Origin of the sequence: Desulfuromonas sp. KJ2020, from assembly GCF_024197615.1 — a bacterium.
In the GTDB taxonomy this organism is placed as follows: domain Bacteria; phylum Desulfobacterota; class Desulfuromonadia; order Desulfuromonadales; family SZUA-540; genus SZUA-540.
The window spans coordinates 1028209-1085879 of sequence record NZ_JAKUKE010000003.1; the positions used below are offsets into that span (position 1 = coordinate 1028209).

The 57671-nt window shown below is 54.4% G+C and carries 60 protein-coding genes and 1 tRNA gene (2 of these 61 only partly in view); 8 read left to right on the plus strand and 53 right to left on the minus strand.

Features of this window, described 5'->3' with window-relative positions; translation table 11 throughout:
- The 9 genes from MJO47_RS13175 to rpsB form a co-directional block, all read right to left on the minus strand.
- Positions 1-77, minus strand: the 5' portion of a protein-coding gene (locus MJO47_RS13175) for an MBL fold metallo-hydrolase (RefSeq protein WP_253961576.1). The gene continues 553 nt to the left of window position 1, outside the view; only the first 77 of its 630 coding nucleotides appear in the window; its start codon is at positions 75-77; the stop codon falls past the left edge of the window.
- Positions 67-1215 (minus strand): HD domain-containing protein, encoded by a 1149-nt coding sequence (locus MJO47_RS13180; protein WP_253961897.1) that lies wholly within the window; start codon positions 1213-1215, stop codon positions 67-69. Before MJO47_RS13180 ends, MJO47_RS13175 begins: the two co-directional genes overlap by 11 nt.
- Positions 1208-2809 (minus strand): NAD(P)/FAD-dependent oxidoreductase, encoded by a 1602-nt coding sequence (locus MJO47_RS13185; RefSeq protein WP_253961577.1) that lies wholly within the window; start codon positions 2807-2809, stop codon positions 1208-1210. Before MJO47_RS13185 ends, MJO47_RS13180 begins: the two co-directional genes overlap by 8 nt.
- Positions 2810-2884: 75 nt before the next feature.
- Positions 2885-4057: a response regulator gene (locus MJO47_RS13190; protein WP_253961578.1), complete on the minus strand. Its 1173-nt coding sequence runs from the start codon at positions 4055-4057 to the stop codon at positions 2885-2887.
- Between the two features lie 200 nt (positions 4058-4257).
- Complete coding sequence (locus MJO47_RS13195) at positions 4258-4422, minus strand: 4Fe-4S binding protein (protein WP_253961579.1); 165 nt, start codon at positions 4420-4422, stop codon at positions 4258-4260.
- Positions 4423-4455: 33 nt separating this feature from the next.
- Positions 4456-5013 (minus strand): ribosome recycling factor, encoded by a 558-nt coding sequence (gene frr / locus MJO47_RS13200; protein ID WP_253961580.1) that lies wholly within the window; start codon positions 5011-5013, stop codon positions 4456-4458.
- A gap of 5 nt (positions 5014-5018) precedes the next feature.
- Complete coding sequence (gene pyrH / locus MJO47_RS13205) at positions 5019-5741, minus strand: UMP kinase (RefSeq protein ID WP_253961581.1); 723 nt, start codon at positions 5739-5741, stop codon at positions 5019-5021.
- A gap of 11 nt (positions 5742-5752) precedes the next feature.
- Positions 5753-6670: a translation elongation factor Ts gene (gene tsf, locus MJO47_RS13210; protein ID WP_371926681.1), complete on the minus strand. Its 918-nt coding sequence runs from the start codon at positions 6668-6670 to the stop codon at positions 5753-5755.
- A gap of 141 nt (positions 6671-6811) precedes the next feature.
- Complete coding sequence (rpsB, locus tag MJO47_RS13215; RefSeq protein ID WP_253961582.1) at positions 6812-7594, minus strand: 30S ribosomal protein S2; 783 nt, start codon at positions 7592-7594, stop codon at positions 6812-6814.
- Between the two features lie 205 nt (positions 7595-7799).
- Here rpsB and lptF point away from each other — a divergent pair, with 205 nt between their 5' ends.
- A complete protein-coding gene (gene lptF, locus MJO47_RS13220; RefSeq protein WP_253961583.1) occupies positions 7800-8981 on the plus strand; it encodes an LPS export ABC transporter permease LptF in 1182 nt (393 codons plus the stop codon).
- Between the two features lie 4 nt (positions 8982-8985).
- Positions 8986-10071 carry an LPS export ABC transporter permease LptG gene (gene lptG, locus MJO47_RS13225; RefSeq protein WP_253961584.1) on the plus strand — a complete coding sequence of 362 codons (1086 nt, stop codon included), beginning with the start codon at positions 8986-8988 and terminating at the stop codon, positions 10069-10071.
- Positions 10072-10161: 90 nt separating this feature from the next.
- Here the strand turns inward: lptG and ahcY are convergent, their stop codons facing one another.
- The 24 genes from ahcY to kdsB form a co-directional block, all read right to left on the minus strand.
- Positions 10162-11454: an adenosylhomocysteinase gene (gene ahcY / locus MJO47_RS13230; protein ID WP_253961585.1), complete on the minus strand. Its 1293-nt coding sequence runs from the start codon at positions 11452-11454 to the stop codon at positions 10162-10164.
- A gap of 15 nt (positions 11455-11469) precedes the next feature.
- Positions 11470-12411, minus strand: a complete 942-nt coding sequence (locus MJO47_RS13235) for a metalloregulator ArsR/SmtB family transcription factor (protein WP_253961586.1) — start codon at positions 12409-12411, stop codon at positions 11470-11472.
- A gap of 119 nt (positions 12412-12530) precedes the next feature.
- The gene (locus tag MJO47_RS13240; RefSeq protein ID WP_253961587.1) at positions 12531-12941 is read right to left on the minus strand and encodes a PaaI family thioesterase; all 411 of its coding nucleotides are present in this window, start codon (positions 12939-12941) and stop codon (positions 12531-12533) included.
- A gap of 16 nt (positions 12942-12957) precedes the next feature.
- Positions 12958-14073, minus strand: coding sequence for a TIGR04283 family arsenosugar biosynthesis glycosyltransferase (locus MJO47_RS13245; RefSeq protein ID WP_253961588.1), 1116 nt, complete (start codon positions 14071-14073; stop codon positions 12958-12960).
- 67 nt (positions 14074-14140) lie between these two features.
- Entirely contained in the window at positions 14141-15310 is a 1170-nt protein-coding gene (gene metK, locus MJO47_RS13250) for a methionine adenosyltransferase (RefSeq protein WP_253961589.1), read from the minus strand.
- 94 nt (positions 15311-15404) lie between these two features.
- Complete coding sequence (ptsP, locus tag MJO47_RS13255) at positions 15405-17192, minus strand: phosphoenolpyruvate--protein phosphotransferase (protein ID WP_253961590.1); 1788 nt, start codon at positions 17190-17192, stop codon at positions 15405-15407.
- Positions 17170-17436, minus strand: a complete 267-nt coding sequence (locus MJO47_RS13260; protein ID WP_253961591.1) for an HPr family phosphocarrier protein — start codon at positions 17434-17436, stop codon at positions 17170-17172. Before MJO47_RS13260 ends, ptsP begins: the two co-directional genes overlap by 23 nt.
- Positions 17437-17446: 10 nt before the next feature.
- Positions 17447-18199 carry a PTS system mannose/fructose/sorbose family transporter subunit IID gene (locus tag MJO47_RS13265; RefSeq protein ID WP_253961592.1) on the minus strand — a complete coding sequence of 251 codons (753 nt, stop codon included), beginning with the start codon at positions 18197-18199 and terminating at the stop codon, positions 17447-17449.
- 12 nt (positions 18200-18211) lie between these two features.
- The gene (locus MJO47_RS13270; protein ID WP_253961593.1) at positions 18212-18904 is read right to left on the minus strand and encodes a PTS sugar transporter subunit IIC; all 693 of its coding nucleotides are present in this window, start codon (positions 18902-18904) and stop codon (positions 18212-18214) included.
- A 1-nt stretch (position 18905) separates the two neighbouring features.
- Positions 18906-19394: a PTS sugar transporter subunit IIB gene (locus tag MJO47_RS13275; RefSeq protein WP_253961594.1), complete on the minus strand. Its 489-nt coding sequence runs from the start codon at positions 19392-19394 to the stop codon at positions 18906-18908.
- Between the two features lie 28 nt (positions 19395-19422).
- Positions 19423-19821 carry a PTS sugar transporter subunit IIA gene (locus tag MJO47_RS13280; RefSeq protein ID WP_253961595.1) on the minus strand — a complete coding sequence of 133 codons (399 nt, stop codon included), beginning with the start codon at positions 19819-19821 and terminating at the stop codon, positions 19423-19425.
- 3 nt (positions 19822-19824) lie between these two features.
- On the minus strand, positions 19825-20682 hold the full coding sequence (gene rapZ / locus MJO47_RS13285; protein ID WP_253961596.1) for an RNase adapter RapZ: 858 nt from the start codon (positions 20680-20682) through the stop codon (positions 19825-19827).
- 6 nt (positions 20683-20688) lie between these two features.
- Entirely contained in the window at positions 20689-21663 is a 975-nt protein-coding gene (hprK, locus tag MJO47_RS13290) for an HPr(Ser) kinase/phosphatase (protein ID WP_253961597.1), read from the minus strand.
- Positions 21664-21738: 75 nt separating this feature from the next.
- Positions 21739-22200: a PTS sugar transporter subunit IIA gene (locus MJO47_RS13295; RefSeq protein WP_253961598.1), complete on the minus strand. Its 462-nt coding sequence runs from the start codon at positions 22198-22200 to the stop codon at positions 21739-21741.
- 87 nt (positions 22201-22287) lie between these two features.
- Entirely contained in the window at positions 22288-22836 is a 549-nt protein-coding gene (gene hpf / locus MJO47_RS13300; protein WP_253961599.1) for a ribosome hibernation-promoting factor, HPF/YfiA family, read from the minus strand.
- Between the two features lie 91 nt (positions 22837-22927).
- Positions 22928-24379: an RNA polymerase factor sigma-54 gene (gene rpoN, locus MJO47_RS13305; protein WP_253961600.1), complete on the minus strand. Its 1452-nt coding sequence runs from the start codon at positions 24377-24379 to the stop codon at positions 22928-22930.
- Between the two features lie 53 nt (positions 24380-24432).
- Positions 24433-25158, minus strand: a complete 726-nt coding sequence (gene lptB / locus MJO47_RS13310; RefSeq protein WP_253961601.1) for an LPS export ABC transporter ATP-binding protein — start codon at positions 25156-25158, stop codon at positions 24433-24435.
- Positions 25155-25655 (minus strand): lipopolysaccharide transport periplasmic protein LptA, encoded by a 501-nt coding sequence (lptA, locus tag MJO47_RS13315; RefSeq protein ID WP_253961602.1) that lies wholly within the window; start codon positions 25653-25655, stop codon positions 25155-25157. The genes lptB and lptA overlap by 4 nt, the downstream gene beginning before the upstream one ends.
- Entirely contained in the window at positions 25652-26227 is a 576-nt protein-coding gene (gene lptC / locus MJO47_RS13320; protein ID WP_253961603.1) for an LPS export ABC transporter periplasmic protein LptC, read from the minus strand. Before lptC ends, lptA begins: the two co-directional genes overlap by 4 nt.
- Before the next feature lie 79 nt (positions 26228-26306).
- The gene (locus MJO47_RS13325) at positions 26307-26822 is read right to left on the minus strand and encodes an HAD family hydrolase (protein ID WP_253961604.1); all 516 of its coding nucleotides are present in this window, start codon (positions 26820-26822) and stop codon (positions 26307-26309) included.
- The gene (locus MJO47_RS13330; protein WP_253961605.1) at positions 26822-27793 is read right to left on the minus strand and encodes an SIS domain-containing protein; all 972 of its coding nucleotides are present in this window, start codon (positions 27791-27793) and stop codon (positions 26822-26824) included. Before MJO47_RS13330 ends, MJO47_RS13325 begins: the two co-directional genes overlap by 1 nt.
- On the minus strand, positions 27790-28620 hold the full coding sequence (gene kdsA, locus MJO47_RS13335; protein WP_253961606.1) for a 3-deoxy-8-phosphooctulonate synthase: 831 nt from the start codon (positions 28618-28620) through the stop codon (positions 27790-27792). The genes MJO47_RS13330 and kdsA overlap by 4 nt, the downstream gene beginning before the upstream one ends.
- The gene (locus MJO47_RS13340) at positions 28621-30225 is read right to left on the minus strand and encodes a CTP synthase (RefSeq protein WP_253961607.1); all 1605 of its coding nucleotides are present in this window, start codon (positions 30223-30225) and stop codon (positions 28621-28623) included. It abuts the gene before it with no gap.
- A gap of 93 nt (positions 30226-30318) precedes the next feature.
- On the minus strand, positions 30319-31068 hold the full coding sequence (kdsB, locus tag MJO47_RS13345) for a 3-deoxy-manno-octulosonate cytidylyltransferase (RefSeq protein ID WP_253961608.1): 750 nt from the start codon (positions 31066-31068) through the stop codon (positions 30319-30321).
- A 257-nt stretch (positions 31069-31325) separates the two neighbouring features.
- Between kdsB and MJO47_RS13350 the strand changes: the two genes are divergently transcribed.
- Positions 31326-32327, plus strand: a complete 1002-nt coding sequence (locus MJO47_RS13350; RefSeq protein ID WP_253961609.1) for an HD-GYP domain-containing protein — start codon at positions 31326-31328, stop codon at positions 32325-32327.
- A 92-nt stretch (positions 32328-32419) separates the two neighbouring features.
- Here MJO47_RS13350 and pyrE read toward each other — a convergent pair whose 3' ends face one another.
- The 6 genes from pyrE to MJO47_RS13380 all read right to left on the minus strand — a co-directional run bounded on the left by pyrE (position 32420) and on the right by MJO47_RS13380 (position 41396).
- Positions 32420-32950 (minus strand): orotate phosphoribosyltransferase, encoded by a 531-nt coding sequence (gene pyrE / locus MJO47_RS13355; RefSeq protein ID WP_253961899.1) that lies wholly within the window; start codon positions 32948-32950, stop codon positions 32420-32422.
- A gap of 106 nt (positions 32951-33056) precedes the next feature.
- Positions 33057-34502: an amidophosphoribosyltransferase gene (gene purF / locus MJO47_RS13360; RefSeq protein ID WP_371926682.1), complete on the minus strand. Its 1446-nt coding sequence runs from the start codon at positions 34500-34502 to the stop codon at positions 33057-33059.
- Between the two features lie 79 nt (positions 34503-34581).
- On the minus strand, positions 34582-35415 hold the full coding sequence (locus MJO47_RS13365) for a phosphoribosylformylglycinamidine synthase subunit PurQ (RefSeq protein WP_253961611.1): 834 nt from the start codon (positions 35413-35415) through the stop codon (positions 34582-34584).
- A gap of 2 nt (positions 35416-35417) precedes the next feature.
- Positions 35418-38399, minus strand: a complete 2982-nt coding sequence (locus tag MJO47_RS13370) for a phosphoribosylformylglycinamidine synthase subunit PurS (RefSeq protein ID WP_253961612.1) — start codon at positions 38397-38399, stop codon at positions 35418-35420.
- An 84-nt stretch (positions 38400-38483) separates the two neighbouring features.
- Positions 38484-39254 (minus strand): MBL fold metallo-hydrolase, encoded by a 771-nt coding sequence (locus MJO47_RS13375; protein WP_253961613.1) that lies wholly within the window; start codon positions 39252-39254, stop codon positions 38484-38486.
- A 90-nt stretch (positions 39255-39344) separates the two neighbouring features.
- Complete coding sequence (locus MJO47_RS13380) at positions 39345-41396, minus strand: ATP-binding protein (RefSeq protein ID WP_253961614.1); 2052 nt, start codon at positions 41394-41396, stop codon at positions 39345-39347.
- Positions 41397-41790: 394 nt separating this feature from the next.
- Between MJO47_RS13380 and gap the strand changes: the two genes are divergently transcribed.
- From gap to MJO47_RS13405, 5 genes are all read left to right on the plus strand, one after another.
- Positions 41791-42792, plus strand: a complete 1002-nt coding sequence (gene gap / locus MJO47_RS13385; RefSeq protein ID WP_253961615.1) for a type I glyceraldehyde-3-phosphate dehydrogenase — start codon at positions 41791-41793, stop codon at positions 42790-42792.
- Positions 42793-42900: 108 nt separating this feature from the next.
- The gene (gene pgk / locus MJO47_RS13390; RefSeq protein WP_253961616.1) at positions 42901-44094 is read left to right on the plus strand and encodes a phosphoglycerate kinase; all 1194 of its coding nucleotides are present in this window, start codon (positions 42901-42903) and stop codon (positions 44092-44094) included.
- A 15-nt stretch (positions 44095-44109) separates the two neighbouring features.
- Positions 44110-44883, plus strand: coding sequence for a triose-phosphate isomerase (gene tpiA, locus MJO47_RS13395; protein ID WP_253961617.1), 774 nt, complete (start codon positions 44110-44112; stop codon positions 44881-44883).
- Between the two features lie 75 nt (positions 44884-44958).
- A complete protein-coding gene (secG, locus tag MJO47_RS13400; RefSeq protein WP_253961618.1) occupies positions 44959-45297 on the plus strand; it encodes a preprotein translocase subunit SecG in 339 nt (112 codons plus the stop codon).
- A 63-nt stretch (positions 45298-45360) separates the two neighbouring features.
- Positions 45361-45447: transfer RNA gene (locus tag MJO47_RS13405), tRNA-Leu, on the plus strand.
- Between the two features lie 61 nt (positions 45448-45508).
- Here MJO47_RS13405 and MJO47_RS13410 read toward each other — a convergent pair.
- The 14 genes from MJO47_RS13410 to nusA form a co-directional block, all read right to left on the minus strand.
- The gene (locus tag MJO47_RS13410; RefSeq protein ID WP_253961619.1) at positions 45509-45901 is read right to left on the minus strand and encodes a hypothetical protein; all 393 of its coding nucleotides are present in this window, start codon (positions 45899-45901) and stop codon (positions 45509-45511) included.
- Positions 45902-45939: 38 nt separating this feature from the next.
- Complete coding sequence (locus MJO47_RS13415) at positions 45940-46554, minus strand: L-threonylcarbamoyladenylate synthase (protein WP_253961620.1); 615 nt, start codon at positions 46552-46554, stop codon at positions 45940-45942.
- Between the two features lie 119 nt (positions 46555-46673).
- Complete coding sequence (locus tag MJO47_RS13420; protein ID WP_253961621.1) at positions 46674-46943, minus strand: YbeD family protein; 270 nt, start codon at positions 46941-46943, stop codon at positions 46674-46676.
- 1 nt (position 46944) lies between these two features.
- Positions 46945-47400 (minus strand): dUTP diphosphatase, encoded by a 456-nt coding sequence (dut, locus tag MJO47_RS13425; RefSeq protein WP_253961622.1) that lies wholly within the window; start codon positions 47398-47400, stop codon positions 46945-46947.
- 31 nt (positions 47401-47431) lie between these two features.
- Positions 47432-48691 (minus strand): pitrilysin family protein, encoded by a 1260-nt coding sequence (locus tag MJO47_RS13430; protein ID WP_253961623.1) that lies wholly within the window; start codon positions 48689-48691, stop codon positions 47432-47434.
- A gap of 15 nt (positions 48692-48706) precedes the next feature.
- Entirely contained in the window at positions 48707-50803 is a 2097-nt protein-coding gene (pnp, locus tag MJO47_RS13435) for a polyribonucleotide nucleotidyltransferase (RefSeq protein ID WP_253961624.1), read from the minus strand.
- A gap of 206 nt (positions 50804-51009) precedes the next feature.
- Complete coding sequence (gene rpsO / locus MJO47_RS13440; RefSeq protein ID WP_253961625.1) at positions 51010-51276, minus strand: 30S ribosomal protein S15; 267 nt, start codon at positions 51274-51276, stop codon at positions 51010-51012.
- A gap of 102 nt (positions 51277-51378) precedes the next feature.
- Positions 51379-52296: a tRNA pseudouridine(55) synthase TruB gene (gene truB, locus MJO47_RS13445; RefSeq protein WP_253961626.1), complete on the minus strand. Its 918-nt coding sequence runs from the start codon at positions 52294-52296 to the stop codon at positions 51379-51381.
- Between the two features lie 5 nt (positions 52297-52301).
- Positions 52302-53252, minus strand: a complete 951-nt coding sequence (locus MJO47_RS13450; protein ID WP_253961627.1) for a bifunctional oligoribonuclease/PAP phosphatase NrnA — start codon at positions 53250-53252, stop codon at positions 52302-52304.
- Positions 53224-53601: a ribosome-binding factor A gene (locus MJO47_RS13455; RefSeq protein ID WP_253961628.1), complete on the minus strand. Its 378-nt coding sequence runs from the start codon at positions 53599-53601 to the stop codon at positions 53224-53226. The genes MJO47_RS13450 and MJO47_RS13455 overlap by 29 nt, the downstream gene beginning before the upstream one ends.
- Before the next feature lie 17 nt (positions 53602-53618).
- Positions 53619-53909 carry a DUF503 domain-containing protein gene (locus tag MJO47_RS13460; protein ID WP_253961629.1) on the minus strand — a complete coding sequence of 97 codons (291 nt, stop codon included), beginning with the start codon at positions 53907-53909 and terminating at the stop codon, positions 53619-53621.
- A gap of 15 nt (positions 53910-53924) precedes the next feature.
- On the minus strand, positions 53925-56768 hold the full coding sequence (infB, locus tag MJO47_RS13465; protein ID WP_253961630.1) for a translation initiation factor IF-2: 2844 nt from the start codon (positions 56766-56768) through the stop codon (positions 53925-53927).
- The gene (locus MJO47_RS13470; protein WP_253961631.1) at positions 56768-57364 is read right to left on the minus strand and encodes a DUF448 domain-containing protein; all 597 of its coding nucleotides are present in this window, start codon (positions 57362-57364) and stop codon (positions 56768-56770) included. The genes infB and MJO47_RS13470 overlap by 1 nt, the downstream gene beginning before the upstream one ends.
- A 5-nt stretch (positions 57365-57369) precedes the next feature.
- A protein-coding gene (gene nusA, locus MJO47_RS13475) for a transcription termination factor NusA (RefSeq protein ID WP_253961632.1) crosses the window boundary here: on the minus strand, positions 57370-57671 show its 3' portion. 967 nt of this gene lie beyond the right edge of the window; the window shows 302 of its 1269 coding nt (coding positions 968-1269); the start codon falls outside the window, past its right edge — the gene reads right to left on this strand; its stop codon occupies positions 57370-57372.

Sequence of the window (57671 nt, forward strand, 5' to 3'; positions counted from 1 at the left end):
GCCGTCTGCGAAAGTTCATCCACAACGATAAAACAGTTAACCTGCAAGGGGCCAACAGTGAGACATTCAACGATCATCGCCTTCCTCCTTTTCCGGGTTGGCGGCAAAAAGATCCAGACTTTTGCCTTTCAATTGATCCGCGAGAGAAAAGCCGAAAGAAGGCTTTTTGTCATTTTTGGGGCGGGCGGCTGGCCGGGCCGGAGACGCCGGCTTCATGACAACCTCCCTTTCCTGCTCTTCATTAGGGGTGCCCGTCGGCTCGGCCAGGTTTTGCGGCTTGAAAAAATAGCGATCATACAGCCGATGATAGCTGGTCCAGGCGCTGTCGCTGTCCGGTTCTTTTTCAATGTGGGTGCGAACACCGTTGATCTTGGCATCCAAGTCGTCAATAAAATTGAGAACCACAGCCTCCATCGTTTTGGGCCGCTTGGGCGAACCGTACTCGTACTGGCCGTGGTGGGACAGAAGCAGATGTTTGAGGAGCAAAGCGAGCGGGCGGGGGAAATTTTCGAGTCCCCGAAGCTTTTCGTCGATCATCTCCACGCCCATGACGATGTGCCCCAGAAGCTTGCCTTCATCCGTGTAGTCGAAGGTTCTGACATAACGAAGCTCGTCGACTTTGCCGATATCGTGCAGCAAGGCTCCCGCGACCAGAAGATCACGGTCCAGTTCAGAATACCGCCTACAGATATCGTCGGCAAGATCGGCCACGGCCAGAGAATGCTCAAGCAGGCCGCCGAGATAAACGTGATGCATCGACTTGGCGGCGGGCGCCTTGCAGTAGGCCTGCAAAAAGTCGGAATCATCCAGGAAAACTTTCAGCAGGGCCCGGAGATGGGGATTTTTGAGGGAATCGACCTTTTGCCGCAGTTCGGTCGCCATGACCTGAGTATCCCGGGAACTTACCGGCAGAAAATCGGCGAGGGAGACGCTTTTTTCAGCCAGACGTTCGATCTCCTGTACCACCAGTTGCATTTTCCCCAAATAAACGCTGGCCTTGCCTTTGACCCGGATAAAGTCATCTTTCCCAAAAAGGCCATTGAACTCGTCCACCCGGTCCCAGACCCGGCCTTCGACTTCACCGGTGCGATCCACAAGCTTTAAGGTCATATAGGGCTTGCCATTTTTGGCCATGGCCATGACCTTGTCCCTGACCAGAAAAGGGCTGTCGACAAAGTCTCTCTCTCGAATGTTCGCAATGTATGTTTTAGACAGTTCCATGCTCATCCTTTTTTTTCTGGGCGATATATTCGGCGACTTTCAACCCGTCCAGAGCCGCACTCATAATGCCGCCAGCATAGCCGGCGCCCTCTCCGGCAGGGTACAGTCCAGGATGGGAAAGGGATTGGCCATCCTCACCGCGCAGAATACGCAACGGAGCGGAAGTTCGGGTCTCCAGACCGATAAGAACAGCCTCAGGGCAGATAAATCCCTTCATGCGGCGATTGAAGACGGGCAGGGCCTGCCGCAGTTCCTGTGTAACAAAGACCGGTAGCAGCGCCTCAAGCTCAACCGGCCGGATACCCGGTCGGCAACTGGAGGCGGAAGGCAGTGGCAGCTTATCAAGGCCCAGGAAATCCATCAGATTTTGGGCCGGGGCGTTGTAATCACCACCCCCGGCCAGAAAGGCTTTTTTTTCCAGTTCGCGCTGGAACCGCATACCCGCCAGGCAATCATCGCCGTTGAAATCTTCCGGGCGTACACTCACGACCAGGGCACTGTTGGAAAAAGGACCGGACCGGTTCAGATAACTCATGCCGTTGACCACCACGCCCCCGGCTTCAGAGGAGGCGACCACCACCTCGCCACCAGGGCACATACAGAAGGAATAGGTTCCACGCCCACTCTGTGGATTGTTGCAGGTCAGTGCATATTCGGCAGCTGGCAGACGGGGGTGATGGGGAAATCCGTACTGAATGGTGTTGATCCACTCGGACGGATGTTCGACCCGGACCCCGACAGCAAAAGGCTTGGCCTGCATACGCACCCCGGCGGACGCCAGCATCTCATAGGTGTCACGGGCGCTGTGGCCCGGCGCCAATACCAGAGCGTCGCAGTCGATAGACTGACCATCGTCAAGCAGAGCTCCGGAAATCTGCCCTTTATGCGTCAGGATACCCGTAAGCTTGGCTTGGTAGCGAATATCGACCCCAAGCCGGGTAAGTTCATGGCGAAAGTTGATCAGAACCAGGCGCAGCCTGTCCGTCCCCACGTGGGGTTTGGCCTGGATGAGGATATCAGCGGGAGCGCCAAAACGGACCAAAGTCTCCAGCACGAGGCGCGTCCAGGGATGATTGACGCGGGTGGTCAATTTACCGTCGGAAAAGGTGCCGGCCCCCCCTTCCCCAAACTGCACATTGCTTTCCGGACAGAGCCCTTTACCTCTCCAGAAATCCCTCACATCCCTGACCCGGTCTTCAACGGGTCGACCTCTTTCCAGCAAGGTCACCGAAAAACCGCACTGAGCGAGGCGCAGTGCCGCGAACAGACCCGCCGGCCCCATGCCAACAACCAGAATCCGGCCTGGCAGAGACAAGTTCTTCGCCTCACAGCAGAGTGGTGGAACCGTCCGTTCCAAACGAGCGTTCTTCCCATGCCGTTTTAAAACTGCCTCCTCGTCCTTGACCAGAAACTCAACGGTATAGACCCTGAGAATGCGCGGTTTTTTACGCGCATCAATCCCCTGACGCACCACACGGAGATCTTGCACCTCTCCCCTTGGGAGGCCAAGTTCTTCAGCGACGAGAGAGACAAGCAGCGATTCGTCCTGATCGAGATCCAGGGTAAGATCCCTCAATCGAAGAGGCATATCCTCCCCTTTTTCAATGAAAGGGCTATTGCTCTGTATAAAAATATCGGGTGGCAGCAGAACATGGAAACGGGGTCAGGTTAAGGCTTGGGCCACAGGCAGCCGGATATTGAATACACTGCCCCGGCCTTCCTGGGTATCGACGGAGATATGACCATTGTAAGTCTTGATAATGCGCAGAACAACGGAGAGCCCAAACCCCGTGCCTTTCTTTTTAGTCGTGAAGAAAGGATCGAAAATCATATTGATGTGTTCAGGGGATATTCCACCGCCGGTATCCGATACAGTGATGTCCAGATGCGTATTGTCCTGCTGCAGAGAGACACTTAACGTCCCCCCCTGCGGCATTTCGTAAATGGCATTGGCGAAAAGGTTGTTAAAGACCTGTTCAAATTCGGCGGGGTCGGCCTGGATGGGGGAGGACGGACGCAAATCCAGTTTCACCTCGATGTCCTGGTTGGTCAGTTGTTCCTGGAAACTTGACAGACAATTTTGGATAACATCGCCCAAGGACAGGTTCTGCAGTTCAAAGCGCGGACGTTTGCTGGCTGCAAGCAATTTGACCAAAATGTCATCGATGCGATCCACTTCTTTCAGGATTTTATCGATATAGGAAGCCTTTTCGGCATCTTCGGCCAATACCGGTTTGAGAATCTGGGCAAAGAGGCTGATGGAATTGAGAGGATTGCGAATTTCATGGGCCATGCCGGCCGACAGATGCCCCAGGGTTGCCAACTTTTCCGCCTGCACGATTTCCGCGTGGGCTTTTTCGAGTTCACAGGACTTTTGGGCGACGCGACGCTCAAGTTCGAGATTCCACTCCTCGATCTCCCGCAGCAGACGTTCCCGTTCGAGGCGAAGCTCCTTGTTTAAAAGTTCGACCCGCCTGATCTTGAGGACGTTTTCGATGCGTTCAACCAGATCCTGATTGTTGAAGGGCTTAAGAACGTAATCGGAGGCTCCGGCCTTCATGAGTTCAACGGCAATCTCTTCACTGCCCTTGCCGGTGAACATAATGACATACGTATCGGGAAAACTTTTCCGAATCTTTTTGAGAACTGTCATGCCATCCATGACCGGCATCATGTAATCAAGCAGGACCACGCTCGGACGGTGCTCTTCGACCAGCCGCAGGCCCTCTTCGCCCCCACCGGCGGTTAACACCTCAAAGCCCTTGCTTTTAAGGATCATGGATGTGAGTTCAAGAATGATTTTCTCATCATCAACGACCAGTATTCGATCGGGCATGACGCGACGCTCCTGGATCAATGGTTCATGAAATGAGCGGTAGGATACCGTCAGGATGAGAATTTGACAAGGGAAATCCCGATGAAGACAGGCTATCGGCAGGAAGGGGAACGATCTGATTCAGGGAAAAGGGGCAGGCAGAAAAAGAGATTGCTTAACAACCAAACAAAAGGGGCGCTACCAGAGCGCCCCTTTAACGACTAGACGGTGATCGCGTTGACCGGACAGGAGTCGAGGCAGGCCTGGCACTCGGTGCAGTCATCGGTGATCGTGTACTTATCACCGGCTTCCACAATGGCGCCGACAGGGCAGGAATCAACACAGGTACCGCAGGCAATGCAATCTTCAGTGATTTTAAGAGCCATGTTCATTCTCCTTCAGGTGATTAACAATGGAGATCAGATCTCCATGATTTCTGTTTCTTTGTGGGCGACAGTGTCGTCGATTTTCTTAATATGGGCGTCGGTGATATCCTGCACTTCCTTCTCAGCCCGCTTGAGATCATCCTCAGAAATCTCTTTGTCCTTTTCCAGCTTTTTGAGGGTATCATTGCCATCGCGACGCACATTGCGGACAGCCACCTTGGCATCTTCCCCCATGCGTCGGACCTGCTTGACCATCTCTTTGCGTCGATCTTCAGTCAGAGGCGGGATGGCAATACGCACCAGTTGCCCATCAGAAGAGGGATTTAAGCCAAGGTCGGCTTTGAAAATCGCTTTTTCGATTTCGGGAATCAACTGCTTTTCCCAGGGCTGAATCGTGATCAACCGGGGCTCGGGCACAGTGAGTGTGCCCACCTGGTTGAGTGGAGTCGGCGTGCCGTAATAGTTGACCCGGACCTCATCAAGCAGCGAGACGTTGGCGCGGCCCGTGCGGACACGGGAAAACTCCCGCTTGAGATTGTCAAGAGCCTTGTCCATGTTCTGCCGAGCGTTGTCGAGCACATCTTTATACATGGCTTTCACCCTCCTTTGACGATGGTACCAATTTCTTCACCCAGCACGACCTTTTTGATATTGCCGCGTTGGGTGAGATTGAATACCACAATAGGAAGTTTATTGTCCATACACAGGGAGGTCGCTGTGGCATCCATAACCTGCAGCCCTTTCTGCAGAACCTCCAGATAGGTCAGTGTGTCGAATTTGACAGCGGATTTATCCTTGGCGGGATCCGCATTATAGACACCATCAACCTTCGTGGCCTTGAGAATAACATCCGCGTTAATTTCCATGGCTCGCAGGCTGGCGGCGGTATCGGTGGTGAAATAGGGGTTACCGGTACCGGCACCGAAGATGACCACCCGCCCTTTTTCCAGGTGGCGTACAGCGCGCCGGCGGATGTAGGGTTCGGCAACTTCCTGCATTTCGATGGCAGACTGAACCCGCGTGACGACGCCCGTCTTCTCCAAGGCATCCTGAAGAGCCAGACTGTTCATCACGGTGGCGATCATCCCCATATAGTCGGCACTGGCTCTGTCCATTCCGCGGGAAGCCGCGGCCACCCCACGGAAAATGTTACCCCCGCCAATCACCAAGGCGACCTGTATCTTAAGGTCGACAAGCTCCTTGATTTCAGCCGCGATGGAGGAAATAACGTCCGGGTCAATGCCGTAACCCTGCTCTCCGGCCAGGGCCTCGCCACTGAGTTTGAGCAGAATTCGCCGGTATATCGGTTTGTCAGCCATGAGTTCTCCGTTTAGTTGCTGCTCAGAGCCGCCACTTCCGCAGCGAAATCATCCTGCTTCTTCTCCAGACCTTCGCCAAGCTGATAACGGACAAAGCGCGACAGCTGAACGTCGCTGCCGATTTCCTTGCCGAGATTGCCCAGAACCTTGTTGATCGTCAGATCAGGATCGATGACAAAAGCCTGCTCAACCAAACAGACTTCACCGAAGAACTTGTTGATCTGTCCCTCGATGATTTTGTCGATGATTTTTTCAGGCTTGCCGCTGTTAAGGGCTTTAACCCGCATAATTTCTTTTTCTTTTTCAACCACCTCGGCAGGCACGGCCTCCCGGTTCAGGTATTGGGGATTGGCGGCGGCCACGTGCATGGCCAGTTGGCGGGCCACGTCGGCGACTTTGGCCTCGTTTTTTTTGTCAGTGGTCAACTCAATCAGCACGCCGATCTTACCAACCCCGTGAATATAGGTGGCTTCGACGGCAGCAGGTGCCTCGAAACGGGCGAAGCGCCGCACACCGATATTCTCGCCGATAGTGGCGACCTGATGATTCTGCTCTTCCAGAACGGTACGGCCCGTACCGGGATAGTCGAGAGACATCAGGGCGTCAACATCAGCCGGGGCCTTTTCGACGACAAGGCTGGCTACTCCGGCGCAGAACTTCTGAAAGGCTTCGTTTTTGGCTACAAAATCCGTTTCGGCGTTGACTTCAACCAGCACACCCACCGAGTCATTGCCATCAGCCACGACCATCCCTTCAGCCGCAGCGCGGCCGGCCTTTTTAGCGGCGGCGGAAAGACCTTTTTTGCGCAGGATGCTGACTGCTTCTTCCATGTCGCCGTTGGCCTCGGTCAGCGCTTTTTTGCAATCCATCATCCCCGCGCCGGTCTTGGCGCGCAGTTCGGAAACCATTGATGCAGTAATATTTGCCACAGAAATCCTCCTCTGTCTGTATGATTAGGGACCTTTACCCAGTATGCCTTAGGCGTACTACCACCAGAGATCGTCCCCCTATTTCGGAGAAAAGGCGACCGGATAACCGGTCGCCTGAAATAAATAACCCGTTCTGAAGAGTCAGGCTTCCACCGGAGTTTCCTGAGCAGGGGCCTCTTTTGCAGCGGCCTCTTCCGGAGCCTCGTCAGCGCCTTCCTGTTTGGTACGAATCGCGGCTTCCCTGGCCTGACCACCTTCTACGCAGGCATCGGCAATACGGGCAGTGAACAGACGAATGGCCCGGATAGCGTCGTCATTGCCGGGGATGAGATAGTCGATATCGTCAGGATCGCAGTTGGTGTCGACGACTGCAACAACCGGAATACCCAGCTTACGGGCTTCTTTGACCGCGATAGTTTCTTTCTTGGGATCAATCACGAAGATAGCACCGGGCATTTTGGCCATGCTCTTGATGCCGCCAAGGCTCTTTTCAAGCTTGGTTTTTTCCCGCTCAAGCTGCAGGACTTCTTTTTTGGGCAGAAGATCGTAGGTACCGTCCGTGCTCATGGTCTCAATCTTCTTGAGACGATCGATGCTCCCCTTGATGGTAGAGAAGTTCGTGAGCATGCCACCGAGCCAGCGGTCATTGACAAAATACTGCTCAGCCCGCAGGCTCTCTTCCTTGATGGCATCCTGGGCCTGTTTTTTGGTCCCGACAAAAAGAACCTTGTCACCACGCTCTACGGTCTCCTTAATGAAGCTGTAGGCATTTTTGAAGTAACGAACGGTTTTCTGCAGGTCAATGATATAAATACCATTGCGCGCCCCGAAGATATAGGGCTTCATCTTGGGGTTCCAACGACGGGTCTGGTGGCCGAAATGGACACCGGCTTCCAGCAGTTGCTTCATGCTGATCTGAGACATGCTTTTCTCCTTCTTGCGGTTGATTGCCTCCGCTCCCTTCTTTTCCTCCGGATCCCCCTGTCCTATCAGGGGGCACCTTCCGGTCGGATCCGAGAGCGTGCGTTTTAGGATAACGCGTGTCTATACCATGACCACCTCGGGAGTTCAAGAAAAATTTCAGGATTACAGTTTACAAGGAATCGATAACCCGATATTATCTCCAGCCATGCCAGCCTCCCGAATTCACCGATACATTGCGAAGGAAATAGCGACCCCAGCCCTGCTGGGTCTGAGCGTCTTTACCCTGATGATCCTCATGGGCAGGATCATCAGGCTGGTCGAGATGGTGCTTAACAAAGGGGTGCCGGCGAAAGAGATATTCCTCCTTTTCGCCTATCTGCTTCCCGCATTTCTGGTTATCACCATTCCGCTTTCTTTTTTGCTGGGAGTGCTGCTCGGGTTCGGACGACTCTCTTCCGAGAGTGAAACGGTTGCCCTCAAGGCTTCCGGCCTTAGCCTGTACGGCATGCTCAAACCCGTTTTTCTGCTGGCAGCCATGGCCTCCGTACTGACAGGAGCGCTGACCCTCTATGGCGAACCGGCTGGCAATACGGCTTTTCGCAGTAAAGTTTTCGAAATTGCCGCCAGTAGGGCCACGGTGGGCATCTCCCCCAAGATTTTCAACGACGAATTTGATGGCCTTGTCCTGTATACCAACGAATTTGACGCACAGAACGGCCTGATGACGGGCGTTTTTATTTCTGACCAACGTACGGACAGCGAAGCCTCGACAATCTTCGCGAAACAAGGGCGCATTTTTTCGGACCCGGGAAAATACACCCTGACCCTTCGCCTCGAAAACGGCAACATCCATCGTACGCCAAAATCGGCCCAGGGAGACAGCTACCAGACCATCGCTTTTTCCGCTTACGACATCAGCCTCAATATGGGAAAAGAGCTCGAAGACGGCCAGACCGTCAAAAAAAAGGATAAGGACCTGAGCCATTCCGAATTGGCCACCGCGATCAGGGAGGCCAAAACCGAGGAAGAAAGCCGGCGCTACCGCGTCCAGTGGCACAAGCGCCTGGTTTTGCCCCTGGCCCCGCTCCTTTTTGCCCTTATCGGCATTCCGCTCGGCATCCAGTCCCATCGCTCCGGCAAAGGAGGGGGATTCGCCATTGGACTGATCGTCTTTTTGGTCTATTACATCCTTTTTTCCTTTACCAAAACACTGGCCACCGAAGGAATTCTGCCATTAATTCCCACAATGTGGGCTCCGACGATGCTTTTCCTGGCCGGCGGCCTCTACCTTCTACATCTAGCGGCCATGGAGAGACGTTTCGTTCTTCTCGATCTTCTTCTTGAAGGCATGGATCGATTCCGTCGCCTTATTCAACGCAAGAGATAGGCCTGTGACCATACTCAACCGCTACATCCTGTCTATCTACATCCGGATCTTTTTTCTGGCCAGCGCCACTTTTGTGGGCATCTACCTGCTGGTCGACTTTTTCGAAAAAGTGGACAACTTCATTGAGCATGGCGCCTCCGCTTCCCAGTACCTGCTCTATTTCGGCAACAAAATCCCGTTGATCATCAGCCAGGTCACCCCGCTGGCCGTCCTCATGGCTGTCTTCATGACCGTTGGCAGCCTCACACGGACCAATGAGTTAACGGCTATGAAATCCTGCGGGCTGAGCCTCCTCCGCATGACCTGGCCTTTGCTTCTGGCCTCCCTCCTGACAGCAATGGCCATTCTGGCTATCAACGAATACCTCCTCCCCTTAAGTGTCAAGACCACCAATACGATTTATGAGGAAGAGGTCAGAGGACGAAAGTCCATCGTCTTCAAACGGGATCGACTCTGGTTCCGGGAGGGAGCCGACATCGTCAATATCAGCCTGGTCGAACCGGAGAATCAAACCATAACCGGATTGACCATCTATCATGTCGATGAACAGTTTCGGCTGACCCGACGCACCGATGCAGCTTCCGGCGATTATACCGCGGACAGAGGCTGGGCTTTCCAGCAGGTCACGCACAGAGAGTTTGATCCCCGCTCTGGAGAGATGTTCGACGAAAAAAAGCTGGCCCAGGCAGTTCTGCCCCTGTCCAAGACTCCTGAAGATTTCAGAGAAAGCGAACCGGATCTGGAAACCCTCAACTTTCGTCAACTTTCTGCTCTGGTCAGTAAAATGGAAAGCGAGGGTCATAGCCCGATACGCTACAAGGTGGATATGCATTCGCGCCTAGCCACGCCCTTTGCCAACGTCATTATGGCCGTGCTCGGCATTCCTTTTGCGCTACAGAGAGGGAGGCAGACCAATGTGGCCACGGGGGTGGCCCTGAGCATTGTCATCGGCTTCGCCTACTACGTCATCATGGCCGCTATGCAGGCTTTCGGTTATTCGGGCGTGGCTCCCCCCGCTGTGGCCGCCTGGTCCGCCCATGTCCTCTTTGCCCTGATTGGCGGCTGGATGCTGCTGTCGACCCGCAGCTGACCTCTTTCGACTGAACCGTTTGCCTCAAACAGCAAGAGCCCTGCTCAWTGAGCAGGGCTCTTGCTGTTTGTTCCATGACTGGTCCTTCTATCAATAGCGATAAAAGTCCGGCTTGTAAGGGCCGTCCACCGGCACGCCGAGATATTCCGCCTGCGCCGGGGTCAGAGTCGTCAATTCGACGCCGAGCCGGCCCAAGTGAAGACGGGCCACCTTTTCATCCAGCACCTTAGGTAGCATATAGACCTTATTTTCGTAGTTGTCCGGGTTGGTCCACAATTCCACCTGCGCCATAACCTGGTTGGTAAAGGAGGCCGACATGACAAAAGAAGGATGACCGGTGGCGCAGCCGAGATTGACCAGGCGCCCCTCAGCCAGCACGATCAGCCGCTTACCATCGGGAAAGACGACATGGTCGACCTGCGGCTTGATATTGATCCATTCCAGGTCGCGGATCGAAGCGATATCGATTTCCAGATCGAAGTGGCCGATATTGCAGACGATGGCCTGATCTCGCATGGCATCCATGTGCTGGCGGTTGATGACGTCGCGGCAACCGGTGGTGGTGACGAAAATATCCCCCAGGGGAGCCGCCGTTTCCATGGTGACAACCTGATACCCTTCCATGACAGCCTGCAGGGAAATAATGGGGTCGATTTCGGTGATCAGCACGCGAGCCCCGAGACCGCGCATGGCCTGAGCACAACCTTTGCCGACATCACCATAGCCGGCCACGACGACCACTTTGCCCGCCACCATGACGTCCGTGGCTCGTTTGATGCCATCGGCCAGCGACTCGCGACAGCCGTACAGATTGTCGAACTTGCTTTTGGTCACCGAATCGTTAACGTTGAAGGCGGGGCACTTCAGCGTACCGGTTTTTTCCATCTGATAAAGACGGTGAACTCCGGTCGTCGTCTCTTCAGACAACCCTTTGACCTGCGTCATGAGCTCGGGATATTTTTCATGCATCACCTGGGTGAGATCGCCCCCATCATCGAGCAGCATGTTCGGACGCCAGCCATCGGGCCCCTCAATCGTCCGTTCGACGCACCACCAGTATTCCTCTTCCGTCTCCCCCTTCCAGGCATACACGGGGATCCCGGCCTCAGCGATAGCGGCAGCGGCATGGTCCTGGGTAGAAAAAATATTGCAGGAACTCCAGCGCACTTCGGCGCCCAGTTCAATGAGGGTTTCGATCAGCACGGCGGTCTGGATGGTCATGTGCAGGCAGCCTGCAATGCGGGCCCCTTTAAGCGGCTTGCTCGCACCGAACTCCTGGCGAAGCGCCATCAGTCCGGGCATTTCCGTTTCGGCAATCTCAATTTCCTGCCTGCCCCACCGGGCCAGAGACATATCTCTAACCTTAAAATCCTTGCCTGTCATAAAAAGACTCCTTTATCACTTGGTTGTCTGGGTACTACCTCTTTTGGTCGCTTCTAAAATAAAAACACCCTGTCTGTCGGCTGTCCCCTGAATTTCTACGTAGTCAGTCAGGAAAAGTCCCGCCGCCTCCAGCCATCTCTCGAGATCACCGTACTCAAAGCCGAGCCAGAGATCAGCCAGGCTGTCACGGGCCCATTCGTGCTGATGGGGAAGCAGATCGGCGATCACCAACGTCCCTTCCTCCCTCATCACCCTAACAAACTCCTTGAAGACATTTTCAGGGTCGGCGGCATGATGAAGAACCATGTTCACCAGAACCGTATTCGCGCTGGCAGAAAGAACCGGCAGATGAGACATCTCGCCCAGGCGCAGTTCGATCTGCCCAGGCTCCCCCTGACCGATACGCTGACGGGCCTGTGCCAGCATCGCCGGAGACTGATCCACGCCAATCACGGTCTGGGCCCGGGACATCAGCAAGGGGAGAAGATTGCCTGTCCCGACGCCAACCTCGACGAGATTTTCACAGGGATGAATGCGAGCGAGAAGATTCTCACTGTAAGGGACAGTAGGAAGCAAGCGGTGGGAAAGTCCGTCCCATTCACTGGCGTGATGATTAAAAAAATCCTGGCTTTTTCGGCGCCTTTTTTCATAAATAGCCGCCATGGCTCTGAGATCATCCCCACCAGAAGCTCCCTCGGTCACAGAGGCCTCAAGGGCCGGCCATATCGCGCCAAACAGCGCATTCTCCTGGCTGACACGATAGTAGGACCAGGTGCCTTGCCGCCGCACGCTCAATATCTTTTCATCCAGAAGAAGTTTGAGGTGGCGCGACACCCGCGATTGCCCCATGCCCAGAATTTCGGTCAGTTCCTGAACGGTAAATTCACCCTGGCAAAGCAGGGCAACCAGCCTCAGACGCGTTGAATCGGCAAGAGATTTTAAGAGAGAAAGGGCCAAATCAAAAATTCCGGTTTATATAAATCAGGAATTCTTGATCTACCATATACCAAGAGCCAGGTCAAGGGATATATCATAGCAGGAAGGGTGACAATAACTTCCTCAAGGATGAATTCCCGTCAATCCGCCGATTGAGTCAGTACAATCAGCGTTGCCATACCCTGGGCGATAAGCCTTTGCTCGCTGTGAACGGCGACGCGCAGGCTGACGGTACGACGGCCCAGATGGACAATTTCGGATCTGGCCACCAGCGTTTCTCCAGGCTGAACGGCGCGCAGGTAATTCACATTCAAATTGGAGGTTGTGACAGCGAGTCCGGCAGGCAGGAGAGGAGCCGGAAAAAAACAGACCGTATCAACCAGCGTGGCGATAAGGCCACCATGAGCGCCACCATAGTAATTCAAGTGCCTCTCATCGACGGTAACGCGCATAACAGCATGCCTTTCGCCGATTTCCTCAGCGACAATACCCAGCGTTTTCAATAGCGGAATGGCATTGATGGACTCGATTGTGGCCGATGGAACATTCATGATTTTCCTCCCCTGATCAACGGGATCGTCCTGATGAAAAACGGCTTTTCGTCATGGTCAGCCAAGCAAAGACCAGGTAAAAGCCGATCGCCGTCAACAATGTTGCCAACGCGTTTCCTAAAGGGTGGTCGGTCAACGGATCCCACACACGATCGAAGCGTTGGAGAAAAGGGGTGCGAATCTCTTGAAGCGACACCCCACGCTTAAAGGCCCGACGGACATCGACCCAAAACGCCAATTGCCAGCCCTGAGAACGAACGTACTTGCCGGTGCGATACCAAATCCCCAGTTGACGCCGAATAGATTGCTGCCTCATCAGTTGATGAACCAGACTGAAAAAGGGACCGAGTTTAAGCGAACGACTCTGGTCATGAGTGCGATAGATGTCAGCTGCCTTGTCGAAAAAAGCATCGAATCCGACCATGGCGAAATTGACGGTCAAGGCATTGAGACATTGCCGAGCAACCAGCCCTTCTGTTTCGAAACGTCTGGCCGAGGTCAGAATATCTGCCGAAAAGAGCAGCCATTGCCCCACGGCCAGAACGCGGTCAGCCAGGTGGGTATCCTCAAGAAGCGGGAGGTTCTCATCAAACCGGCCCAGTTCGGCAAAGAAGTCGGCCGCCATCATGAAACCCTGATCCCCGTGGATGCATTGAGGACGATTCAGCCTGGCCTTGGCTTCATAATAAAAGTACCCTTGGTGCGGTTTGTTCTTTTGGCGCAGAAAACGTAAGGAGAAGCGGCCGGCAAGGCGTCGATGTCCGCAGTGTTCCCAGGCTGCCGAAAGGGATTTCAGGCCGACGGCCAACGCCAAAGGGTGAGAAAAACAGGAGTCGGCATGGAGAAAGAGGAGGACAGGAGCTGTGGCATGGCGGGCACCGGCATTGAGCTGGGACGCCCTCCCCTTCTGGGATCGGAGAACCCGACAGGCAAAAGGGACGGCGGCAGCGAATTTTCTGCCCACGGCGAAGGTGTCATCGGCCGACCCTCCATCGACCAGGATCACTTCAAACTGAATCCCCGCCTGGCATTCAAAGCTGGAAAAAAGAGTGGGTATTGTCGCTGCCTCATTGTAGACGGGCACGATAACGGACAGTTGAGGAACGGGGTCAGCTGTTGGAAAATGCTCCAAGACATCCTCCTGAAAAACAAAAAGGCGAACCGGAAGGTCCGCCTTTTTGTTTTCAATCTCTAACGTCTCACCTGCCGGCGCGTTTGCGCAGGGAGTCGACGCGATCGGTTTTCTCCCAGCTAAACTCAGGCAGTTCCCGGCCAAAGTGCCCGTAAGCCGCCGTCTTGCGATAGATTGGACGCAGCAGATCAAGGGTCTTGATGATGCCAGCCGGCCGCATATCGAATTCTTCCTGAACAATGCGGGCAATATCGTTGGATGGAATTTTACCCGTACCGAAGGTGTTGATCATCACCGATACAGGTTCGGCAACGCCGATAGCATAGGCGAGCTGGACTTCGCATTTGCTGGCGAGGCCGGCAGCGACGACGTTCTTGGCGACATAGCGGGCCATGTACGAGGCACTGCGGTCGACCTTGCTGGGATCCTTGCCGGAAAAAGCCCCGCCGCCGTGCGAGCCCTGGCCGCCGTAGGTATCGACAATAATTTTACGCCCGGTGAGACCACAGTCTCCCATGGGTCCGCCAACGACAAAACGTCCGGTAGGATTAATGAAATACTTGGTTTTTTCATCGAGGAGTTCGCCCGGGATAATCGGCTTGATGACTTCTTCCATGATGAATTCCCGGAGGGTGTCGTAACTTACGTCAGGGGTATGCTGCGACGAAATAACGACCGAATCGACCCGGATAGGCTTGTCGTTGATGTACTGAATGGAAACCTGCGACTTGCTGTCAGGGCGAAGAAAGGAAACCATCTTGCCCTTGCGCACATCGGCCAACCGCTTGGTCAGACGATGGGCAAACATGATGGGCATAGGCATCAGTTCAGCCGTTTCGTCACAGGCATAACCAAACATGAGGCCCTGATCCCCGGCGCCCTGATCCTTGAACAGGCCCTCCCCCTCGGTAACCCCTTGCGAGATATCGGGAGACTGCCGGTCAATAGAAGTCAGGACGGCGCAGGTTTCGTAATCAAACCCCATGGAAGAATCGTCGTAACCGATTTCTTTGATCGTATTCCGCACGATTTGCGGCATATCCACGTAAGCGCTCGTGGTAATCTCGCCGGCGATCATGGCCATACCTGTGGTCACGAGAGTCTCACAGGCCACGCGGGCCTTGGTGTCCTGGCTGAGAATGGCGTCAAGAATAGCATCCGAAATCTGGTCGGCCACTTTATCCGGGTGGCCTTCGCTTACCGATTCGGATGTGAACAGGAAATCAGTCATTGGCATGGGTTCTAGTCTCCCTTGTCAGGTGGTGAACAATGATCGCTCGAAACGTGGAATTTTAACCAAAATGTCCTGCACTGTCAAGCCGGTTGCCGCCCTAGAAAGCTTTTTGCTCAAAAAGGTCGGGGAATCGCCGCGTCATGACCTCCTCAAGATGTTGTTTTACCTCACTGGCCGTGGAGAGTTTCATCAGGTTGTGCAGCAATTTCTCGCCATCGTCCCGCCGAACTTGGCGAAGAATTCTTTTGACCCTGGGGATGCCGGGGGCGTTCATCGACAATTCGGTAAAACCAAACCCCAGGAGTACGAGGGCGTACATTGGCTCACCAGCCATTTCACCGCACATGCCGATTTCAATGTCGGCGGCTTTTGCCGCTGCGCAGATCATACGGATGCCCTCAAGCACGGCCGGGTGCAGCGGTTCGTAAAGATAGGCCACATGCTCATTGCTGCGATCGACAGCCAGGCAATACTGAATCAGATCATTGGTTCCGATCGAGAAAAAATCAACCTCGCGGGCCAACAGGTGAGCAATGAGAGCGGCTGAAGGGGTCTCGATCATGATCCCCACTAGAATATGTTCATCGAATGGAACGCCTTCCGCCACAAGTTCGGCTTTGGCCTCTTCCAGGCAGGATTTGCAGGTTCTTATTTCGGCCACACCGGAAATCATCGGGAACATGATGCGAACCTTCCCAAAAGCGGATGTTCTGAGAATGGCCCGCAATTGGGTCTTAAAAAGACGTCGTTCCTTGAGAGAGAACCGTATGGCCCTAAGCCCCATCGCGGGGTTGGATTCATCCGACAGATTAATCTCGGGAACAAACTTATCCCCGCCGACATCCAGAGTGCGAATCGTCACGACTTGAGGCTTCATCTGTTCAACGATATCGCGATAGGCTTCGACCTGCTCCACCTCAGAAGGGGGAACCAGGCGGTTCATGTACAGAAACTCCGAGCGATAGAGGCCTATGCCTTCAGCTCCCTGTTGCAAGGCCAGGGGGACCTCTTCGGAGATTTCGACATTTCCACGCAAGGCCACGCGGTGTCCATCAAGAGTGATCGCCGGCAAATCCCGGTAGTTGAGAAGTTCACGCTCCTGATACTCGAAAATCTGCTTTTTCCGCAAATATTCCTTGAAGAGGTCTTCGCTCGGATGCAGGATCATGATGCCGGCGGTGCCGTCAATGATGACGGGCGTGCCACCCGGCACAAAGGAAGTCACGTTTTCAAGGCCGACGACGGCCGGAATACCCATGGATCGGGCCAGGATAGCGGTATGCGAGGTTCTGCCGCCGACGTCGGTCACAAATCCGACAATCTTGCTTTTGTCCATCTGCATGGTGTCGGCAGGAGAAAGGTCGTGGGCTATGACGACGACTTTGCGATCGATATCCTTGAGCGATTGCTGGTGTTCACCCAGGAGATTCCGTAGAAGCCGTTCCCCCACAAAATCCATGTCGGAGCGCCGTTCCCGGAGATATTCGTCATCAATGGTTTCAAAGACCTTGCGAAATTTATCCAGGGTCCGTTTCAGTGCCCCTTCCGCATTGATCTTTTCCTCGCGGATCAGCTTCCTGGTTTCGTCAAGAAGCATCTGGTCCTCAAGGATCATCAAGTGGGTATCGATGATATAGATATGCTCGGACAGGTCCCTGTCCGTCACACTTTGTTTGACCTCTTCGAGCTGCTTTTTGGACAGATTGACCGCGGCCATAAAGGCCGCTATCTGCTGATCGACCGACTCCTCATCAATCGTTCGCTCCACGGCGGACATACGCGCCCGGTTGACCATATAGGTCTCCCCGATGGCGATGCCGGGTGAAGCACCGATTCCAATGAGCATCGTATCCTGCAACAGATCAGTCTTCTCCGAAGCCGTCATCGATCAACTTTCCAATCGCCGTCATCGCGTCCGCTTCATCGGCACCGTCAGCGGACACATAAATCGTCGAGCCCTGCGGTGCCGCCAGCATGAGCAGCCCCATGATGCTTTTCCCGTTTACCTCCAGGTCATCTTTCCTGACGGTTATTTCACTTTTGAACTGGTTGGCGGTCTGCACCAACTGGGCCGCTGCCCGGGCATGCAGGCCGAGCCTGTTTCGGATCCTGAATTCTTTACCGTCCATCACCACTCCCCTAGCTACCGAACCATGCCATCACAATCAGCAAAAAAACACCAAACATAACCATGAATAAAATCGAGGCCCGGCGGTGAATCATCCAGGCAACGCCGCCGACAGCGGCCAGGATTCCAAACCCCCATAGAGGGAAAATTTCTTCTTTTTCCATAAGCTGGAAAGATAAAAAGGCGGTCAGCCCCCCTAGCAGAACAACGGTTGCCTCCTTGATCCTGAGTGCCAGGTCAGGCAGACTTCGCTTCTGCAGAATCTCCACAACCTGCAGGCCGCTACGATAGCCGCGGAAAAATCCTCCGACCCTCATCCAGAGGTGAGGCGTATTGAACAGGAGTAAAAAAACCACAGGTGCCCACAGTGACCCCTTGATCGCAAAAAACAGGGAGACGGCGGCGGCCAGCGGACGAAGGGCCCCCCAAAAAAGAGCATCACCCATGGCAGCATAGGGCGCCATGGTCATTTCCTTGAATTCCCCGACCCCGAGCATGGAATCCTGTCCGCAGGTACCAGCCTCTTCCAGGGCCAGAGCAGCCCCGAGTACGGGCGAAGCCATATAGGGATGGGTATTGAAATAGGAAAGATGACGCTGAAAAGCCATAGACAGTTCCTGCCCCTGGTAAAGAAATCGCAATCCCGGCGCCATGACGTAAAGAGCCCCCAAACTTTGCAGCCTTTCGAAGTTCCAGCTGGCCTGAAGCAAAAAGAGTCGCGGTAGAATTTGCGCGATAATTTTGGCAGGCAGTTTGTGGTTCATAGCGTTCATCCGTTAAAGGAGCCAGAGGGTCAGGTATACCGTGACGAAAGAGGCCGTAAACAAAGTGGCTTTGCGAGTCACGTTGATGGTGCCGATAATGGCTCCCGCCCCGATACAGGGAAAGGTGACAATCCACCAGATCACCGATCGGTCAATCAGAGGGGATACCAGCGGACCAAGCCAGGTCATAAGGACCGTCCCCGCAACAAAGAGGACAACAAAGGTGGCGAGAGCAGCCAAGGCGAAGTTTCCTAGTCCCCTGAGATGAAATCCTTCAATCTCGTCCACTCTTCCCTCTGCCACGGCTTCTTCCGCTTTGGTTAAAAGACGTCCGTTGCCATGACGTGCCGCCCTGTCGAAAAGCTGCCCGACCTTGCCGAGAGGCAGCGTGACGATTGTTGCCAGAATAGCCAATGTCGGCCCCTCATACCCTTGCAAAGGACCCGAGATGGCGGCCAGGGCGGTGGCCGCCACGGCCACCTGGGTATCGTCCGGCGGGATGGCTGCTCCCACGGGAAGACGCCCCAGCCAAAGCAGTTCGACCAGAACCCCCACAAGCAAACCGGCTTCGGGGTCACCAAGCAGCACACCGGTCAGCGGTGCGGCGACGATGGGGCGAGAAAGCATGAACTGCCACATGGCCGTTCGGTCAATCCCGGCAAAGATGGCGACAAGGCAGGCAAGGATGATTTTGTCGATAGGCATATTATTTTATGGAGGCCCTGACCAGCTTATCCCATCTCTGTTTTCTGTCCGACGGAAAGCACTGGGAGACGATATCGATTCCATCCTGCTCCAGAGAACGAAGGTTCTCAATATCTTCATCATTGAGGGCCAGCGTACAGGTGACCCGAAACTTGCCGGTGCCGCCGTGCATATTCCCGAGATTGAGCTCGGTAAATACCATACCCAACTCATGAGCGTGGCGGCTGTCGGCAGAGTTGGCAAAGAGAATCATGACCCGCTTGCCGGCCAGATCGTCCGAAGCCAGCAATCGAACGGCGGCCTCGACGGTTTCAATTTCAACGCGAATATTTTTGGGTACAGCCGCTTTCATCAGCATTTTCTGAAAAGGCTGCTCGGGCAGCGAATCGCTGGCAACAACGATGCAATCAGCCCGCGTGGCAGGAACCCAGGATTCGAGAACTTGACCGTGAATCAATCGGTTATCAATGCGAGCCAATACAATGCTCATAAAACAGGATTCTCCGAGAAATCGTCCCTCAGGACAGCATATCGCTGGCCAGATAAATACTCTGCTGGCCATAGGCCCTAAGCATGGCACCCAATTCATGAAAGGGAACGGATTCCTGGCTGTTGAGCAATTTGATGATCATCGGCAGATTAACGCCGGTCAGAACATCGACTCTGTCCTTTTCAAGAAAGGAGATCGCCATATTGGCCGGAGTCCCGCCGAACATGTCGGTCATAACCAGAACGCCGTCGCCATCGCCTCCCACTGTTTCAATGGCCCGGCCGATTCGCTCTCGAATCGTCTCGACACTGTCTGTCTGTTGGATACAGATCGCCATGACGTTTTTAACAGGCCCGATGATCATTTCCGCTGCCCGAATGAATTCTTCGGCCAGATTGGAGTGGGTCGCGATAACCAGACCGACCATGAGCTATCCTTTCGCTATATCCCGATGAACCACTTCGAGTGAGATTCCTTCGATATCAAAAACAGACCGTAGTGCTTCAACAAGAGTCACACTCCGATGTCGCCCCCCCGTGCAGCCAATGGACAGGGTCAGGTAGCTTTTACCTTCGGAACGGTACTGCGGCAGCAGAAACTCGAGAAGCCCAGTGAAACGCTGAAGAAATTCCTGACAGGACGGTTGATTTAAGACAAACTCCTGCACGGCGGCATCCTTACCGGTGAATGGCCGTAAATCTCTGACAAAGTGAGGATTCGGCAGAAAGCGGACATCGATCACCAGATCAGAACCCGGCGGAATACCGTAGCGAAAGCCGAATGACTGCAGGCATACGGCCAAAGGAGAACTGCCCTCATGACCGCAGACCGCATTGATGACCTTGTCACGCAACTGATGGGGACTCAACTGAGTCGTATCGATGAGGGTCGTACTCAATTTTCGCAGAGGGTCCAGAAGCATTCTTTCACGCAGAATGCCCTCTTGAACCCCCCCGTTAAGTGACATGGGATGCCGCCGCCGGGTTTCCGAGTAGCGCCGAACGAGCATTTCATCCGTCGCATCAAAAAAAAGGATTTCAACTTCATGCCCCTGCTGCGCCATCGAGGCCAGAACTCTCTCGCAGCCGTGCAGAAAACTGCGACTGCGAACGTCCATTACCACAGCAATCCCCTGAGCGTCGGTCCTCTCCTCCTGGGTTACCTCAAGAAATTTGGGCAGCATCACCGGCGGGAGGTTGTCTACAACAAAAAAACCGTCATCTTCAAGGGCACGGGCAGCGGTACTTTTCCCAGAACCGGACATTCCCGTGATAATGATCAGGCGCATGCAGAATTACTCCAGATTGTCCCCTATGATGGTATGAGCATGAAGGCGGGCCATTTCTGCCATACGCTTTTCCAGGCGATCCTGAAATTCGATGGCACTGTGATATCCCATTTCCTTAAGAATCTGGTTGCGCGCCGCCACTTCGACAATGGAGGTCATGTTTCGGCCGGGACGCACGGGGATTTTAAGAAGAGGAATTTCAACACCCAGAAGACTGTAGGTTTGCTCTTCCAAGCCGAGTCGGTCATATTCCCGCCCTTCTTCCCACTCCACCAGTTCCACAGCGAGGTCTATCTTTTTCCGTTCACGGATTGCCGCCACGCCAAAAAGATGCTTGATGTTGATGATACCCAGACCTCGAATTTCCATGTGATAGTGCAGCAGGTCGCTTCCCTCGCCGAAAAGAACGGCGGGGAGTTTCAACCGAACCTTGACGACATCATCGGCTACAAGTCGATGCCCTCGCAACACCAGGTCGAGGGCACATTCACTTTTACCCATGCCGCTTTTACCCAGGATAAGAACGCCGACACCAGCCACTTCGACAAGAACGCCGTGAACTGTCGTTGCGGGCAGCAGGCGTTCTTCCAGAAATTTTGTAATTAGAGAAATAAAGGTGGAGCTTTGATGGTGGGTTCGTAAAAGAGGCGTGCCTTGATTTTCTGTCTCCCGAATGAGCATTTCAGGAGCTTCCTGCCCCTTCGTAATAATAAAGCAGGAGTTGTCCAGCGCGATCAGTTGTCGCAAATTGGTAGCAGCGGTATCGGGAGGGAGATGGGCAAGATAGCTAAGTTCGGTAGACCCCAGAACCTGAATGCGGTCAGGATGAAGATTGGTGATATATCCGGCCAGGGCCAGTCCTGGTTTCTGGATACGGGGCACTGTGACCAGGTTGCTCAGCCCCTTTTCACCCGCAAGCAGCTCCAGGTCAAGCCCAGCCTCTTTTTCACTCAATAATTCCTGGATACTCAGACCTGGCATGGGATTTTTCCTGTACAAAAGAAGTCGAAGGAGAAATGACCGAACAATCTGAAAGAAACCTGAGTGAAGTTTTGTTTACAGCTTTTCTTCCTCTTCAATGATGATGGAGTAGATGTCGCCTGCGCTGTCGGCCTGAAGAAGCCTCTGCCGAACTTGGGGATTTTTCAACAATTTGGAAATGCGGGCAAGGGTTTTCAGGTGAATCCCTACTGATTCTTCAGGCGCAATCAGAAGAAAGAAAAGGTGAGCCGGCTTGCCGTCCATGGAGTCAAAATCGACCCCGTCACGACTTCGGCCGAAAGAAATCAAAAGGTTGCTGATGTTTTTAAGTTTACCGTGCGGAATGGCGACCCCATCACCAATCCCGGTGCTTCCCAGCTTTTCCCGCTCCAGGAGCACTCGCATCACTTCGTCGCGATCGAGGCTTTTGTCGGTATGGACAATAGTGTCCGTCAACTCGGCAAGCACATCGTTCTTGCCCTTGGCCTTCAGGTCATCCGCAATAGCAGAAGCGTTTAAAAAATCCGCAATCTTCATGTTTCTTCAAGCAGCCTTTCAGGATTCGCTCAAATCAGTGGGGGGAAGGATACACTATCCTTCCCCCCATCGCAATTGTTTTACCTTTTACTTGCTTTCAGGTGCAATCAGGCCGTAATTGCCATCCTTGCGGCGATACACAACGTTGATCTCCTCGGTTTTGTCGTCCGTGAAAACCAGAAACTCCTTGTGCAGCAGATCCATTTGCATGACGGCCTCTTCGACAGACATCGGCTTCACCGAAAAGCGATTGGTGCGCACAATGACGGGTTGTTCAGCCCCCTCATCGATGCTTTCTGCCGCCAGCACGGTTTTCTGAACCTGTCTTTCACGCCCGGAAAGCGGTTTGTGCTTCTTGAGTTTTTCTTTATAACGCTTCAATTGACGCTCGATTTTATCCACCACGGCGTCAATGGCCGCATACATGTCGTTGGTCTCTTCCGATCCCTTGATGGTGATTCCCTTGGCTACCAGATTGACTTCGGCACGATGTCTGATCTTCTTTTCGACGGAAACAACCACCTGGGCATCGATGGGCTCATCGATATACTTTTTTACGCGGTCGAGTTTTTCTTCCACATAGGCACGAACCGGATCGCTAGTTTCCATATGTCTGAATGTTACGGCAATCTGCATAAAAACCTCCTGTTGAAGATATCCCTGGGGGATCAAGTCGCTTCTTATTAAATTATAACTCCGATTACCGGGATGGCCACGCCGCCGTTAATCAAAAGTGACGCTTACGCTCAGTAGATGAGCCAATCCCGAGCATTTCTCTATATTTGGTAACAGTCCGACGGGCAATATCGATTCCGTGGCCACGCAAGAGTTCAACCAGTTTCTGATCAGAATAGGGTTTTTTCACGTTTTCACCGCTGATGATCTCCTTGATTTTACTCTTGACGCTTTCAGAGGCGATGGTTTCGCCCTGGGTTGTACTGATCCCGCTATTGAAGAAATATTTCAATTCAAAAAGCCCTTGCGGGGTCTGCACGTATTTGTTCGTTGTTACCCGACTAATGGTCGACTCATGCATCTCGATATCTTCCGCCACGTCACGAAGAACGAGAGGTTTGAGGTATTCGATGCCCCGGTCGAAGAAGTCCCGCTGGAACTTCACAATGGATTTGGTCACCTTGTAGATGGTCCGCTGCCGCTGGTGGATGCTCTTGATCAGCCACATGGCTCCGCGCATCTTTTCCTGAATGTGCTCACCGGCCTTCGCGTCAATATCAGAACCACCTGAAAGCGCGCTGCGGTAGAAGGAGTTGATGCGAAGATTCGGCAATCCTTCGTCATTCAGGACAACGACGTATTCGTCCCCGATTTTGTATACGCTGACATCCGGCACGATATAGTGGGAATCTTCCTGCCAGTAGGGTCGGCCAGGCCGAGGGTCAAGATGAGAGATAACTTTGGCGGCGCCGAGCACCTCATCCAGAGAGACACCGAGCGCTTTGGCAATCGCAGGATACTTGCGGGATTCCAGATCTCCTATGTGGTTCTCCAGGATGGCCACAACGGTAGAATTATCGAGTTCAAGCTGTTCAACCTGTTTCAGAAGACATTCCTGAAGATTGCGACTGGCCACGCCAACGGGATCGAAATCCTGTACTTTCTTGAGAACAGATTCGATGGCCGGTATTTCCGCGTGGACCTGCTCGGCAATTTCTTCCAAAGTAGCGATCAGATAGCCATCCTCATTCAGGTTGCCGATAATCTCTTCTGCAATCTGGCGCTCCGTCTCATCAAAAGGAGACAGGTTCAATTGCCACAGCAGATGGTCAGTGAGAGTCCCCTTTTTGGTGATGAGATTTTCGTAGGAGGGGCGATCATCATCTTCTTCGTAGTAGTCGGCCGTTGATCCTCCGAGGCTGTATCCTTCGAGGTACGTTTGCCAATCGATATCCCCCAGGCCTTCCGATTCTCCCTTGACCTCTTTCACCTCTTCGGAAGAGGCCTGCGCCATCTCCGCCTCGTCGCCGGAATCCGGGCTTTTCTCAATCTCCTCGACGGACTCGACCCCTTCCTCAAGAAGCGGATTTTCCTCAAGCTCCTGCTGCACCATGTCAACAAGCTCCATGCGGGAAAGCTGGAGAAGCTTGATCGCCTGCTGGAGTTGCGGCGTCATGACCAGTTGCTGACTCAGTTTAAGCTGTTGCCGAATCTCTAAAGCCATGTCACTCCCGAAGAGACGTCTGGACCTTTCCATGCAAGGTCCAAAAGGTGCCGTTAAAGTTTGAACTTATCCCCAAGATAGATCGCCCGGGCTCTTTCACTCCCGGCAATTTCAGCGGGGGTTCCATACTCCAGGATGCCCCCTTCATTAAGTATGTAGGCACTGTCACAAACACCCAGGGTTTCACGCACGTTGTGGTCCGAAATAAGAACGCCGATACCACGGGCCTTCAAATCGCCAATGATATTTTGGATGTCCATGACAGCTATCGGGTCAATCCCGGCAAAAGGCTCATCCAACAGGATGAAAGAAGGTTCAATGACCAGGGCCCTGGCAATTTCAAGCCGTCTCCTTTCGCCACCGGAGAGGGCATATCCATAAGTTTCGGCTACGTGGCTGAGACGGAATTCTTCCAAAAGGCGATCTTTCCGTTTCCTGCATTCGGCCGCAGGGATATTGAGCGTTTCCAGAATAGCCAGTAAATTCTGGGCCACCGTCAGTTTTCGAAAAACCGAAGCCTCCTGAGGGAGATACGATATACCGGCCCGCGCGCGCTGGAACATGGGGAAATCCGTCAACTCGAGGTCATCGAGGAAAACCCTTCCAGAATCAGGGCGTATCAACCCCACGACCATGTAGAAGGAAGTCGTTTTCCCGGCGCCGTTGGGCCCAAGAAGGCCGATAACCTCACCGGAAGAGACCGCCAGATCCACGCCACGGACCACCTGACGGCCCTTGTACGCCTTGCAGAGCCCCTGAGCCGATAACTTGCGACTCACGGACTTTCCTCTTTCGGATGAAAGATGGCCTGCACTCTGGATCCTCCGGCGCTGCTCACAGTGCTTCGTTCCTCCTGGAGATAGACGGTGATTTCGTCGCCGCTGACCGAGTTTTCACCTTGAAACAGTTTGGGATTCCCGGTCAGAACCATTTTCTTCTCTGTATTGAAGAGAGTGCCCTGCTGCCCCGTTGCCACGCGGTCACCCTGAACGATTCGCACATCGCCAATGGCGACCACCTTTTCCACTTCGCGGGATTCGCTACTATAGACCAGGCGCATCTCCTGGGCATAAATGACAACCTCACCTTGTTTGGCCACAACATTCCCGAGAAAGCGAACCTCTTTCCCTGCCTGGTCAGCTTCGAGCCGGTCGGAAACCACATGGATCGGCTCATTGCGATTACCGAGACTGTCAGCAGCATTTTCCTGAGCGAAGACCCCACAGGGTGCCAGCAGACAAGTCAACAGGATGAACACCGAGACCCAGGTTTTCATAGTCCCCCCCCCTGCCCTTCAATAACGGCAGAGACCCGGCGAAGAACGCTGATTTTCCTGGTATCTATATGAAGCAGCATACCGTTTCCCTTAATATCGGCAGCACCGGAAAGAAGGCGAACATCATCATCCGTCCGGATATACCTGTCTTCCGCGGTAAAAGTGAGGGCATCGGTATAGAAGGTATAGCCTTCCGGGCTTTTCACCACGACATTCCCCTCTACCTGAACAACCTGAGGATCAGAAAAGAACTTTCCCCTGTCAGCGGTCAGAGTAACATCGCCAAGTTCACCCTGATCATAAAAAACCATGTGAATGTTTTCGATATCCGTCGCCCCCTGACTGAAGCTGTGCGTAGCCGAGTCAGCCTGGAGAGCCCATTGGGGCACGCCGTCCTGCGTTTCCGTGTACTGAATTCTCTTCATGGCCAAATCGACATTGGCCGGCAGGTTATCCAGAATTTCAGTCGTCTCGAAGCCTTTAAAATTACGGGCAATCATCACGGCCAGCGCGACGACGAGGGCCACGATGACAAACCCCAACAAGGTGCGAATATTTACATTTCCAGCCATGGTGTGCTCATACTAGCATCATTGTCCCGCCCCTGTAAAGAGGGATATTCGCCGATTGGCACGAGATTTGAATGTAGTCTCAGGGAAAATAGCGGCGGGTGACCTCGGACCACTTTCCGCTTTCCTTCAGGAGAAGATCGCACACTTCCCGAACAGCGGCACGTCCCCCTTTTTTTTGGGCCACATAGTGGACATACGGTTTGATATCCTCGACGGCGTCGGCAACGGTCGCGGAAAACCCTACCCGGGTCAGCACCGGCAAATCCACCAGATCATCCCCCATGTAGGCGACTTCATCGTCCATAAGACCCAGGTTTTCAAGGATTTCCCGATAAGGGACCATTTTTTCCTTGGCGCACTGATAGACGATATCGATCCCCAATTCACGAGCGCGCAGAGCAACAACCTCTGAGGAGCGGCCGGTTATTATCCCCACGCGGATGCCGGCTCTCTGGATGAGCTTGAGGCCATGACCATCCTTGACATCGAACATCTTCGATTCGACCCCATCATGGTCATAAATAATCCGGCCATCGGTGAGTATGCCGTCCACATCCAGCAGCAGCAGCCGTATTTTGGTCAGTCTGTCCTTCATCAGACAACTCCCGACTTGAGCAGATCGTGCAGGTGAATGATGCCAACGGGAACCTTGCTGTTTTCGTCCTCAAAGACAAACAGAGAGGTAATGGAATACTCTTCCATTCTCTGCACTGCCTTGGCAGCCAGGTTCGATCTCAGGATGCGTTTCGGGTTGGGGTTCATCAGGTTTTCAATGGGCTGATTGAGGACATCCAGCCCCTTCTCGATGGAACGTCGCAAATCACCATCGGTGAAGACCCCGGCCAATGCGCCTTGGTCATCCGCCACCCCGGTAATGCCAAGCTTTTTGCTGGTAATTTCGAACAGGGCTTCCTTCAGGGGGGTATTTTTTACGACCATGGGGATGTCAACGCCCGTGTGCATCAAATCCTCGACCCGCAGGAGAAGCTTCTTTCCCAAGGCACCCCCCGGGTGAAAAAGGGCGAAATCCTCTTCCCGAAAACCCCGTTCAATCAACAGAGCAACGGCCAGAGCATCACCCATGGCCAGAGTCGCGGTCGTGCTGGCCGTGGGCGCCAGTCCCAGGGGGCAGGCCTCTTCTCGAACCGAGATATCGAGAAAAACATCGCCGGCACGAGCCAGCGAACTGCGAGCATTGCCGCTCATGGCAATAAGAGGCAGCCCCATCCGCTTGATCACCGGCAGAATGCGCAGAATTTCTTCGGTCTCGCCGCTGTTGGAGACAGCCAGGACAACATCCCCCTTCATGAGCATGCCCAGGTCTCCATGAATGCCCTCGGCTGGATGCAGAAAGAGCGCGGGAGTGCCCGTGGAGGCCATGGTCGAAGCGATTTTTTGGCAGATGAGTCCCGACTTTCCCATGCCGCTGATGACCAGGCGCCCCGAACACGACAGGATCATATGAACCGCCTTGACAAACTGATCGTCGAGACGATCGACCAGGCGCTGAACCGCGTCCGCTTCTGTATGTAATACCCTTTGGGCCGTTTCGAGAATCTTGGTCATATCGCTGCTCCCTTAACGATACGGTCAATAGCCATGACCTCCTGCAGCGACTGCTTCAGTTGAGCCAGCGGCAGGCAATTGGGCCCGTCGCAAAGGGCCCGGTCAGGATCTTCGTGAACCTCCCAGAAGAGCGCATCGATCCCGGTGGCAACCGCGGCACGGGACAGGGCGCCGACATATTGGCGCTGGCCGCTGGAGGCGCCGCCGGCCCCACCAGGCAGTTGGACCGCGTGGGTGGCGTCAAAAATGACGGGATACCCCATTTCGCGCATAATGACCAGTGAACGCATATCGACAACCAGGTTGTTATACCCGAAAGAGGCTCCTCGTTCGGTCAGCAGGATGTGGCGATTGCCCGTCGATTCGATTTTTCCAACAGCGTTTTTCATGTCCCAGGGGGCCAGAAACTGACCTTTTTTGACATTGACCGCCTTGCCCGTCTCACCGGCCGCCACCAGCAGGTCGGTTTGACGACTGAGAAAGGCCGGTATTTGAATAACATCAAGAACTTCAGCTGCAGCAGCAACCTGCGAGACGTCATGGACATCGGACAAAACGGGCAGGTCCAATTCCCGTCGAACACGCGCGAGAATACGCAGTCCTTCCTCCAGCCCCGGGCCACGGAAGGAGGTCACGGATGTCCTGTTGGCCTTGTCATAGGAAGCCTTGAAAATCAACCCCATGCCAAGCTCAGCGCATAGTTTTTGAAGATATTCGGCAATACGCAGAGTAAGCCCCTCATCCTCAATGGCACAGGGGCCGGCAATAAGAACCAAGGGACGGTTGCCTCCCAGGACAACATTCCCGATCGCGACTTCTTGGGTCATCTACTTCTCTCCCCGTGCCTTCAGACAAGCGCCGACAAAAGACTCAAACAACGGATGCGGTGCCATGGGACGTGAGCGGAATTCAGGATGGAACTGACAGGCCAGAAACCAGGGGTGTTCAGCCAGTTCAACAATTTCTACCAGATCGGCCTCCGGATAGAGTCCGGAAAAAATCATACCGCATTTCTGCAGGGCCTGACGATAGGCGTTATTGAATTCATAGCGGTGGCGATGACGCTCGGAGATATTCTGCTGCCCGTAAATGCGGCGGGCAAGCGTTCCTTCGCTTAGAGCACAGGGGTAGGCGCCGAGGCGCATGGTGCCCCCTTTGCGGGTCAGGCTCTTCTGGCTCTCCATGATGTGAATGATGGGGTTCTTGGCATTTTCCCTGAATTCGGCCGAATAGGCGTCATCGATTTGGCAGACATTCCGGGAAAACTCCACCACAGCCATCTGCATCCCCAGACAGATCCCGAAAAAAGGGATATTGTTTTCGCGGGCATAGCGAATGGCCTCGATCTTCCCCTCACTGCCCCGCTCGCCGAAACCACCCGGCACGAGGATACCGTCAATATCGTCAAAAACGTCGCCGACACCGTGACGCTCAAGGGCTTCCGAGTCCACATATTTGAGTTTGACCCGGCAATCATTGCCGATGCCCCCATGAATCAGCGCTTCGGCCAGGGATTTGTAGCTTTCAGTCAGCTCCACATATTTGCCGACCACGGCGATGGTCGTTTCAGAAGCCGGCTCCTTGACCCTCTTGGCAATGCGCTGCCAGCCGGACAGGTCAGGGGCCTTGGTCCAGATGTTGAGATAATCGACCAACCGTTCGTCCAGCCCCTGCTCGTGAAAGGCGATGGGGGCCTCGTAGATAGAGGCCACGTCCCGGGCGGTGATGACCGCCTCTTCACGGACATTGCAGAAAAGAGCGATTTTGCTCTTCATATCCCGGGGGATCTCCCGGTCGCAGCGGCAAAGCAAAATGTCCGGCTGGATGCCGATCTCCCGGAGTTCTTTGACACTGTGCTGCGTCGGCTTGGTTTTAAGCTCCCCGGCAGTCTGAATGTAGGGTACGAGGGTCAGGTGCACGTACATGACATTTTCATGGCCACGGTCGGTGCGAAACTGGCGGATGGCTTCCAGAAAAGGCAGCGATTCGATATCGCCTACCGTGCCGCCAACCTCGACAATGGCGATATCAACACCTTTGGCATTTTCAAGAATCTTGCTCTTGATTTCGTTGGTGATATGCGGGATGACCTGAACCGTTCCACCGAGGTAATCCCCCCGACGTTCCTTGCGGATTACAGAGTCGTAAACCTGCCCGGTGGTAAAATTGGATTTTCGGGTCAGTTTGGCGGTCGTAAAACGCTCATAATGCCCGAGATCGAGATCCGTCTCGGCGCCATCGTCGGTGACAAAGACCTCACCGTGCTGGAAGGGACTCATGGTACCGGGGTCGACGTTGATGTACGGGTCCATTTTCTGCATCGAAACCCGCAGCCCCCGCGCCTCCATGAGCGCACCTATCGAAGCGGCAGCGAGCCCTTTGCCCAGAGAAGAAACAACCCCGCCGGTAATAAATACAAATTTGGTCTTCATCAGATGTCCTCCAGCCTGTTTGCGGCGAATGTAAAAAAACGAGAAATCTTACACGCATGGGGTTAAAAAGGAAACCCAAATCCTTGCGTATGGTCAAGACGATTGCAGCAACCCCCGAACGCGATCCAGGTCTTCCGGGGTATCGACGCCGTGAGAAATCAAATCCGTAGTCACGACCTTGATGCGGTATCCGTGTTCCAGGGCACGCAATTGCTCGAGACTTTCGGTTCGCTCAAGGGGCGTCGAAGGAAGACGAGGATAGTCGATTAAAAAATCCCGGCGGTATACGTACAGCCCGATATGCTTAAAGGCTCCCACCTTCAGGGGATTCGCCTCCATTTCCTCATAAAAATCCCTCGGAAAAGGGATGAGAGATCGGGAGAAATAAAGCGCGAAGTCATTCTGATCCGTCACCACTTTCACGACGTGGGGACTTAAACATTCCCGCGAATCCCGTATGGGAGTTTTCAGGGTCCCCATGGCAATGGCGGGATCATTCAAAAGAGGCCTGACGGCTGCGTCGATCATGGCGGGATCGATGAGCGGTTCGTCTCCCTGCACATTGACGATGAGGTCGCACTTCAATGAAGAGGCAACCTCGGCGAGACGATCCGTTCCGGTGGGATGATCGCTGCGGGTCATAACCGCTTCACCGCCGAAGGTCTGAACTGCGTCGTATATGCGGCGATCATCGGTAGCGACAATGACCCTGTTTACGACTTCGGCCTGCATGGTCCGTTCGTAAACCCACTGAATCATCGGCTTTCCCATAAGGTCTGCCAAAGGTTTTCCGGGAAAACGCGTTGAAGCGAACCGGGCCGGGATAATCGCCGTAACAACCATGAGGGATAAATCCTTTCACAAGCGTAGAGTCGGGCACAGAGTAATCAAACGCCAATACCTTGTCAAGAAAGGTCAAATGGACCTCAACAGGCAGGCCAATCGAAAAACTTTATCCCGATTCACCTCGCCGTCGGGACGTTCTTTCCTGATAGGTGGTGGAAATAGTTTACTGTCGCTGTTTCTGCCTTATAATAGAGCAAAGAGATCAGCAACCCATAAAAAATCATCCATCCCTTCTTCTGACGGAAAGAAATTTTATGATCCCTGTCATTCTGATTCTGGACCAGGATGTAAAAATAACCGAGGCACTTTGCCCTCTTTTTGCCGATGAAGATATCCGTCTTCGCAGGGCAGATAGCCTGAAGCAAGCCCTGGAAATCGTGCATCGGGAAATAGTCGTCACCATTGTTCTCGGCGATGTGATTCCTCCCCCCGATATCCCCTCTGCCCTGATGCGCCTGAAAAGTGCCGCACCCTATGCCGTCAAAATCCTCCTTGTCCACAGCAACGACCTGGCCCGCTCAGTGTCCGCCCTCAACAGCGGCGAGATTTTTCGACTTATTGTTCGCCCCTGGGAACCGGAGATGTTGCGACAAACGATAAAAGACGCCCTTTACCGCCACGAAGTCGTATTAGCCCTTAAAGAAGCCGACGAGGCGACCCTTCGGTCTCTGGGGCAAGCCATTGAGTTGAAAGACCCCTACACCAAAGGCCATTGTGATCGCGTCGCCGGCTTTGCCCTCCTGATCGGCAAGGCTCTCCACCTGACTCCGGAACAACTTACGGATATTCGTCACGGCAGTTGGCTTCACGACTGCGGCAAAATCGGGGTACCTGAAAACATCCTCAATTTTCAGGGCGAATTGGATCACCCCGACTTTGAAGTCCTTAAAATGCATCCTACCTGGGGTGCGGAAGTTGCCAGACAGGCCAACCTGCAGACCGGCGTCATCAATGCCATCCTGCACCACCATGAACGTTACGATGGCCACGGCTATCCGGCCGGCCTCAAGGGTGATGACATCCCTCTGGAGGCGCGCATCGTGACTGTAGCCGATGTCTACGATGCCATCACCACTCGTCGACCGTATCGCGAGCAGGTCTACAGCCTGAGCGAAGCCATGGACATCATTTCATCGATGGCAGGGACATTTCTCGATCCCGACCTGGTCAGAATATTTCTGGCCCGCATCAATCAGCCGGGATTAGGCCCGCCGCCAACAGAGCCAGCGCCCGAAAGCCCTCTTTGGACCCACTGACTTTGCGGAAGAAAAACGCCATAAAAACACAACCCGTCCCCTGTGAAGAGGACGGGCTGGATTTGGAACCGCGCAGATGGCCCCAGAAGAAATCAGCCGACCACCTGACTGCGGGTAAAAACCGACCGCAAAATGATCCCTTCCTTTTCAATATTGTCCCGGGCTCCTTCTTCTCTATCCACGAGAGTCACGATACCGGCAACCTCCAGCCCTTCCTCCCGGGCCCGCTCAACAGCTTTCATGGAAGACCCACCCGTCGTGGTGACATCTTCGACGATGACGACACGAGAGCCTTTAGGCAGGTTTTTTCGACCTTCCAGCCATTGCCCCGTGCCGTGCCCTTTAGGCTCTTTTCTGATAATAAAGGCATGGATGTTCTCACCGGCCAGTGCCGCGGCGATGGAGGTCGCGGTGGCAATGGGGTCAGCGCCTAGAGTGAGCCCCCCTACCCCGTCAATACGGCCGTCGAACTGCTTAACCTCCGCATAGAAGGCCTTGCCGACCAGCAAGCCGCCCTTGGCGTGCAGGGTCGTCTGTTTGCCGTCAAAATAAAAATTACTCTTTCGTCCCGAAGCCAGGGTCACTTCCCTTTCCTCATAGGAAAGCTCCCGGACAATCTGCATCAACTCATCTCTCTCCGACTGGGTCACATCATCCTCCTGTCAATAATTCAATAATCCAGAGGCGGACGGGAAAAACCATGAGCTCCCGTCAGTCTCAACCGTCTGTTCAGAACAATCCCAGCTGCGTGTCCGCCTTCAAGCGGGGGAATTTTACCGGATAGCAGCCACTGAAGCAGGCATCGCAGAAATGCCCGGAGCACCCGGCGGGAGCTCCGGCGGCGGCGCGGACCCCCTCTTGCGAAAGATACCCGAGGGTGTCGGAGGTGATATACCGATTGATTTCCTCGATGGTGTGCGAGGAAGAGATCAATTCCTTGCGCGTCGGCGTATCGATCCCGTAGTAGCAGGGGTAGCTTGTGGGCGGGCTGGAAACCCGCATGTGAATCTCCTTGGCGCCGGCGTTGCGAATCATCTTGATAATTTTGCGGGCGGTGGTTCCCCTGACAACCGAGTCATCCACCACCACGACCCGCTTGCCCTCGATCACTTCACGCACCGGGTTAAGCTTGATCTTGACGCCGAAGTGCCGGATGGATTGCTGGGGTTCGATAAAAGTCCGACCGACGTAATGATTACGGATGAGGCCAAGCTGAAAGGGGATGCCCGATTGTTCGGCGTAGCCGATGGCGGCCGGCACCCCGGAGTCAGGTATGGGAATGACGACATCCGCTTCCACCTGGTGTTCACGGGCCAGCTGCCGACCGAACTCCTTGCGCACGCCGTAAACCTGCTTACCGAAAATGACGCTGTCCGGACGGGCAAAATAGATGAATTCAAAGATACAGGGGGATGGTTGCGCCGGTTTGAACGGGGTAAAGCTTTTCAACCCCGATTTGTCGATGAGAATCATTTCCCCCGGTTCAATTTCACGGATAAATTCAGCCTCGATCAGATCCAGAGCGCAGGTTTCCGAGGCCACAATATAGGCCCCGTCCAGTTTGCCCAGCACCAGGGGCCGAAACCCGTTAGGGTCACGCACAGCCACCATACGGGTTTCGGTCAAAAAGACCAGACTGTAGGCCCCGCGCACGATTTCGAGAGCCTCGGTGATCCGCTCGACGAGGGAGTCGCTCTGGGCATGGGCCAGCAGATGAATAATGACTTCGGTGTCGGCTATGGTGGAAAAAATGGAGCCGCGCTGCTCCAGGTCGTTGCGGACTTCCTGGGCGTTGACCAGATTGCCGTTGTGGGCCACCGCAATGCTGCCGCGGGCATAATCAACCATGATCGGCTGGCAGTTTTTCATGTCGTTGCCGCCGGCGGTAGAATACCGCACATGTCCGATGGCGCTGTGGCCTGGCAAGCTCTCAAAGATACTGTCGTTCTTGAACACATCAGCCACCAGCCCCATGCCCTTGTGAGCCCGCAACCGGCTCCCGTCGGAAGCGACAATCCCGCAGCTTTCCTGCCCGCGATGTTGCAGGGCGTAGAGGCCAAGATAGGTCAGATTGGCGGCTTCGGGGTGACCGTAAATACCGAAAACCCCGCATTCATCTTCAAATTTATCGAAAGCCAAGTGAGCACTCCTTCTAATTGATTCCTGAAAAAACATCTGAGGAATCCGGTCTTCCTGTCATCAAGAGAATCCTGTCCTCGCTCCGAGGCCAAGGATGTCTCCTTTGAACAACCGCCTAAGCCAGTAATTCCTCCCGGATGAAACGGATCGCGTTCTGGTAGAGCCACAGGCCCATCCCTTCCTCCGGCAAATCCTCCTCGCGGGTCCAGCGAGGGTGATGCGTGCGATGCACGTAAGCCTCCGGATGGGGCATCAGCCCGAAAAGACGACCGCTCTGGTCACACAACCCGGCAATCGCCTGGGATGAGCCATTGGGATTCCAGGGGTACTCCATGGTCGGGTCCCGATAATCCTCTTTGCAGTATTTTAGCACAGCTAAGTGTTGGTCTTCCATGGCATCGAGCACCGTCTGTGAGGCGGCGACCAGTTTTCCTTCACCATGACGCACGGGCAGATAGATCCCCTGCAGACCGCGTGTAAAAATACAGGGTGAGGCCTCGTCAACCTTGAGGTAGGTCCAGCGATCTTCAAAACGGCCGCCGTCGTTAAAAGTCAGGGTGACGGACTGCTTCTGATAGTCGCCGCCAAGGGCCGGCAACAAGCCCATTTTTACCATCAACTGAAACCCGTTGCAGACCCCCATAACCAGTTTGCCAGCCTTGACAAAGCGCTGGATCTGGTCAACCAGATGCTCCTCGGTGCCACGGACCGCCGCCTGCAGCAGACGATTGGCACCCGCCTTGGCACTGCCGAGATCGTCGCCGTCGAGAAATCCGCCAGCCAGATTGAGAAAGTGGTAATCGTCGAGGCTGGCCCGACCGGCCAGAAGTTCGGCGATGTGGACAATATCACAGACATCGGCCCCCGCCAGTCGGCAGGCGTGGGCGACTTCCCGTTCGCAATTGGTGCCGTTGCCGGCAATCACTATGGCTCTGACTTCTTTGGCCATGATTAAAGCTCCTTGAGGGGCGCCTGCCAGGACGCTTTCAGTGTCTGAATATCGGCTTGGAGAACCACCTGCCCACCGCCGCCGGTGATTTCCAGCACAGGCTGTTCAACCACTTCACCGATGAGGGCAAAATCCTGACCGGCGAAAATTTCTTCAAATCGATCTTTGTTGCCCGGTCTGACCGTCACCAACAGGCGGCTTTGAGACTCGGAGAAGAGTAGGATATCATCCCGTCCGCAGTCTTTGGCCAGCACCTGGCGAAGGTCGGCCCGGATGCCGAAGCCGCCGGCGAAGGCTTTTTCCGCCAGCGCGACACCAAGTCCCCCATCGGACAAGTCGTGGCAGGAGGCAATCAGGCCGGCCTGTTGGGCCCGGTTCAGGCTACGGTATCTTTGCAGCGCCACCTCGGCATCAACCTGGGGAACGGTCTGACCGATGGCCCCCAACTGAGCATAATATTCCGATCCACCCAACTCATTGCGGGTCGTGCCCAAAAGATAGACCAGATCCCCGGCCCGCTTGACATCCATGGAGACGGCCTGGCGTACATCATCGATTTTGCCGATCACCGAAAAGAGAACGGTCGGCGGAATCGATATTTTGGTGTCCCCGACCTGGTAGTCATTTTTCATGGAATCCTTGCCGGAGATCAGCGGAACCCCAAAGGCGACACAATAGTCATAGAGAGCTTTATTGGCCCGCACAAGTTGGGCGGCCTTGTATTCGCCATCGGGCGTCTTCTCGCTCTTGACCGGGTCACACCAGCAGAAGTTATCCAGCCCGGCCACGTGATCGATATCGCCGCCGACAGCGACATAGTTACGCAAACCCTCGTCGATAGCGCACGCCATCATGTGATAGGTATCGATGTCGCTGTAACTTGGGCAGATACCATGGGCAACGACCACACCCTCGAAAGAATCGAACAACGGTCTGACCACAGCAGCATCTGAAGGTCCGTCGTTCGCCACACCCAGCAGCGGTTTGATGACGGTGCCGGCCTGAACTTCGTGGTCATAGCGCCGCACCACCGACTCCTTCGAACAGATATTCAGGCGGCCAAGCAACTTGGCGAGCAGATCCGCCAGGTTGGGATTTTCGACCAGAACTGGTTCCGGGTGGGATTTGATTTCCCAGCGGGCGGGAATGACGAGCTGAGGTACCCCTTCATGGAGGAAATCCATATCGAGGTAGGCAACGGTTTTCTCCTCGTAGAGGCAGTGAAAGTAGCCCGAATCGGTAAAGCGGCCCAGATCCGTAGCCTCAACATCCATCTCCCGGGCGAGCGCGATAAATTCTTCGAGATGTTCAGGCGGAACCGCCAGCGTCATGCGTTCCTGGGCTTCGGAAATGAGGATTTCCCAGGGCTGCAGACCGGGATATTTCAGGGGAGCGCGGTCCAGGTGAAGTTCGAAGCCACCTGTATCCTCGGACATTTCCCCGACAGAAGAAGACAGACCACCAGCGCCGTTGTCGGTAATCGCATGGTAAAGCCCCCGGTCCCTGGCAATCAGCAGGAAGTCGAACATTTTCTTCTGAGTAATTGGATCGCCGATCTGCACGGCGGTGACAGGAGAGCCCTCGTGCAATTCCTCCGAGGAGAAAGTGGCGCCGTGAATCCCATCCTTGCCGATGCGCCCGCCGCACATGACGATATGATCACCCACCTGCGCTTTTTTCTCGTGGCCGGGTTGACCGTTTACCTGGGCCGGCATCATGGCCGCCGTACCACAGTAAACCAGGGGTTTGCCGGCAAACCGCTCATCGAAGACGATGGAGCCATTGACAGTCGGCACCCCGCTCTTGTTGCCGCCGTGTTCCACCCCTTCAACAACCCCTTCAAAAATGCGGCGGGGATGCAACAACCTGGGGGGCAGCGGTTTATCGTAGAAAGGCGAGGCAAAACAGAAGACATCGGTATTGAAGATCAGGCGGGCCCCCATGCCGGTGCCGAAGGGATCGCGATTGACACCCACAATCCCCGTAAGGGCGCCGCCGTAGGGGTCGAGGGCACTCGGCGAGTTGTGTGTTTCAACCTTGAAGACGAGGCTCCAGTCCTGGTTGAAACGGATGACGCCGGCGTTATCCTTAAACACGGACAGGCAGAAATCCCCCGCCCCCTTCTGGGCCCGTATATCACGGGTAGCCCCGACAATAAAGGTCTTGAACAGAGAATTGATGCTTTCCCGCTGCCCCCTTTCGTCCTCGTAGTCGATGCGGGCGGAAAAGATCTTGTGTTTACAGTGCTCACTCCAGGTCTGCGCCAGCGCTTCGAGTTCGACGTCCGTCAGGAGTTCACTCAGCCCTGCCGCCTTTCGACGTGCCTTGATTTCAGGGGAAGCCGCGTAAGCCTGCAGCGTTTTCATCTCTTCGATATTCAAAGCGAGCATGCCGTCACGACTGATCTGCATCAGCTGTTCATCGGACACATCAAGGTCAATCGCTCTGACCTCCACCCGAGCATCGCTGACCACCTTGGGTACGTACGGTGCAATGCCGCTGCTCCGATCGAATTCAGAAGATGACACGATGGTCCACCGCTGAATAAGACCATTGGCCAGAAATTCAGCAGCGACCCGCTCGGCCAGGGCTTTGTCGATCTGGCCGCGCAGCAGATATTGAGTCGAAGTATAAACTCCCTCGCCGCCACGAAAGCCTCGCCCCGTAATATACTGGATGGCTTCCTTGGCCGTACGGCCGACATTGTCCGTAACCCCGGGACGAAAACCGACTTCGATCAGGATGTCGAAGTCATGGGCCACGGGCCGGTTGACGGCATACTCCTGGATAACGGGGTCGGACAGGGGGCCGCCGGCAGCTGCCGCAATCTCGGCGTCTGACAACTCGGCATCGACGGTGTATACATCCACCGTGCGGACGCTGTCGAGTTCTACTCCCAGATGTTCTTTAAGTTCACGTCGGATTCTCTCGCCACGGGCATCTTTGACACCGTCTTTTAAACCGACCGTAATTCTCCAGGCCATAATTTCTCCTCAGCAAATATCCATTCTTTGAAACACCGCACAAGCGACGGATCTTTCAAGGCGATTTTTGTCGTGCAGTCCAATTCAGACCTGAAAGCAGAAACTGGTCTCATGCTGCGCTCCCACAACCAGGTGAGGATGACAGGCGTCCTGTCGTTCCAGGACCTCTCTGGCACATCTCTCGGCGAGCCGGGGGTGGTTGTTGGTTTCGCTAAGATGGGCCAGAAATACGGCATCAAGCCCGTCCCAGAGCACGCTTTCCAGAAGGTGGGCCGCCGCGTTGTTGGATAGGTGTCCGTGGTTGCTGCGCACCCGCTGTTTGAGCGGCCAGGGATAGGGACCATCCCGCAGCAGGTCCTCATCATGATTGGATTCCAGAATCAGAACACGGCAATTTTTGAGGCGATCCGAAACCAGACGGGTGGCTATGCCGAGATCCGTAGCGACACCGACTTTTCCCTCGTCTGTTTCAATAACAAAGCCTACGGGAGCCACCGAGTCGTGGGTAACTGGAAAACTGTGGATCGCCAGATCACGCCAAGCAAAATGTTCACCGTCATCGAACTCTTCGACAATGGGCAAGCGCCCGATGTCGTTCATGGCCGTCCGCGCCTGGTGGTGTAAGTAGACCGGGAGCTTGCACATCCGGGCCAAAGGCCCCAGACCACGGATATGATCACTATGTTCGTGGGTCACGAAAATGGCGTCAAGGTCTTCCGCTTGAACGCCAACGATCGCAAGCCTTTTGCGAATTTCTCTGGCAGAAAGTCCGGCGTCGATCAAAATGCGACTTCGCCGGCTTTCCAGGTAGATGGCGTTGCCTTTGCTGCCGCTGGCGAGAAGACATACCCGCAAAAAAACCTCCCGGAGCCCGATGAAAGCGCAGTCTATATACCGAAATTATCCACGGCCTGCAAGGGAAAAGGGGTTAGAAAACCCTGCTTATCAGGAAAGTACCAGGTCGGCACCGCCATATTGCGGCAGCAGGACATGAAAGGAGCTCCCCGGGCAATTTTCGGGATCATGCCCCGCACTCTCGACCCAGATTTCCCCACCGTGCATATTGATGATCCCTTTGACAATCGCCAGGCCAAGACCGGCCCCTTTCCCATTGAAAGACACCTTGCCGCTGGAATGCTCTTCAATGGTTCCGGCCTCATAAAATTTGTCGAAGATGTAATTCTGGTCAACCTGGGCGATCCCGATCCCCGTATCTCGGACGACGATTTCCACATAGGGCATGGGCGAAGAAGTCAAAGGGCAGAGTCCGGGGCTGGTTGCGGCCGTAATGGTAAAGGGGGGTCGAAGGGTCTTGAGAAAACGGGTTTCGACATAGACCTTGCCGCCGTCCGGAGTAAATTTGAGTGCATTTCCCACAAGATTACCGACCACCTGCACCATACGCTCGCCGTCGCAGTAGATATCCGGCAACGCCTCCTGCAGGTTCATGACCAGCGCCAGATTCCTCTGCTCAAAAGAACGCAGTATAGGTTTGGTTGCCTGGCGAACAAGCTGATTCAGATTGTGGGGTGTTGTCTTCAGGTGGATATTTTTACTGTCCAGCATGGACACGTCGACCATATCCCTGACAATGCCGCTAAGTCGCTGGGCTGCATCGGCGATATTCTGAATCATCGCTGCCACCGTCCCATCCAATGTGGCGATCTTTTCATTCAAAATCAAGTCGGCGTATCCAACGATCACGGTCAGGGGGGTTTTCAGTTCATGAGAAGCCACCCCCAAAAAGGAATCCTTCATCTGATTGAGGCGCTGCAGTTCCCAAGCACTCTTTTCCAGATTATCCTTGATCTCCTTTTCCTTGGTAACATCCCGGACAATGGTCTGCACCATGTGTCGCCCATCCATCCCGACGACATGGGACCCACGCACCCAGCCAACGACAGGGCGCTGGTCATCGAGACGAATGTAGTCAATCTGTGCTTCAAGAGTCTCGCCGGCGAGAATCCTCTGATGCATGTCATAAAGGGTTTCGAGCTGGTCGCAATGCAACATTTCCAGAACAGAAAAGAAATTGGCTCCTTCGACCCGCTCCTTCTTGACCCCGAAAAAGATCTCGGCGGCTTTATTGACCAGCACAACGCGATCCTCGTCGTCTGTAACCATGATCGCGTCGCTCGCGTCCTCAAGCAGTGAGCGGTACATCTCGCGACTTCGACGCAGTTCCGTGCCGATCTTCTCCTGGTATTCGTAAGATTTCTGCAATTCCAGATTGGTGGACTCCAGCTCCTGATAGCCATCCTGAAGCTTTTCATCCCGTTCCTGCAAAGAGGCGGACATGTCTTTAAGGGCCGTGGCCAGTTCGGCAAAGTCCCGGGTCGGCATGGTGGGGATAGCGACCTGGAAATGGCCAGAGGCAATCTCCTTGGCGACGGAACAAAGACGGTCAATGGGGCCGATGAGGTGGCGGCGGGCGAAAACGACGATCAGGGCAAAGACAATGAGAAAAGCAAACCCGAGAACCACCATGGATCGCTGATAGACCGCGGCGAGTTTTTCATCAAGCACAGAATCGGGGAAGCCAAGACGGATGGTTCCGACAGTCTCGCCGACGATACTATTGATCGGCAGGGAGACATCGTAGGTTTTCCCCCACTGTGGAAAGGTTACGACGGAGACGCCGGACTTGGAAGGGGAGGTAAAATCCACCCCGCCGATAAAGTGAAAAGAGGGATCGTTAGCAAAAAGAGGCTGACCGGCCTGATCTTCCAGGAAACAGTAAATAATATCGGGATCGGTGGTGACTATTCCCTGAAAACGCGCGTTGAGTCCGTCGAGTTCTTCCATGGGCACACCGAGCGCCACCACGTTTTCGATGGAGCTCTTAAGCTCTCCGGCGAGGTTCTGACAGCGGAGGACAATGCCGTCCCGATAGTCACGTCGAAACCCTTCGATGTTGAACCCCGTATTCACCAGAATCGTCAGGGTCAGCACAAGAAAGGCAAATAAAAGGATTCGCTTTTCCAGGGTGTTTTTCATAGAAAAATCAGAGCCAATCCGGGAAAAGAAAAGTCATCGCTCTCTGAACAATTCCCTGCGAAGCAGGCAAGGGGACTGTCAAGGACTGCCACATGCGTTGATTTTTGGAAAAAGCCATGTAAATTGAGAAGAGTTTGTTTTTGGGTTGGAATTTTACAGGGACCGAGCGCCCAGCCTCTTTTGTTGCCCGCTTTAAATATCATATCAATCGGTAAAGGGCAATATAACAAACCGCTTCTTGCCAATATCGGCCGCTGGCAAAAAGGTTGACGGGCATGGGAGCTATCCGATATCATCCACAAGTACCATAGCTTTGATAAGTAACTGATATTCCAAAAGACCGTGAAGGTCCTTATTTTTATCTATCACCCTTTTCACCAAGGAGATAACCGCCATGGCTGCCAAAGTTGCAATTAACGGTTTCGGCCGCATCGGTCGGAATGTTTTCAGGGCTGCACTGAATTCACCGGATATCGACATCCAGGCGATCAACGACCTGACCGATGCCGAAACCCTCGCTCACCTGCTGAAATACGATTCAGTCCATGGAATTTTTCAGGCCGAAGTGACATCCGACGGTGAAAACATCGTCGTTAATGGGAAAACCATCCGGGTGTACAAAGAAACCGACCCTGCCGCCCTGCCCTGGAAGCAACTTGGCATCGACATCGTCATCGAATCCACAGGACATTTCACCGATCGTGACAAGGCGAAAAAACACCTGCAGGCCGGAGCCAAAAAGGTCGTTATCAGTGCCCCGGGCAAAGATGCAGACATCACTGTCTGCATGGGGGTCAACGAAGGCAATTATCAGCCCGATCGTCATGAAATCGTCAGCAACGCATCCTGCACCACCAACTGCCTCGCCCCTGTGGCAAAAATACTCAACGAGCAATTCGGCATCGTCAAAGGACTGATGACGACCGTGCATTCCTACACAAATGACCAGAAGATCCTCGACTTACCTCACAAGGATCTTCGCCGGGCCAGGGCTGCCGCTGTTTCCATGATCCCGACAACGACAGGAGCCGCCAAGGCGGTCGCCCTGGTCCTCCCGGAACTGAAGGGAAAACTGGACGGCATGGCAGTACGCGTCCCTACGCCAAACGTCTCCCTCATTGACCTGGTGGTGGAGACAGAGAAGAACACGACGATCGAAGAAGTCAACAACGCGATGAAAACAGCCGCCGAAGGTGCGATGCGGGGCATTCTCCAATACTGCGACCTCCCGCTGGTGTCCCGGGACTTTAACGGCAATCCCGCTTCCTCCATCGTTGATGCCCTTTCCACAGCGGTCATTGGCAGCAACATGGTCAAGGTTTTGTCCTGGTACGACAACGAGTGGGGCTATTCCAATCGTATCTTCGACCTGGTTAGCTATATCGCCTCCAAATAGCGTCAAAGAGGCAAGGCAAATCAAAGGCGGATCTTGACGGATCTGCCTTTGGCTTGTTCTGCGCCTGCTTGCGTTTGATAAAATTTCACCAGACAGGAGTGTCTATCCATGCCTGAAAAACTATCTGTCCTCGACTTGGATCTTAAGGGGAAAAAAGTTTTCTGCCGTGTTGACTTTAATGTGCCCCTGAATGAGGCTGGCGCGATCACCGACGACACCCGCATCCTCGGGGCCCTGCCCACCATACGCCACATCATCGACAAGGGCGCACAACTCATCCTCGCCTCCCATCTCGGACGCCCGAAAGGAAAGCATAATCCCAAGTACAGTCTTGCTCCCGTGGCTCCCCACCTTTCCGGACTCCTCAACAGGAATGTCGCCATGGCCGAGGACTGTATCGGACCTCAGGTCACCAGCCTCGTAAACCAAATGGAAAACGGCGACATCATTCTTCTTGAAAATCTCCGTTTTCACGCCGGCGAAGAGAAAAACGACCCCGACTTCTGCCGCCAACTGGCCGATCTGGCTGATGTTTACGTCAATGATGCCTTCGGCACGGCCCACCGGGCCCACGCCTCCACCGAAGGCGTGGCGCGGCTCCTTTCTCCCGCGGCAGCCGGTTTGCTGATGGAAAAAGAAATCCGTTATCTCAGCCAGGCGCTGGCTAACCCCAGCCACCCTTTCGTGGCGATCCTCGGGGGCGCCAAAGTATCCGACAAGATCGCGGTCATTGAAAACCTGCTTGGTAAGGTCGACAGCCTTCTCATCGGCGGCGGTATGGCCTACACCTTTTTGAAGGCTCAGGGCCACCATGTTGGCCGCTCCCTGGTGGAGGAGGATCGACTGGAGCTGGCGAGCGAGCTGCTACGTCAGGCCGAGGAGAAACAAGTCAAGATGCTGTTGCCGACAGACCACGTCATCGCCTCGGAATTCAAGGAGGATGCGCAGCACAAAACCTGCTCCAATCAGGATTTTCCCGCAGACTGGATGGGCCTCGATATTGGTCCGGAAACCTCCAAAACTTTTTCCACAGTACTGCAGAAGGCTAAAACGGTTATCTGGAACGGTCCCATGGGCGTATTCGAATTTGAGGCGTTTTCCAAAGGAACTTTTGCGGTCGCCAAGGCCCTGGCCGAGTCCGAGGCCCTGTCCATCATTGGTGGCGGGGATTCGGTCGCTGCTGTCAACAAGGCCGGCCTCAACGATAAAATGACCCACATTTCCACCGGAGGGGGAGCCTCTCTGGAATTCCTTGAGGGTAAAATACTTCCCGGCATAGCTGCCTTGACCGACAAAAGCTGAAGGACGGAGTATCTCATGCGTAAACCGATTATCGCGGGCAACTGGAAGCTTCACAAAACAGTGGAGGAGAGCCGTCAGCTCATAAAGGCGCTGGCAGAGGGTTTAAAGGATGTGACGGACGTCGAAATCGTGGTAGCCCCCGTCTTCACCTCCCTGGAGAGTGTGGTGGCCGCCGCCAAAGGCAGTCCGATCGCCATTGCCGCACAGAATTGTTATCCCGCCCCGTCAGGTGCCTTTACCGGCGAAGTGTCGCCAGCTCTACTTAAAGACGTCGGCTGCATCGGAGCCATAGTCGGCCACTCGGAAAGACGTCAACTTTTCGGGGAATCCAACGCATTTATCAATAATAAAGTCCAGGCCCTGCTGGCCGCCGACCTGCGAGCCATCTTCTGCATTGGCGAAACCCTGGATGAGCGCGAATCCGGCCGTATGTATGACATCCTTACCATGCAGGTCAAAGAAGGTCTGGCCGGTCTCACTCCTGAGCAGATGGCCAAGGTGGTCGTGGCCTACGAACCTGTATGGGCCATCGGTACCGGAAAAACGGCCTCAAATGAGGAGGCAGAAGAGGCGCATGCCTTCATTCGCGGGCTACTACAGGGAAACTTCAATGAAAAAGTTGCCGAAAACACTCCTATTCTGTACGGTGGCAGTGTCAAGCCCGGGAATGTCGATGGGCTCATGGCCCAGGAAGATATCGACGGTGTCCTTGTCGGTGGAGCCAGCCTGGTCGCCGAGGATTTCATCCGCATTGTGCGCTTTGAACGAACCGAACCCGCTCAGCACTAATATTTTCTCTTTGTAAAAAGAAGAAACTATGCTAGGTTACGCCGGTTTACAGATGATTTCCCAAGGAGTTGAACCATGTCCGCATTGCTACTTGTAATTCACGTTGTTGTCTGCATTGCCCTCATCATCATCGTCCTGCTACAGGCCGGAAAAGGCGCCGAAATCGGGGCTTCTTTCGGTTCTGGCGGCAGCAACACGGTTTTCGGGGCCTCCGGAGGTCAAAGTTTCATGAGCAAAATGACCGCGGGCGCAGCCATTATCTTCATGCTCACCAGCCTTACTCTGGCCTATTTTCACGGCCAACCCGGAGCAAGCAGTGTCATGCCTGAGAACCTGGCTCCTCAAACACAGGCAGCGCCTCAAGCGCCGGCCGAAGCTCCCGTGACAACCCAGCCTGAGGAGACAAAAAATTAAAAATCCGGTTTAATTTCTTGTTGACACCTTCGGGCTAAATCAGTATATATACAACCCGTCAAAGCCGAAGTGGTGGAACTGGTAGACACGCCATCTTGAGGGGGTGGTGGCCAATTGGTCGTGAGAGTTCGAGTCTCTCCTTCGGCACCAAATAAGTGAAAAGCCCGGTCTTTTGACCGGGCTTTTTTTGTGACTCAGCACCCGCTTTACGTCAACAACCACAACCGCAGTTATGACAGACAATCTTGGCGCTTCCTTCCGGCTCAACCGTTTCAGGAGCAAAAGCCACTCGATTGACCCCACGCCGCACATCCTCCACAATATCCAGATGCGCGCTTTTCCCTATGACGTGCCCCAGGCAAAGGTTGAAAATATTATCCTGGGGGGAGCGTAGCCGCACCGCATTCAGCAGGTCGCCATACCCGTTAATATCCAGGGTCACGGCGTCATCATCGCAGTAATTCAACTGGATATCGTAGCCGGACAACTCTCGGGCTAAATCATCCAGCATCACGGCCATAGGCTCCCTATCGATAACATAATTCTTTTTGCCCTCAACCGCCCTGCAGCGATAAAAGGCCACCGTAATTTGTTTTTGAGGCATACTCGGCAAAACTCTCTACAAAGGTTGAAAGGTCATAGTCATCGCTGGTGGATCCAGGACGTATCCCCGCTACCCTGCCGAAGAATTTCAACCTGATCATCAATAAGGCTGATAACCGTCGAGGCATCGCCCAGCAGAACCCCGCCATCCACAACCATATCCACCATTTTGCCCAAGCTGGCTTCGATTTCGGCAGGGTCGTGTATGGGCTCTTCCCCACTTATATTGACGCTGGTTGTCACCAGAGGATGCCCCAATTCCTTAACGATAGCCTGAGCGATTGGGTTATCGGGAATGCGGATACCGACGGTCTTCTGTTTGGTGGTCAGCAAATCTGGAACAATACGGGTCGCTTCGAGGACAAACGTGTAGGGGCCAGGAAGATTGCGCTTCATCGTTTTAAACGCGAAGTTACTGACCTGAGCATAATTGGCGACATCGGAAAGGTCTGAACAGATGAAGGAGAAAGGTTTACGGGGATCACGCTGTTTGATCTGGTAGATCTTTTTGACCCCCTTTTTGTTGAAAATATCACAACCGATGCCGTAAATCGTATCGGTCGGATACACGATAACTCCACCTTGCTTGAGACATTCGACAACCCGGTTGACAAGTCTCTGCTGCGGATTAATCGGATTAATAGACAAAATCATGAGAAATCTCCACCAGAAAAGTCGTCACAGCAATCACGAATATTGTTGTCTCTTTAGATTGACAGGTCCCACCAATACTAACATACGTCGTCGATTTGTCTCCACGACTCTCACCGCTCTTACAGCAGGAATTTAAGGCCCGCCACCCCGCGAAGAGATGCGTAAATGCTATGCACCTGTTCCATGTTGTAGAGACGAACAAGAACAGATACCGCCAGATAGTTCCCCTGAGAGCTGGGTCGACACTTGATGGAGTCGATGGGTACGGGGACGACCTCGGAGACGGCACGGTGTACCGCTCGCAGAAAAGCCCCTTCCCCCTCGTCACTGCCGACGGCTTTGAATAGGTAGTCGCACGGAAACTGGATGAGACTATCGGATGTGTCCATATTAAACCTCAAGACTCTTACCGGTATGGCCGAAGCCTCCCGTATTGCGCTCGGTGGCCTCAAGATCTTCCACTACCTGCATGATGGCCTGCTGAACAGGCGCAATGACCAGTTGGGCAATGCGGTCTCCAGGAGAAACAACCACCTCTTCCTGACCGTGGTTGATCAGAATAATCCCAAGTTCTCCTCGATAATCGGCATCAATGGTTCCAGGCGAATTGACCAGAGCAATCCCCTGTTTCAAAGCCAAGCCCGAGCGCGGACGCACCTGCCCTTCGAAACCAGCCGGGATAGCCAAGGCGATGCCGGTCGGCACCAGCAGACGTTGACCGGGGGCCAGGCGTACAGGTGAGTCCAGAGCGGCGTAAAGATCCATCCCCGCCGCCAAATCAGTCATATAGCGCGGGACAATCGCATCACCCCGAAGCTTTTTGATACGCACTGTAATAGGATTCATTTTCCACTCTTCCTGAAGCCAAGTAACCTGACTAGCCCAACGTCAGATCCAGCAAAGGAAATTGTTTTTCTTCAATCTGGCCAAGCAGTTGAAGATTAAGATAGTCGTCCTGAAAAAGAAAATGCGCCAATCGTTGAATACTTTCGGCCGTGACCTTTTCGAATTCGCCGAGAACCTGCTTCAAGGAAGGCTGTCGTCCAAGATATATCTCGTTTTTGGACAGTCGCGTCATCCGGTTATCCGTGCTTTCGAGGGACAGCAGCAGATGCCCTTTCAACTGGTCCTTGGCTGCCTTCAACTCTGCCCGGGAAACGGGTTCCACCTTAAAGCGCTGCATCTCTTTTAGCATCATCCGAACAACGAGGGGGGCATTCTCCGTGGACGTGGCCGTATAGAGCACCAGGGCGCCGGCATCAGAGTGGCTGTTGAGATAACTATAGATGGAATAAGCCAAACCCTGCTCTTCGCGTATCGTTTGGAAAAGCCGGGAGCTCATACTGCCTCCGAGAATCGTATTAAGGATGTAAGCGGAGAACCGGTTGGGATGATTTTGCGGCAGGGCTCTGGTGCCGAGGCAGATATGCACCTGCTCGAGGTCCCGGCGGGTAAAACTCAAACTCGGTCGATAGTCTGGGTGAGAATGAACCTGCTTCCTGGCGCCTGCGGCCATCTGGCCAAAAACTCGGGCGATGCGATCGACGACGTGGTCATGATTCAGATCGCCGGCAGCACAGACCAGGATGTTCCCTCCAACGAGGAAGCCTTCAAGATGAGCAAGAAAATCATCCCTGCTCATGTTTTTAACGGATTCACGGGAGCCGAGAACCGGCCGCCCGAGAGGGTGATTCCCCCAAAAGGTTTGGCTGAAGAGATCGTGTACCAGATCGTCTGGCGTATCCTCCACCATACTGATTTCCTGGAGAATAACCCGACGTTCTTTTTCAATCTCATCGAGATCAAATATAGAGGATTGGAGCGAATCGGCAAGAAGGTCAATGGCCAGGGGGAGATGCCTGGCCAGAACCTTAGCATAAAAACAGCAGTATTCCCGGCTGGTGAAGGCGTTAAGCACTCCACCAACCGAGTCAATCTCCCTGGCAATTTCAAGAGCACTGCGGCGACTGGTTCCCTTGAAGAGCAGATGCTCGACAAAGTGCGAAATACCGCCTTGCGCCTGGTGTTCGTGACGCGAACCGCTTTCCACCCAGATCCCGATAGTCACCGAATGGACCGCGGGTACATTTTCGGTGACTATGCGGATCCCGTTTTCAAGCGTCGTCTTTTCTATCATGGGTGGCAGATGAAGCTACTCCACAGGGGGAGTCTGGTCAAGTGCCTCTTTGCGGGAAAGCTTGATTTTCCCCTGCTTGTCGATGGCCAGAACCTTGACCAGGACCTGGTCTCCTTCCTGAAGCACGTCCGTAACATTGCGGACACGCTCTTTGGCAAGCTCGGAGATATGCACCAGACCGTCAGTCCCAGGGAATATCTCAACAAAGGCGCCAAATTCCATAATCTTGCGCACAGTACCCATGTAGAGCTTGCCTACTTCGGCTTCTTGCGTGAGATCACGAATCATCTTGACGGCCCGCTGACTGGCTTCGCCGTCAGCCGAAGCGATATTGATACGGCCATCATCTTCGATGTCGATAGAGCATCCCGTCGCCTCGATAATGCTGCGGATCGTTTTCCCGCCCGAGCCAATAACGGTACGCACTTGGTCCGGTTTGACATAAATGGTAGTGATTCTGGGGGCATAGGGTGAGAGTTCGCCACGCGCCGAGCTGATGGCTTCCGCCATTTTATCCAGAATATGGATGCGTCCTTCACGAGCCTGCTGGAGCGCCTGCTGCATGATTTCCCGGGTGACGCCAGTAATCTTGATATCCATCTGCAGAGCAGTCACCCCGTTGCGGGTACCGGTGACCTTGAAATCCATATCGCCAAGATGGTCTTCATCACCCAGGATGTCGCTGAGAACGGCGACATCGTCGCCCTCCTTGATCAGCCCCATGGCAATACCGGCGACGGCTTCCTTTACGGGTACGCCAGCGTCCATAAGGGCCAGAGAACCGCCACAAACGCTCGCCATGGAAGAAGAGCCGTTGGACTCAAGGATGTCGGACACAATACGAATAGTGTACGGGAAATCGGTGTGTGCGGGCAGAATCTTGGAGATCGAGCGCTCGGCCAGCATGCCGTGACCGATCTCGCGGCGGCCCGGAAAGAGACGCATGCTGGTCTCACCCACGCAGAACGGCGGAAAGTTGTAGTGCAGGTAGAATTTCTTAAATTCCATCCCCTGCACATTGTCCATGCGCTGCTCATCCACCGCCGTCCCCAAGGCAACGGCCACCAGGGCCTGGGTTTCGCCACGGGTGAAGAGGGCACTGCCGTGGGCGCGGGGAAGGTTGCCGATCTCACAGGTAATCGGCCGCACCGTTTTCATATCGCGGCCGTCGATGCGTACTTTTTTGGTGATGATCATCTGGCGCACGACACGCTTTTCGATCTTACCGAGGATCTCACCGATTTCATCAAGGCGATCCTCATAGTCAGCGGTCAGAGTTTCCTTGACCTGGGATTTTGCCTCGGCCAGGGCCGCATAGCGCTCCTGCTTGGTGCGGATGGCAAACGCCTCGCGAATCTTGTCTTCCGCCAACTCAGCCACTTTAGCCGCCAGATCCTCATCGGTCTGTGGCACCTCAAATTCACGCTTGGCTTTGCCGACCAGCTCGCCCAACTTGACCTGAAGATCAATCAGCGGCTGCATGGCGTTGTGACCGAAAAAGACGGCTTCGAGCATATCCCCTTCGGAAAGAAACTCGGCCTCTCCCTCGACCATGATGACGGCGTCACGAGAGCCAGCCACAACGATATCGAGATCGCTCTGCGCCATCTGCTCAAGCGTGGGGTTGGCCACGAACTGCCCCCCTACCCGGCCGACGCGAACAGCCGCGATGGGACCATTGAAAGGGATGTCCGATACTTCGACGGCAGCCGAAGCGGCAACAATAGCCAGAGTATCCGGATCGTTGACGCGATCGGCGGAAATCACCGTGGGCATAATCTGGGTTTCAAAGAGGTAGCCCTTGGGAAACATGGGCCGCATGGGGCGGTCAATCAGACGGCAGATCAGGGTTTCCCGTTCAGAAGACCCGCGCTCGCGCCGGAAGAAGGAACCGGGAATCTTGCCTGCCGCATAAAACTTTTCCTGATAATTGACGGTGAGGGGGAAGAAATCCTGCCCCTCACGCAGCTTACGCGAAGAGACAGCGGTACACAGCACCTGGGTTTCACCATAGGTGACAACCGTGGCACCATCAGCCTGCCGGGCCATCTTTCCCGTTTCAATTGTAAGGGGTTGACCATTAAACTCTACTTCTACCTTGTGATAAGCCATGTTGTTCTCCTTCGCTCCTCTCCAAAACAACCGGAAAGAAGCATCTGTTCTTTGTGTGCGTTCTCAAATGGCAAAAGGAGGATGGCCTGAGACAACACCTGTATTCCTCTTGGGAGGAACTCAGATGTTCTCTCGGGACAACCTCCGATGCCGGACCAAAACTAAAGGCAGCAGCCCCCTTAATTCCGAGAGCGTGCTGCCCTGTATTACCTGCGGATTCCCAATTCTTTGATGACCGTGCGATACCGGTCGACGTCCTTCTTTTTCAAATAATCGAGAAGCCGACGCCGTTGCCCTACGATTTTGAGCAGTCCACGCCGGGAGTGATGGTCCTTCTTGTGTGTGCGGAAATGCTCGGTCAGATAAGTAATCCGCTCAGAGAGAAGGGCGATCTGTACTTCCGGGGAACCGGTATCACCTTCGTGGGTCTTGAATTTGTCAATGATTTCCTGCTTGCGTTCCGTGGCTAACACCTTGCCACCTCCTTTCAAACTCTTCTTCTGGAATATACCAGTCTATTAGCTGGTTCAAAAACATCGGACTTTGTACCATAAAAACCGGAGAGGTGTAAAGGCTTAATCATCCCCATCTCCCGGAATCATCACCCGCAGCAACTCGAAATCCCCCCGGCGCTCCTTTTGTCTTCCCGGGGCGAATTGAACTACGGCCAAAAGACGTCCATCGTAAATAAGACCTGCGGTATCTCCCTCGGCGATCGAGCATGGCCCTTCAATGGCCTCCAGTGCAGGAGGAATACCGAACTTCAGGGCGCGGGCGGCATCGATGGAGACCGGCAGCAGGGCAAACCCTTTCATGGCTTCAAGCGGAGAAAGCAGCGGGATGTCAGTGACGGGCATGCTCTCCAACCGATCGAGAGGAACGGCGTCCGCTTCATCAAAAAACCCGTTGCGCGTACGACGCAAGGCCGTCAGATGAGCCCCCGTGCCGAGTTCCTCGCCGAGATCATGAGCCAGAGATCGGATATAGGTGCCTTTTCCGCAATCGACCTCGAGGGTAACATAAGGCAGGCTTACCTCCAACACTTCAATCCGTGAAATCTCGACATTTCTCGGCTCCCGCTCCACCTCGATCCCTTGTCGGGCCAGTTGATGAAGAGGGATGCCGTTCTTTTTGATGGCCGAGAACATAGGAGGAGTCTGCTGAATGTCACCGATAAACTTCTGGCAACAGCGAACAATGTCGTCCGAAGTAAGGGGAGGCAGGGGCCGGCGCTGCAGAATCGTCCCTTCGGCATCGTAGGTATCGGTTGTTTCCCCCAGTTTAAGCGTGGCGCGATAACTTTTTGCACCGGCCATGAGAAACTGAACGAGTTTAGTCCCTTCGCCGATGGCGACGGGCAACACACCGGTAGCCATGGGATCAAGGGTGCCAGTATGGCCGACCCGCTTCGTGCGAAAAAGTCGCCGAACTCGCCGGACCACGTCATGGGAGGTCAGGCCCTGGGGCTTGTCAATAATCAGAAGACCATGCATGGATGTCAAACGAGGAGAGAGTCCAGGCGGGTAAAAACACTCAGGCGAACGTCCTCAATAGCTCCCTGCACCGTGGCGCCGGAGGCATTATGGTGCCCCCCGCCCCCCAGTTCCCTGGCCAGGGCGCCGACATCGACTCTCCCCTTGGAGCGAAATCCCACCTTGTAATGGTCCGGAGAAACTTCGCGGAAGAAAAGAGCGACTTCGACACCCCGAATGGAGCGTGGATAATTAATGAAACCGTCAGTATATTCCGGACCGGTTTTCGTAGTGGCCATCATGTCCAGGGTTGCCGTTACCGAAGCATAGCGTCCGCAGCAAGAAACCGTCAGGGTATTCAGTACCGAACCGAGCAGGCGAAGTCTCTTTTCGTCCTGGCTTTCATACAGGCCGGAAGCGACATCCCAGGGAGAAACTCCGGTCGCGACCATTTCAGCCGCAATGGAAAAAGCTTCCGGATCGGCATTGGAATAACGAAAGGAACCCGTGTCGGCCAGGATGGCGGTATAAATACAGAGAGCGACCGGCGAGGAAATGGGATGTTCCATCCCTTTGAGAATGCGGTAAATCAGGGCGCCAGTGGCACTGGCCGCTTCATCGACAAAATACACCGAGCCGAAATTTTCGGAAAAAGGGTGATGATCGATATTGACCAGGGTAGTACAGCACTCTTTCAGGTGAGACCCGGCTCGGCGCAGTTCACCGGCATCCAGCACAAACCCGACGTCAAAAGGTTCAAGGCCGTCCAGATGCTGGACAATCCTTTCAGCGCCAGGCAGGAAGGTGAAATCGGTAGGGACAGTGTCGCGATTATAAGCGACCACCTCTTTGCCCATTTCAAGAAGGGCGTTGGTCAGAGCCAGGGTCGAAGCCATCGCATCCCCGTCGGGACTTTCGTGGGAGGCGACCAGGAAACGTTTGTTTTCTTCAATTATCCTGCTGATTTTCGTGATCATCGGCGCTTTCGGAGTGAATGTCTTTCAACAGGGTCTCGATGCGATTGCCATATTCCAGGCTGGTATCGTACTTGAGAACGATGTCGGGCACGTGACGCAGACGCAAACGTTTGCCAAGTTCACGGCGAATAAAGGGGATAGAGCTGTTTAAGCCTTTTTCCGAATTCTTGCGGGCCGCTTCGTCGCCCAGCACCGTAAAATAGACCTTGGCAATCTGGAGATCCGCTGTGACATCGACGTTGGTAATCGTGACAAAGCCGATGCGAGGATCTTTAAGTCCGTTGAGCAGGAGTGAAGAGATTTCTTTTTGGATTTCCTCTCCAACTCGTTGTGTGCGTTTCGAATCCACTTAATAAAGCCTTCTATTTATGAGTAGTGCAAGAATTCCGTGTCCTGGTCGAGCACATCGGCCAAGGCCAGACGCTCAATTTCGTCTTCGATGTGACTGAACACGGTCTGGATATCAGCCTCGCTGGTCGCGACCATGCAGAACCCCACCTCGGCCCGCTGCCAAAGGTCCTGACTGCCCACCTCGGCTGCGGACACCGGGAATCTCTCGCGGCAGCGGCCGATAATCCGTTTGACTACACTGCGCTTTTCCTTGAGATTCTGTGGGGCATGCAAATGAAGATCGAGCCTCATAATGCCGACAACCATGATTTAGGCCCTTTTTTAAAGGGTGGTCTTGATAGCTTCCATCTCGAAGGCCTCTATGAAGTCCCCGACCTTGATATCATTGTAATTCTCAAGACTAATGCCGCATTCATAGCCCGTGGCCACCTCTTTGACATCGTCTTTGAAACGCTTCAGGGAGCTCAGCTTGCCTTCCCAGACAACAACACTGTCGCGAACGAGACGAACCTGGGAGGACCGAAGAATCTTGCCGTCCACCACATAGCAGCCGGCAATGGTGCCGACCTTGGAGATGGAAAATGTCTCTCTGACCTCGGCGCGCCCCAGATGCTTTTCGCGGAAGGTCGGCGCCAGCAGACCTTCCATGGCGTCACGAATATCGGCGACAGCGTCATAAATAATATTGTAAAGGCGGATATCGACCCCTTCCGCTTCGGCCAACGAGGTCGCCTTGGCTTCGGGACGCACATTGAATCCAAGCACGATGGCGTCTGACGCGGTGGCCAAAGTGACATCGCTTTCGGTGATGCCGCCTACGCCGGTGTGAATGACGAGCAGACGGCAGGCATCCGTGGACAGCTTGAGAAGAGAGTCCTTGACCGCCTCAACGGAGCCCTGAACGTCACCCTTGATAATGACTTTGAGTTCCTTGACATCCCCCTGCTGGATTCGGGCATACAGCTGCTCCAGAGAAATCTTGCTCGTTTTGGCGAGTTCCGCCTCTCGAAGCTTCTGCTGGCGATGCTGGGCAACATCCTTGGCGGTCTTTTCGTCATCGACGGCATGGAACGTATCGCCGGCATCGGGAACGCCGGAAAGCCCGGTAACCTCGACAGGTACAGAAGGCCCGGCTTCAGTAACGCGGCCACCGCGGTCGTCGGTCATGGTTCTCACTCGGCCGAAATGAACACCGCTGACAATGGGATCACCAATGCGCAGGGTTCCCTCCTGAACGAGCACCGTCGCCACAGGCCCCCGGCCTTTGTCGAGACGGGCTTCGACAATGGCTCCTTTAGCGTGTTTGTCAGGATTCGCTTTGAGATCCATCACCTCAGCCTGCAGAAGGATCATCTCCAGCAGTTGATCGATGTTAAGACGCTGCTTGGCGCTGACCTCCACAAAGATCGTCTCTCCACCCCAGCTTTCCGGGACAAGGCCGAACTCGGTGAGTTCCTGCTTGACGCGATCCGGGTTAGCGTCCGGCTTATCCATCTTGTTGATGGCGACAATAATGGGAACCTCAGCCGCCTTGGAGTGATTGATCGCTTCCTTGGTCTGTGGCATGACGCCGTCATCGGCAGCAACGACGAGGATAACGATATCCGTTACCTTGGCCCCACGGGCACGCATGGCCGTAAAGGCTTCGTGGCCGGGGGTGTCGAGGAAACTGATTTTCCGGCCGTCAAGCTCAACATCGTAAGCGCCGATATGCTGGGTAATGCCGCCAGCCTCGCCTTCCGTTACGTTGGTCGCCCGGATGGCGTCAAGAAGACTGGTTTTACCATGATCGACGTGACCCATGATCGTCACCACGGGGGGACGGCTTTTAAGATCTTCAGGCTTCTCTTTTTCGCCTTCCTTGATCCCGGCATGCTCAAGAACGGTCTCTTCATCAAAAGCGACGTTCTCGACTTCGTAATTGAATTCGGAGGCGAGAATGGCAGCCGTATCAAAATCGAGAGGATGATTGATCGTCACCATCGTCCCCTGGCGCATCAATTCACGGATAAGGTCGTTCGCCTTGATTCCCATGCGCTTGGCGAGTTCGCCGACAGTGATGACATCGCTGATCTTGATGATCCGTTTGATGGCCTTGGATACGGTAATTTCAGTCCTTTTGACCGGCTTCGCCGCTTTGCGCCCCCTACGAGTCCGATCAGCGTGATCGGGCTCGAAGATTTCGCGACGCCCCTTACGGCGCAGTCCATCCCCCTGAGATTCACTGTAATCGGCCCCTTTTCCCTTCTTCTTCTTTTTGCCGCCGCGCACTTCTTTACCGGCAAAGGGCTCACCCAGGGAAGGTGGCGGCAACGTGGGTGCAGAAGGACGGCCGGCACCCATGTCTCCGCGCCGTTTGGTCGGCGCACCGGCTTCACGGCGCGGAGCTCCCCGGTCAGGAGCACCAGCGCCAGCCTCAGGACGTCTGGGAGCACCGCCTTCGCCACGATGGGCAGCGGGCGTCTCAGCGCGCCGCCCTTGCTGTTGCGGCGGAGCCTGTCTCGGCAGTTCGACACGCCCAAGAATCTTAGCCCGGGAAGCCGTCGGCTTGGTGGCCTTGGGAGCAGAAACGGGTTTTTCTTCAGCAGGGGTTTCTTCCTTGGCAGAAGGCGCGGCAGGGGGAGTCTTGCCAGGCTCTTCCTCTACCTTGGCGGTTATTTCAGGTGCAGCTTTTGGTGCCGGAGCGGCTGCTTTGGGTGCAGGTTCCTCAACGGCAGTTTCAGTCACAACCTTTTCGGCAGTCGCCGCCTTCACTGGTGTTTCCTCACCCTTTTTATCAGCGGCTTTGCCCTTTGCAGGCACAATCGGCTCATCCGCCTTCGCCACACTCACCGGAGTCTCGTCGGGGGCTTTGGTGATCTTCTCCTCAGGGAGAGCAGCAGCTTCCTCAGCCTTTTCAGGGGATGATGGCTCTTCAGCGCCAGTCGCTGTGGCCGCGGGAGGAACCTCCTTGCGACGACGCCGAATAATCCCCGGCGTGATCCTCTCTTCTTCGATCTTTTCGACAGCAGGAGTGGAGGCCGCCTCAAACTTGCGGACGTCATCTTCCTCGAGAACGCTCATGTGGGTTTTTGCGTCAATCCCCGCTTCCTGAAGGCGTTCCAGAAGATCTTTGTTTTCGAGCCCGAGTTTCTGTGCCAGTTCGTATACCCTTGTCTTTCCCATCAAAACTCCCCTGCGATGTGCTTATATCGTGATAGTTCCTCAATAATCGAGTTTGCCAGCCCTCCGGGTTTGATCCCGACCACGCTCCGTTCTTCCTTGCCGAGCAGATGCCCCAATTCTTCCTTGTCAGAGAAGGTGAAGCAGGGAACCCCAAGATGACCGGCCTTGCTTCTGATCTTATCCCCAATCCCATCAGAAATATCGGCAGCGAGGATAACGGATCGAAAGGAATCAGGTGATGACAGTGCCGTCAGAACCAAATTGCTGCCGGACACCAAACAACCTGACTTACGAGCCATTCCAACCAGAGAAAGAATGCGGCTTCCGATTTCGGTCACCAACGATTCCGTCAGCGCCTCAGCGGAAACATCTTCCGCCTTACCTCGAAAAGCGCGACTAAATTGGCGTTTTTTCACCGCGTCCGCAATACACTGTCGATTCAGACAGGTATAGGCTCCTCTGCCGGGCAGCCTCTTCCGGTAGTCCACCAGAACCTCGCCTTGAGGACTTACAACGTACCGTACCAGTTGCTGCGGGTCAAAGGTTTCGCGACAACCGAGGCACGTCCTCTCGGTTTTGTGACTGCTGGCAGCCAATCGGGCTACTCTCCCCCTTCTTCCAAGTCCTCATCAGGCGCTTCCAACTCAGCGGAAAGGCCTTTAAGAGCGGCAACAAGCTCGTCCTTGTTCATGGAACTGCGCCCGGGAATGTTATGCTGTTTGGCCAATTCGTAAAGCTCATCCCTGGACAGAGAATCATACCCCAGAGACACCGAAGATGAGGGCCTTCCGGCGCTATCCTCATCGGCCTCACCGGCCAGCTCCTCCATCTCTGCTTCGGCTGCCCGCGATTCACTCTTGATATCGATCTTCCAGCCCGTCAGCTTGGCAGCAAGACGGACGT

Coding starts and splice junctions, on each gene's coding strand:
- MJO47_RS13185 (WP_253961577.1), bottom strand. CDS start 2,809: ATGCCTCTTCGATTGAGGGATCTTACCCTGGATCTCGATCAGGACGAA.
- MJO47_RS13190 (WP_253961578.1), bottom strand. CDS start 4,057: ATGCCCGATCGAATACTGGTCGTTGATGATGAGAAAATCATTCTTGAA.
- MJO47_RS13195 (WP_253961579.1), bottom strand. CDS start 4,422: ATGGCTCTTAAAATCACTGAAGATTGCATTGCCTGCGGTACCTGTGTT.
- frr (WP_253961580.1), bottom strand. CDS start 5,013: ATGTATAAAGATGTGCTCGACAACGCTCGGCAGAACATGGACAAGGCT.
- pyrH (WP_253961581.1), bottom strand. CDS start 5,741: ATGGCTGACAAACCGATATACCGGCGAATTCTGCTCAAACTCAGTGGC.
- rpsB (WP_253961582.1), bottom strand. CDS start 7,594: ATGTCTCAGATCAGCATGAAGCAACTGCTGGAAGCCGGTGTCCATTTC.
- lptF (WP_253961583.1), top strand. CDS start 7,800: ATGCCAGCCTCCCGAATTCACCGATACATTGCGAAGGAAATAGCGACC.
- ahcY (WP_253961585.1), bottom strand. CDS start 11,454: ATGACAGGCAAGGATTTTAAGGTTAGAGATATGTCTCTGGCCCGGTGG.
- MJO47_RS13240 (WP_253961587.1), bottom strand. CDS start 12,941: ATGAATGTTCCATCGGCCACAATCGAGTCCATCAATGCCATTCCGCTA.
- metK (WP_253961589.1), bottom strand. CDS start 15,310: ATGCCAATGACTGATTTCCTGTTCACATCCGAATCGGTAAGCGAAGGC.
- ptsP (WP_253961590.1), bottom strand. CDS start 17,192: ATGACGGCTTCGGAGAAGACTGATCTGTTGCAGGATACGATGCTCATT.
- MJO47_RS13260 (WP_253961591.1), bottom strand. CDS start 17,436: ATGGACGGTAAAGAATTCAGGATCCGAAACAGGCTCGGCCTGCATGCC.
- MJO47_RS13265 (WP_253961592.1), bottom strand. CDS start 18,199: ATGAACCACAAACTGCCTGCCAAAATTATCGCGCAAATTCTACCGCGA.
- MJO47_RS13270 (WP_253961593.1), bottom strand. CDS start 18,904: ATGCCTATCGACAAAATCATCCTTGCCTGCCTTGTCGCCATCTTTGCC.
- MJO47_RS13275 (WP_253961594.1), bottom strand. CDS start 19,394: ATGAGCATTGTATTGGCTCGCATTGATAACCGATTGATTCACGGTCAA.
- MJO47_RS13280 (WP_253961595.1), bottom strand. CDS start 19,821: ATGGTCGGTCTGGTTATCGCGACCCACTCCAATCTGGCCGAAGAATTC.
- rapZ (WP_253961596.1), bottom strand. CDS start 20,682: ATGCGCCTGATCATTATCACGGGAATGTCCGGTTCTGGGAAAAGTACC.
- hprK (WP_253961597.1), bottom strand. CDS start 21,663: ATGCCAGGTCTGAGTATCCAGGAATTATTGAGTGAAAAAGAGGCTGGG.
- MJO47_RS13295 (WP_253961598.1), bottom strand. CDS start 22,200: ATGAAGATTGCGGATTTTTTAAACGCTTCTGCTATTGCGGATGACCTG.
- hpf (WP_253961599.1), bottom strand. CDS start 22,836: ATGCAGATTGCCGTAACATTCAGACATATGGAAACTAGCGATCCGGTT.
- rpoN (WP_253961600.1), bottom strand. CDS start 24,379: ATGGCTTTAGAGATTCGGCAACAGCTTAAACTGAGTCAGCAACTGGTC.
- lptA (WP_253961602.1), bottom strand. CDS start 25,655: ATGAAAACCTGGGTCTCGGTGTTCATCCTGTTGACTTGTCTGCTGGCA.
- lptC (WP_253961603.1), bottom strand. CDS start 26,227: ATGGCTGGAAATGTAAATATTCGCACCTTGTTGGGGTTTGTCATCGTG.
- MJO47_RS13325 (WP_253961604.1), bottom strand. CDS start 26,822: ATGAAGGACAGACTGACCAAAATACGGCTGCTGCTGCTGGATGTGGAC.
- MJO47_RS13330 (WP_253961605.1), bottom strand. CDS start 27,793: ATGACCAAGATTCTCGAAACGGCCCAAAGGGTATTACATACAGAAGCG.
- kdsA (WP_253961606.1), bottom strand. CDS start 28,620: ATGACCCAAGAAGTCGCGATCGGGAATGTTGTCCTGGGAGGCAACCGT.
- MJO47_RS13340 (WP_253961607.1), bottom strand. CDS start 30,225: ATGAAGACCAAATTTGTATTTATTACCGGCGGGGTTGTTTCTTCTCTG.
- kdsB (WP_253961608.1), bottom strand. CDS start 31,068: ATGGTTGTTACGGCGATTATCCCGGCCCGGTTCGCTTCAACGCGTTTT.
- MJO47_RS13350 (WP_253961609.1), top strand. CDS start 31,326: ATGATCCCTGTCATTCTGATTCTGGACCAGGATGTAAAAATAACCGAG.
- pyrE (WP_253961899.1), bottom strand. CDS start 32,950: ATGCAGATTGTCCGGGAGCTTTCCTATGAGGAAAGGGAAGTGACCCTG.
- purF (WP_371926682.1), bottom strand. CDS start 34,502: ATGTTTTTTCAGGAATCAATTAGAAGGAGTGCTCACTTGGCTTTCGAT.
- MJO47_RS13365 (WP_253961611.1), bottom strand. CDS start 35,415: ATGGCCAAAGAAGTCAGAGCCATAGTGATTGCCGGCAACGGCACCAAT.
- MJO47_RS13370 (WP_253961612.1), bottom strand. CDS start 38,399: ATGGCCTGGAGAATTACGGTCGGTTTAAAAGACGGTGTCAAAGATGCC.
- MJO47_RS13380 (WP_253961614.1), bottom strand. CDS start 41,396: ATGAAAAACACCCTGGAAAAGCGAATCCTTTTATTTGCCTTTCTTGTG.
- gap (WP_253961615.1), top strand. CDS start 41,791: ATGGCTGCCAAAGTTGCAATTAACGGTTTCGGCCGCATCGGTCGGAAT.
- pgk (WP_253961616.1), top strand. CDS start 42,901: ATGCCTGAAAAACTATCTGTCCTCGACTTGGATCTTAAGGGGAAAAAA.
- tpiA (WP_253961617.1), top strand. CDS start 44,110: ATGCGTAAACCGATTATCGCGGGCAACTGGAAGCTTCACAAAACAGTG.
- secG (WP_253961618.1), top strand. CDS start 44,959: ATGTCCGCATTGCTACTTGTAATTCACGTTGTTGTCTGCATTGCCCTC.
- MJO47_RS13410 (WP_253961619.1), bottom strand. CDS start 45,901: ATGCCTCAAAAACAAATTACGGTGGCCTTTTATCGCTGCAGGGCGGTT.
- MJO47_RS13415 (WP_253961620.1), bottom strand. CDS start 46,554: ATGATTTTGTCTATTAATCCGATTAATCCGCAGCAGAGACTTGTCAAC.
- MJO47_RS13420 (WP_253961621.1), bottom strand. CDS start 46,943: ATGGACACATCCGATAGTCTCATCCAGTTTCCGTGCGACTACCTATTC.
- dut (WP_253961622.1), bottom strand. CDS start 47,400: ATGAATCCTATTACAGTGCGTATCAAAAAGCTTCGGGGTGATGCGATT.
- MJO47_RS13430 (WP_253961623.1), bottom strand. CDS start 48,691: ATGATAGAAAAGACGACGCTTGAAAACGGGATCCGCATAGTCACCGAA.
- pnp (WP_253961624.1), bottom strand. CDS start 50,803: ATGGCTTATCACAAGGTAGAAGTAGAGTTTAATGGTCAACCCCTTACA.
- truB (WP_253961626.1), bottom strand. CDS start 52,296: ATGCATGGTCTTCTGATTATTGACAAGCCCCAGGGCCTGACCTCCCAT.
- MJO47_RS13450 (WP_253961627.1), bottom strand. CDS start 53,252: ATGATCACGAAAATCAGCAGGATAATTGAAGAAAACAAACGTTTCCTG.
- MJO47_RS13460 (WP_253961629.1), bottom strand. CDS start 53,909: ATGGTTGTCGGCATTATGAGGCTCGATCTTCATTTGCATGCCCCACAG.
- infB (WP_253961630.1), bottom strand. CDS start 56,768: ATGGGAAAGACAAGGGTATACGAACTGGCACAGAAACTCGGGCTCGAA.